The sequence below is a fragment of the Streptomyces sp. NPDC048338 genome (assembly GCF_043201055.1).
Taxonomy (GTDB): domain Bacteria; phylum Actinomycetota; class Actinomycetes; order Streptomycetales; family Streptomycetaceae; genus Streptomyces.
On the sequence record NZ_JBICYQ010000016.1, the window covers coordinates 55,031 to 112,701 of the forward strand.

Here is a 57,671-nt window from a genome sequence, read left to right on the forward strand (position 1 = left end):
TGCTGGCCGCCGCCCAACGGGAGTCGGGCCGGCCGCTGAGCGCCGACCCGGCCGACTGGTACGGCGCCGTGGCCCGCTACTCCGGTGCGGACGACACGGCGACGGCGTCGACGTACGCGAACGACGTGTACGAGGTGATCCGCTCCGGCGAGACCCGGACGACCGACAGCGGCCAGGTGGTCACGCTGGCGGCCGTCCCGGACGTGGCGCCCGCCACGGGGCAGCTCGCCGCGCTCGGGCTGCGGACCGCGGACGCCGGCCCGACCGAGTGCCCGCGGACGGTGGCCTGCGAGTGGATCCCGGCGCCGTACGAGGAGTTCGGCGACGGGGACTACGGCAACCACGACAAGGGGAACCGGCCGGTGTCGCAGTCGATCGACTACATCGTCGTGCACGACACCGAGGCGTCCTGGGACGTCACCCTCAAGCTCGTGCAGGACCCGACGTACGTGTCCTGGCAGTACTCGCTGCGTTCCTCGGACGGGCACATCGCCCAGCATCTGCCGCTCAAGGACGTCGGCTGGCACGCGGGCAACTGGTTCGTGAACGCCAAGTCGGTGGGCCTGGAGCACGAGGGCTTCCTGACCTCGCCGGACGCCTGGTACACGGAGGCGATGTACCGGACCTCGGCGCGGCTGGTGCGGTACCTCGCCCAGCGCTACGACATCCCGCTGGACCGTCAGCACATCCTGGGGCACGACACCGTGCCGGGGACGACCACGGCGACGATCCGCGGCATGCACACGGACCCGGGTCCGTACTGGGACTGGGCGCACTACTTCCGGCTGCTCGGCCGGCCCATCACTCCGAGCGCGGGTCCCCACGCGGGCGTGGTGACGATCCGTCCCGACTACAGCGCGAACCAGCCGGTCTACACGGGATGCGTGACGGCGGGCCAGGCGTGTGCCCCGCACGGCAGCAACGCCGTCCGGCTGCACACCGCGCCGAGCGCCGACGCCCCGCTGGTGAAGGACGTCGGCCTGTACCCGGGCGGCCAGGACTCCACGACCGGGGTCAACGACACCGGTGCGCGGGCGTCGACGGGCCAGCAGTTCGCGGTGGCGGAGCGGCGGGGGGACTGGACGGCGATCTGGTACCTCGGTCAGATCGCCTGGTTCCACAACCCGGCGGCGCGGCCGACGGCGGTGAACGCGCGCGCCCTGGTGCTGACGCCCAAGGAGGGGGCGGCGTCGGTCCCGGTGTACGGGCGCGCCTACCCGGAGGCGTCGGCGTACCCGGCGGGCGTCCCGGTCCAGGCGGTGTCGCCACTGCCGTACCGGCTGCTCGCCGGCCAGCGGTACGTGGTGGGCGACCGGACCCCGGGCGAGTACTACTTCGCGCCGGTGTTCGACACCACGGGCCACACGGTGGTGCGGGGGCAGGAGGAGTACTACGAGATCCAGTTCGGCCACCGGGTGGCCTTTGTGAAGGCCGCTGACGTGCGGGTTTCTCGCGGCTGAGGTCGACCGGCGCGGAGCGGCGGAGGGTGTCGGCGGACCGTGGGTTCACCGGCACCCTCAGCCGTTCATATGACTACCCTCGGGACGGCGTGCGCCGTACGGGCGACGGGTAATGCTGGGCGGGCATCCGCCCCGCTCGACCGCGCTCACCGGAAAGGCCCCGCACGCATGGCTCAGCCCTTCGTTCTGCCGGATTTCTACGTCCCGTATCCGGCGCGGCTCAACCCCCATGTGGAGGAAGCCCGTTCGCACACCCGGGAGTGGGCGCGGACGATGGGGATGCTGGAGGGCTCCGGCGTCTGGGAGGAGCACGACCTCGAGTCGCACGACTACGCCCTGCTGTGTTCCTACACCCACCCGGACTGCGACGCCGAGGCGTTGTCGCTGGTGACCGACTGGTACACCTGGGTGTTCTTCTTCGACGACCACTTCCTGGAGGTCTTCAAGCGCACCCAGGACCGCTCCGGTGGCAAGGCGTACCTGGACCGGCTGCCGCTGTTCATGCCGAGCGACCCGGCGACGGCCGTGCCCGAGCCGACGAACCCCGTCGAGGCCGGACTCACGGACCTCTGGCGGCGCACGGTGCCGGCCATGTCGCCATCCTGGCGGGAACGGTTCGCCGAGGCCACCGAGGCGCTGCTGTACGAGTCCCTCTGGGAGCTCGACAACATCAACGCGGGACGCGTCGCCAACCCCGTCGAGTACATCGAGATGCGGCGCAAGGTGGGCGGTGCCCCCTGGTCCGCCGGGCTCGTCGAGTACGCGGCCGGCGCCGAGGTCCCCGAGCGGGTGGCCGGCAGCCGGCCCCTGCTCGTCCTGCGGGACGCCTTCTCGGACGCCGTCCACCTCCGCAACGACCTCTTCTCGTACCAGCGGGAGGTGGAGGACGAAGGGGAGAACAGCAACGGCGTCCTCGTCCTGGAGCGGTTCCTCGGCTGCACCACGCAGGAGGCGGCCGAGGCGGTCAACGACCTGCTGACGTCACGGTTGCAGCAGTTCGAGAACACGGCGCTCACCGAGGTGCCCGGGCTCTGTCTGGAGAAGGGGCTGAACCCGGCGGAGTGCGCGGCCGTGGCGGCGTACACCAAGGGGCTCCAGGACTGGCAGTCCGGCGGCCACGAGTGGCACCTGCGGTCCAGCCGGTACATGAACGAGGGCGTGGAGAGCGGCCCTTCACGGCTCGACGGGGTGCTCGGCACCTCGGCGCTCGACGTCCGGACGCTGTTCGGCCGGCCGGCCGCCGCCCGGCTGCGCGCCCACACCCATGTGCCGCACCAGCAGGTCGGCGCCTCCCTGCTGCCCGAATTCGACCTGCCCTACCCCCTGTCGCTCAACCCGCACCACCGGGAGGCGCTGCGGCGCTCGGTGGACTGGGCCGAGGGCATGGGGCTGTTGGAGGACGTCTGGGACCGGCCGATGCTGGAGGGCTTCGACTTCGCGCTCTGCTCGGCGGGCCTGGATCCGGACGGCACCCTGGAGGAGCTGGAGCTCAGTGCGGAGTGGCTGACCTGGGGCACCTACGGGGACGACTACTACCCGCTCGTCTTCGGGCGGCCTCGTGACCTGGCCGGTGCCAGGCAGTGCACCGAGCGGCTCAAGACCTGCATGCCGGTGCAGGAGCCGGCGACCGGACCGGGTCTCGCCGTGAGCCCGATGGAGCGGGCGCTCGCCGATCTGTGGGCCCGCACGGCCGGCCCCCTGCGCCACGAGGCCCGCCGCACGCTGCGCGAGGCGATCGACCTCATGCTCGACAGCTGGCTGTGGGAGCTGCACAACCAGGCGCAGCACCGGGTCCCCGATCCGGTGGACTACATCGAGATGCGCCGCCGGACCTTCGGCTCCGACCTGACGATGCTGCTCTGCCGGCTGCGGCGGGCCGACGCGCTGCCTCCGGCGGTCCACCGGACCCGGACCGTCACCCGGCTGGAGAACTCCGCCGCGGACTACGCCGCCCTCCTCAACGACCTGTTCTCCTATCAGAAGGAGATCGAGGTGGAGGGCGAGGTGCACAACGGTGTGCTGGTGCTCCAGAAGTTCTTCGACTGCGACTACCCGACGGCCGTGGCGATGGTCGACGACCTGATGCGCGGGCGGCTGCGGCAGTTCGAGCATGTGAAGAGGCACGAAGTCCCTTTGTTGTACGAGGACTTCGACCTGGACGCGAAGGGCCGGGCGGCGTTCGAGGCGTATCTGCGCGAGCTGGAGGACTGGCTGGCCGGAGTCCTCAACTGGCACCGGAGCGTACGCCGTTACGCGGAGGGCGACGTCCACGCGGGCAGCGGTACGGCGCTGCTGCGCCGGGGGCCCACCGGGATGGGCACCTCGGCGGCCCGGCTGGCGGCCCTGCTGGGCTCCGCCGGGCGGTGACCGCGGCGGCCGCCCCCGCGGTGACCGGGGACGTCAGGGGCGGTGGCCGCGGAGCTGGTCGAGTTCGCGGCGGTCGCGCTTGGTCGGGCGGCCGGTGCCCCGGTCGCGGACCGCGGCGACGGCCACGTGCTCGCGCGGCGGCGGGGGCGGGCTGTTGTCGACGTACGCCTCGACGGCCACGGGAGGTCCGACCCGCTTGGTGTGCAGTTCCTTGACCTCGACGATCCGCTCGCGGCCGCCGTGGAAGAGCCTGACCTCGTCGCCCGGTTTCACGGGCTGGGCGGGCTTGGCACGGTCGCCGTTCACCTTGACGTGGCCCGCCCGGCAGGCCGCGGCGGCCTGGGAGCGGGTCTTGGTGAGGCGTACGGCCCAGATCCAGCTGTCGACGCGCGCGCTCATCGGCCCCGCTCCCGTCAGCCCTGCTGGAACAGCTCGGCGGGCAGGGGCTTGAGCAGCGCGTACAGGTCGTCCGTGATCGGGCGGTCCCAACTGGCGATCGTGACGAGGACGTTGTCGCTGCGGTCGAACTGCACGCAGGAGATCCGGCTCTCGGAGAGCTTGAGGCGGCGCACGATCAGCAGGTTGTCCCCCTGCATGACCGGCATGTCCTCGGTGTCGACGACCTCGACCGGCTCGTCGTTCTCCAGGGCGGCGAGGAGCTGGGCGACCTCGAACGGGATCTGGCCGTCGGCGAGCTCGCGCGCCGGGGAGCCCTCCGGGAGGTTGCCGATGATCATCGCGGGGCCCCGGCCGCCGAACAGGTCGTAGCGCAGGAACACGCCCTGGCAGGTCCCGTCGGGGGCGGGCAGCAGACCTGCGCCGAGGTTCCCGGGCCAGTCGCCCGGGTCCATGGCCAGGACGTCGAAGTCCGGGCCCGCGGGAGTGGCGGGGCTGCGGCGGCGGAGGAAGGACATACGGCCATGGTACGTGCCCCGACGCCGTGTGCAGCGCGCCGGGGCGGGTCCGGTGGCGGCTCGTCGGTCAGGCGTGCGGGGCACTCTCGCGGGACTCCCGGCCGGTGTGCCGCAGGGCCTCCGTGAGGCCCGCCCGATCGGTGCCGAGCTTGCGGTAGACGGCGGACAGCAGCAGCGTGACGGTGGCCTGGTCGGTGCCGAGGGCGACCGCCGCGTCCTCGCCACGGACGGTGAGGTCGGCGGCGGCGCGCTCACGCGCGGTGAGGGCGTCGGTGCCCGCCGGGCGGAGGGTGCGCGGCCGGAGTCCGGCGGCGGCCAGCTCGGCCCTCGCCTCCTCGCCGAGGCCGTCGGCGCCGCAGGTCTGGGCCGCCTCAAGACCGCGGTAGAGGTACTCGGCGGCCTCCCTCGTCCGGCCGCCCCGGCGCAGGGCCGCACCCAGCGCGACCAGGGAGCGGGCCAGCTCGTACGCGGCGGGTGAGCGCTCCAGCCAGTCGACGGACTCCTCCAGCAGCTTGACCCGCTCGCTGCCGCCCATCACCTCGGCGGTGACGCGGAGCGCCTGGCCGATCGCGGAGGGCGCACCGTACTGGCGGGCCCGGTCGACGGCGTCCAGGGCGGTGTCGCGGGCCCGGTCGGGGGTGTCCCGGACCTCGGCGAGGGCGAGGTGGAGCTGCCAGGGGCACCATGCCGGGTTGCGCATCCCGCGCGGGTCGAGGCGGCGTCCGACCGACGCCAGCTCGGCGGCGGCCTCGTCGGTGCGGCCCAGGGCGAGGAGGAGTTCGGCGTGGACGGTCTGGGAGTCGGGGAAGGTGACGGCGGCGGGGAAGGGCTCGCCGAAGTCGTGCGTACGCGAGACCTGCTCGGCCTCCCGGACCCGGCCGCGGGCCAGCAGCACCTCGATCATGACCCCGACGGCGTACCAGTGGGCGGGGGTGCGCGGTCCGACGCGTTCGGCCAGGCGCAGTCCCGCCCGGACGAAGTCCTCGGCCTCGACGAGCCGGCCGCGTCGGTAGCGGATGTACCCGAGCAGGGTGTAGGCGAACGCGAGGTGCGCGCCGCGCCAGCCCTGGCGCTCGAACTCGGCGGTGCCCGCCGCGAAGAGCTCCTCGGCCCGGCCGGGGCGGTCGGCGTAGAGGTACGTCAGCGCGACCAGGACCGGGACCTCGAAGCCGCGGCTCTCGTCGGCCCAGCTCAGACCGCCTTCCAGGGCCCGTTCGGCGTGGCCGACGGCGACGGCCGAGGGCTCGGCGCGCAGGGTGGCGTCCCAGGCGCGCAGGCCGATGACGTACCGCTCGGTGAGGTCGCGGCCGGTGAGCCGGTCGGCGAGCCGGGCCAGCCGGCGGGAGCGGGCCGGGGAGTCGGGTTCGTCGGCGCGGAAGGCGTCCCACATGAACTTCTCGGACTGCATGCGCAGCCGGCTGCGGGCGTCGGTGGTGAGCCGGGACTCCCGGGCGAGGAGCTCGGAGGCCTCGACGAGGCGGTCGCTGTGGGCGAGGACCTGGGAGAGGCGGTAGACGATGCCGTGGCGCAGCGCCGGGTCGGAGACGGGCTCCTCCAGGGCGGCGCGCAGGTGGTTGACGGTGGTGGCGGGCTCGGTGAGCAGTGAGGCGCTGCCGAGCTCGAAGAGGACCGCGGCCCGGTCGTCGTGGGAGGGGGGTTCGCGCAGCGCGCGGGCGAGGTACCGGCGGGCCGCGTCGGGAGCTCCGGCGCGGAGGGTCTCGCGGGCGGCGGCGCGCAGCTCCTTGACCACCCAGGGGTCGCCCTCGGGGTGGGTCTCCAGGAGGTGTCGGGCGGCGGCGGTGGGCCCGAGGCCGGCGTCGACCACGCACCAGGCGGCCTGCCCGTGCAGGGCGACACGGGTGGCGGCGGGGATCGCCTTGTACACGGAGGTGGCGATCAGCGGGTGGACGAACTCGAGGGTCTCGGTGCCGGCGAGGATACGGGCCTCGCGGAGGTGTTCCGCGCAGTCGGCGACGGCTTCGTCGCCGAGGCCGGCGACGGCGCCCGCGAGCTGCGGGGAGATCTCGGTGCCGAGGACGGCGCAGGCCCAGGCGAGCCGGACGGTGGAGGTGCCGAGGCGTTCGAGCCGGGCGATGAGACCGCTGCCCTTGACCGCGGCGGCGAGGTCGCGCAGCTCGTGGGCGCCGTCGGCGGTGGGGGCGAGTCCCAGACCGCGGATCTTGGCGGCGAGCTCGACGGCCTCGAAGGGGTTGCCGGAAGTGACGGTCCAGTACTCGCGGCAGAAGGCGTCGTCGGCGTGGTCGCCGACGAGGTCGCGGACCAGGTCGGCGATGGCGCCGGAGGTCAGGGGTTCGAGTCCGAGGGGCCGTTGTCCGGAGCGCCTGCCGGTGAACTCCTCTCCGGTGTCCGGGAGTTCGTCGGGCCGGTAGGCGACGACGAGGAGCATGGGGAGCTCCTCGGAGCGCGGTGCGAAGGCGGAGAGCCAGCCGAGGGACTCCGGGTCGGCCCAGTGGGCGTCGTCGACGACCACGACGAGCGGGGCGCGCCGGACGGCGAGGTGGGTGAGGACCCAGTCCAGGCCGTCGCGCAGGCCCTGCGGGTCGGGCGGGGCGCCGGCGACCGCGGTGCACAGGCCGAGGGCGGGTCCCACGATGTCGTACCAACTGCCCAGCTGGCGACGGAGTTCGGTGTCGGAGGCGACGGCGAGCTGGGGCTGCAGGAGCTGGCGGGCGACATGGAAGGCGACCTGCTGCTCCTGGTCCCCGCCGCGCGCGGACAGCACGGTGCAGCCTTTGGCGGCGGCGCGCCGGCGGATCTCGGCGAGCAGGGTCGTCTTGCCGAGCCCGGCGGGGGCCGCGTAGGCGAGTACGCCGCCGCGCGGGGTACGGGGCGCCGGGGCGGTCTCGCCCCGTACCTGCGGACGGTCTTCCGGCGGGAGGCTGCGCCCGGGCGGGGCGGGGAGGACCGGCTCGGCCTCGGCGCGGTCCGGCTCCGGCCCGCCGACGACGTGCAGGGCCGGGCCGCTCGGCCGGCGGCCGGCCGGATGGCCCGGGGACTGCCTGCGGACCGCCGCCTCGCGGGACGGCGGGGTCCGTTCATCGGGCGTCCGTTCATCGGGGACCCGCTCGGGTCCGCGCGGCCAGGGCACCTCGGCCGCACCCAGACCGGTGAGTTGGTTCAACGCCTCCTCGGCCGCGGCGAGTTCCGCCTCGCGCTCGAAGAGACCGATTCTGCCGCGGCCGGTCCTGCCGCTGTGTCGCTCCACGTTCCACCCCCACACCGGGGGCACGCGCCCGGCGCGCGGACGAGTGCGGCCGGGCCGACAGGCCCCGCGAAAAGCCCAGCGTACGCCCGGAGGCACTCCTTGTGACCGTCAATCGGCAGACCCGGCGGAACGTGTCGACAGAGCCCGCAGCACGGCCAACGCCCCTTCCGCGCGCTCGTGTTCGACGAAGAGGCGATCGTGGTGGTATCCGGCCACGACGTTGCAGCTCAGACCGGCTTCGGCGAGTGCGCGGGAGACGGCGGCGGTCAGTCCGACGGCGTCGAGGGCGGAGTGGACCCGCAGGGTGATCCAGCCGGCCACGTAGTCGTAGGCGAGGGCGGCCCGGTCGGCGTCCTCCTGGCGCAGGACCAGAGTGAGCCCCTCGGGCTCGGTGACGGTGACGAGCGGGGTGATCCCCGGCGGGACGGGTCCGGGGACGGTGGTGAAGACGTAGCGTCCCGGATCGAGTTCCGGGCTCATCCCGGCCAGCAGCCGGCTCAGGTCACGTTCTGCGCTCATGATCGTCAGCCTAGGGACGGCCGCGTCGTCCGCGGTGGTCGGCCCGCCGACGCGTACGGGGGAAGGGGTCGGACGCCCCTTCCCCCGTACGCCCACCGCGCCGTCCGCCTGCCCGGGGCAGGCCGGCCGGGTCAGGTCAGGTCGAACTCGCCCTCGCGGGCGTTGACGACGAACGCCCGCCACTCGGCCGGAGTGAAGATCAGCGACGGGGCTTCGGGCCGCCCGCCGTTGCGCATCGCGATGAAGCCCTCGACGAAGGCGATCTGGACGTCTCCCGCGCCCCGGCTGCCCGACTGCCAGTCGGCCCGGCTGAGGTCGAGATCCGGCTTGTCCCAGCTCGCGAAGGCCTGCTGGGTGGTGGTGCTCTCCGACACGTCCGTGCTCCTCCCGCATCACGCCTGGTCGTCGTCCGGGGCCCAGCCTAGCGAGGGGCACGGGGTGCCGACAGACCTCATGCGGTGGGCGGCCGGTCGCCGACCAGCCACATCGAGAAGAACTGCGCGCCCCCTCCGTACGCGTGCCCGAGCGCCCTGCGCGCGCCGTCCACCTGGTGCTCGCCCGCCCGCCCCCGCACCTGGAGCGCGGCCTCGGCGAACCGGATCATCCCGGACGCACCGATCGGGTTGGTGGAGAGCACCCCGCCCGAGGGGTTCACCGGCAGGTCCCCGTCGAGTTCGGTCACGCCGGCCTCGGTCAGCTTCCAGCCCTCGCCCTCGTCCGCGAAGCCGAGGTTCTCCAGCCACATCGGTTCGTACCAGGAGAAGGGCACGTACATCTCGACGGCGTCGATCTGGCGCCTCGGGTCGGTGACGCCGGCCTGGCGGTAGACGTCCGCGGCGCAGTCCTTGCCGGCCTGCGGCGAGACGAAGTCCTTGCCGGCGAAGAGGGTGGGCTCGCTGCGCATCGCGCCGCCGTGCACCCAGGCCGCCGGCGCCGGCGCGCGCTCCGCACCCGCCCGGTCGGTGAGGACCATGGCGCAGGCGCCGTCGGACGACGGGCAGGTCTCGGAGTAGCGGATCGGGTCCCAGAGCATCGGCGAGGCCTGGACCTTCTCCAGGGTGAGGTCGTGCTCGTGGAGGTGCGCGTACGGGTTCTTCAGGGCGTTGCGGCGGTCCTTGTACGCGACGAGGGAGCCGACCGAGTCGGGCGCGCCGGTGCGCCGCATGTAGGCCCGCACGTGCGGGGCGAAGAAGCCGCCCGCGCCGGCGAGCAGCGGCTGCTGGAACGGGACCGGCAGGGACAGCCCCCACATGGCGTTGGATTCGGACTGTTTCTCGAAGGCGAGGGTGAGGACGGTGCGGTGGACGCGCGCGGCGACCAGGTTGGCGGCGACCAGCGCCGTCGACCCGCCGACCGAGCCCGCCGTGTGGACGCGGAGCATCGGCTTGCCGACGGCGCCGAGGGCGTCGGCGAGGTAGAGCTCCGGCATCATCACGCCCTCGAAGAAGTCGGGGGCCTTGCCGATGACGACGGCGTCGATGTCCGCCCAGGTCAGCTCGGCGTCGGCGAGGGCGCGCAGGGCGGCCTCGCGGACGAGGCCGGCGATCGAGACGTCCTGGCGGGCGGCGACGTGCTTGGTCTGGCCGATCCCGACGACGGCCACGGGTTCCTTAGACACCTTGCCTCCTTGTTGTTGCCCGGATCGGGCGCCGGGGCGCTTCCCCCGCCTCCGGCCGGACGGCGGGCAGGCCGCCCGTCCGGGGCCGTACGGCGCGGAGGTGCCGGATCGGTGTGCGGCCGCGGCCCGCGGCCGGGCGTGCGTGGCTCACGAGGCGGGGTCCCCTTCCAGGACGGCGACCAGGTTCTGCTGCAGGCAGGGTCCGGAGGTGGCGTGGGCCAGCGCGCGGTCGGAGGCCCCGCGGTGGATGCGGGCGGCGGCCTCGCCGATCCGGATGAGCCCGGCGGCCATGATCGGGTTGGCGGCGAGCGCTCCGCCGGACGGGTTGACCCTCACCGTCTCGTCGAGCTCGAGGACCTTGCGCAGCACGACCTCCTGGGAGGTGTACGGAGCGTGCAGTTCGGCGGTGTCCACGGGCCGTTCGAAGACGCCGGCGCGCTCGGCGGCGAGTCGGGTGGAGGGCGAGTCGGTGAGGTCGCGCACGCCGAGGGAGTGGGCTTCGATGCGGTGGTCCATGCCCCGGATCCAGGCGGGTCGGGCGCACAGTTCGCGGGCGCGGTCCCCGGCGGCCAGCACGACGGCGGCGGCGCCGTCCCCGATGGGCGGGCAGTCGCCGGTGCGGAGCGGGCGGACGAGGTAGTCGCCCTGCGGCCGCGCGCCGGGCACCTGGGCGTGCGGGTTCGCGGCGGCGTCCCGGCGGCTGCGGGCGGCGATGCCCGCGAGGGCGGGCTCGTCGGTGTCGCCCGCGTCGATGAGCGCCTGCGCCTGGAGCGCGGCGAGGGCGACGGCGTCGGGCCAGAGCGGGGCCAGGTAGTACGGGTCGAGCTGCCGGGTGAGGACGTCGCGTACGGAGCCGGGCGAGGACTTGCCGTAGGAGTAGACGAGGGCGGTGTCGGCCTCGCCGGTCAGCAGCTTCACCCAGGCCTCGTACAGCGCCCAGGCGCCGTCGGTCTCGACGTGGGACTCGGAGATGGGCGGCCAGGCGCCGACGCCGTCGAGGGCCATGGTGAAGGAGAAGGCACGGCCGGCGAGGTAGTCGGAGGAGCCGGAGCAGGTGAAGCCGATGTCGGAGGTCTTCAGGCCGGTGCGGCGCAGCACGTCGTGCAGCACGGGCATGACCATCTCGACCTCGGAGAGCTCGTCCGTGCGGCGGAGGTGGTCGGTCTGGGCGAAGGCGACGATCGCCACCTCTCGGTCCGGCGTCACAGCAGCTCCTTGTACGTGTCGTAGTCGGCGTCGGGCTCGCCGCAGGGGCGGTAGTGGTCCGGGTAACGCCCTCCCTCGCTCCACACGGGTTCGACGCGCAGGCCCATCCGGACCTGGTCGTAGGGGATGCCGCCGATCCGGCCGTGGAGGGCGAGGCCGGCGCCGTCGAGGGCGATGTGGGCGTAGACGTAGGGGACCTCGATGTCGAGGTTCTTCGCCTTGATGTTGACGATGCAGTAGGTGGTGACGGTGCCGCGGGGGCCGACCTCGACGCGGTCGGTGGTGGCGACGCCGCAGGTGGGGCAGGCGCCGCGGGGCGGGACGTACACCTTGGCGCAGGAGGGGCAGCGCTCGCCGACGGTCCGCTGTCCGGCGAGGGCGTGGAGGTAGGCGGTCTGGGCCCGGCCGGGGCTGTAGGTGTAGTCGAGTCGGGCGGGCGCGACGATGCCGGTGACGGGGTCGGCGAAGTCACCGTCGTGTGCGCGGGGCGGCCGGTCCGCGGGCGCGCCTTCGTGCGGTTCGAAGCAGGCGATGTCGGTGATGGCGCCGGTCCGTTCGGCGGCCCAGCGGATCCGGACGCGCATGCCGGTGCGGACCTCTTCGGGTCCGGGGGCGTCGAGGGCGTGCAGCAGGGCGGTGTCGGCGCCGTCGAGCCGGACGAGGACCCAGGCGAAGGGGGTCGACAGGGGCTGGCCGGTGCGGGGTTCGGGGTTCCAGGCCCACGTGGTGACGGTTCCGGTGGCGTCGACCTCGACGAGGTCGTGCAGTTCGTCGGCCGTCTCGGGGTCGTACTCGACGGGCGGCACGAGCACGCGCCCGTTCCCGGTCCGCACCCCGAGGACGGTCCGCTCGCGCAGTCCGGTCAGGAAGGCGGACTGGACGGGCCCGAGGGACCGGGTGAACGGGAACTCGACGACGAGCGGGGCGCGCAGTGTCTCGGGGGCGGCTGTCATGGGGCGGGCTCCTTCTTCGGGTGTCGGCGTGCGGTCGGGGCGGCGCCTGCGGCCGGCCCGTCACTCGCGGCGGTAGACCGGCGGGCGCTTCTCCGCGAAGGCGCGGGCGCCCTCCTTGGCGTCGGCCGTGTCGAAGACGGGCCAGCCGCGCTTCAGTTCGGCCGCGAGACCGTCGGTCTCGGTCATCTCGGCGGTCTCGTACACGGACGCCTTGACGGCCTCGACGGCGAGCGGTCCGCACGCGTTGATCTGCTCGGCGATCGCGAGGGCCGCGTCCAGGGTGGTGCCGTCGGGCACGACCCGCCCGACGAGGCCGATCGCGGCGGCCTCCGCGGCGCTGTAGGGGCGGCCGGTGAGCAGCATCTCGAGGGCGTGGGTGCGGGCGATCTGGCGGGGCAGCCGGACCGTGGAGCCGCCGATCGGGAACAGCCCCCGCTTGACCTCGAAGAGCCCGAACGTGGCGGAGGTGCCGGCGACACGGATGTCGGTGCCCTGGAGGATCTCGGTGCCGCCGGCGACGCAGTAGCCCTCGACGGCCGCGATGACCGGCTTGCGGGGGCGGTGATGGCGCAGCATCGCCTTCCAGTGCAGGTCGGGATCGGCCTTCATCCGGTCCCGGTACTGCTCGCCCTCCATTCCCTTGCCCGCCAGCGCCTTGAGGTCCATTCCGGCGCAGAAGGAGCCTCCCGCGCCGGTCAGGACGACGGAGCGGATCGTGTCGTCGGCATCGGCCTCCAGCCAGCCGTCGTACAGCCCCACCAGCATGGGAAGTGAGAGCGCGTTCTTGGCCTCCGGCCGGTCGAGTGTGAGCACGAGCGTGGCGCCTTCGCGCCGCACGGTCAGGTGTTCGGTGCCACCCATGGACGTCCTCCCGTCTCCAGACTGGAACAGGTTGCAGGAGGCGCGGTCGCAGTTCAATAGTTTTCTGACACCCAGTCAGATTCTTCTGCGCGAACCCTTCCCACCTCCGTCCCGCGGCGCTCTAATGACCGCCTGGCCCGTACGGGGCCCGGGCGATCACGAGGTCAGGAGGAACGGTGGAGTACAACCTTGCCGACCTGTTCGAGTCGGTCGTCGACGTGGTCCCCGACCGCGAGGCGCTCGTGTACGTCGACCACCCCGGAACGGGAGCGGAACGCCGGCTCAGCTACGCGGAGCTGGACGCCGCCGCCAACCGCGTGGCCCACCACCTCCTCGACTCCGGGATCCGGCCCGGCGAGCACCTGGGGCTGCACCTCTACAACGGGATCGAGTACCTGCAGACCGTCCTGGCCTGTCTCAAGGCCCGGATCGTGCCGGTCAACGTGAACTACCGCTACGTGGAGGAGGAGCTCGTCTACCTCTACCGGGACGCCGACCTCGCGGCACTCGTCTTCGACGCCGAGTTCACCGAGCGGGTCGCGGCCGCGCTGCCGCAGACGGAGAAGCTGCGGCACCTCGTGCGGGTGGGGACCCCGCCCGAGGGAGCGCCGGCCCTCGACTGCACGGCCTTCCCGGACGCCGAGGCGGCGGGCTCGGCGGAACGGGGCTTCGCCGAGCGCAGCGCGGACGACCTCTTCATCATCTACACCGGCGGCACGACGGGGATGCCCAAGGGTGTGATGTGGCGTCAGGAGGACCTGTTCTTCGCGGGGCTGTTCGGCGGCGACCCTGCGGGCGAGCCGGTCAAACGGCCCGAGGAGCTGTCCGAGCGGGTCGCGGCGGGCGGCTCGGGCATCACCTTCTTCCCGACTCCCCCGCTGATGCACGGCACGTCCACGCTGACCTCGTTCATCGCCTTCAACTACGGGCAGCGGGTGGTCGTCCACCGCAAGTACGTGCCCGAGGAGGTGCTGCGCACCATCGAGAAGGAGAAGGTGTCCAGCGTGTCCCTGGTGGGCGACGCGATGCTGCGGCCCCTGGTGGACGCGCTCCACGGCCCGCTGCGGGGAACGGACCTCTCGTCGCTGTTCAGCGTCTCCTCCTCCGGCGCGATCATGTCGGAGACGGTCCGCGCCCAGTTCCAGGCACTTGTCCCGAACGTGCTCCTGCTGAACAACTTCGGCTCCTCGGAGTCCGGTTCCAACGGCAAGGCGACGGACGACTCCGGGCCCGAGAAGGGCTTCCGGCTGGAGGTGAACGAGCGGACGCGGGTGGTCGACCCGGTCACGTACGAGCCGGTACGGGTGGGCGAGCCGGGGCGGCTGGCGCAGCGCGGCCACGTCCCGCTCGGCTACTACAACGACTCCGCGAAGACCGCCGAGACCTTCTTCCGGAAGGACGGCGAACGCTGGGTGCTGCTCGGCGACATGGCGACGGTCGACGAGCAGGGCATCGTCACCGTGCTCGGCCGCGGCTCGCAGTGCATCAACACCGGGGGCGAGAAGGTCTATCCGGAGGAGGTCGAGCAGGCGCTCAAGTCCCATCCGGACGTGTACGACGCGCTGGTCGCCGGGGTCCCGGACACGAAGTGGGGCAACCACGTCGCCGCCGTGGTCCAACTGCGGGCGGGCGCGGCGGCCTTGGATCTGGCGTCGGTGCAGGACCACTGCCGTACCCGGCTCGCCGGGTACAAGGTGCCGCGCCAGCTGGTGCTCACCGACCGCATCCAGCGCTCGCCCAGCGGCAAGGCGGACTACCGCTGGGCACGGTCGGTGGCGGCGGAGGACGCCGGCGCGTAGGACCTGATCCGGACGTCGGCGCGCGGGAGCGGATCCCGCACGCCGGGTCCACCCGCTCAGGCGCTCGGCACCGCCGCGGCCGGGCGGTCCGGGGAGGCGGCGGAGCCGATCCCGAAGTCGCGCAGGGCCGCGAGGAAGGTCTCCGGACGCGACGCGTGGATCAGGTGGCCGGTCTCGACGGTGACGAGGCGGCAGTCGGGAATCAGGTCCGCCAGCGACGACAGCTGCTCCTGCGGGAGATGGCTGTCCGGGCCCCCGCCGATCAGCAGCGTGGGCGCGGCGATCGCCGCACAGCCCGCACGCCAGGCGGGGTCCGGTGCGTCGAGCTGGGCGTCGGTCGCGTGCACCACACCCCAGTCGAGTCCGAGCGGACCCTCGGGGCGGGGCACCCGGCCGCGCGGCGGGTCGAGCGGGACGAAGGCCGGGGCCTCCTCCAGGACGAGCCGGCCGACCAGTCCGGGCTCGGCGGCGGCCATGAGGAGGGCCGCGGCTCCGCCCATCGAGTGGCCGACGACGTCCGCGCCGGTCAGGCCCAGGACCGTCAGGAAACCGCGCAGCTCGTCGCGGAACACGTCGAAGCCGTACCGGCCGGGCCAGTCGCTGAGCCCGTGTCCGCGAAGGTCGACGGCGTACACGCGGCGGTCCTCGGACAGCGCCTCGGCGATCTCGGACCAGTCGGCGCCGGATGCGCCGCGGCCGTGGACCAGGACGACCGGAGGCGCGTCCTCCGGACCCCGCACCCGGTACGCGAGACGGACCCCGTCGACGGTGACGGTCCGCACGTCGGGGTCGAGGAAGGCGGCGATCGGACGGGCGAAGGCGCCGGCGTCGTCCACCCACGGGAAGTGCCCGGCGCCGGGCTGCACCACGAGCTCGGCGTGCGGGAAGAGGGCCGCAAGTTCGGCCGCGCGCGCCGGCGTCGGGCCGCCGTCCCACTCCCCCGCCAGGATCAGGACGGGCGCCGTCACGGCGGCCAGGGCCGCCCGGGTCGCCGCGGGGTCGAAGGCGCCGGGGGCGAAGTAGACCTCCGCGGCCGCCCAGTGCGCCTCCCGTCCGGCCGCGTGCGCCCGCGCGGCCTCGTCCCACCGTCCGTAGGAGAACGGCGAGACGATCTCCATCACCTCGGGCAGCGGGGTGTCGGGGCCGAGCGCGTCCAAGGCCGCGCGCGCCGACGCGTACCAGGGCTGGTCGGCGTGCACCTCCACGGCCTCGTCCCACTCGTCGTCGCCGATCTCGATGCCCACGGCGCGCACGCCGGGAGTGACCAGCACGAGCGCGCTCACCCGCTCGGGGTGCGCGGCCGCGTACAGGGTGGCGAGGTTGCCGGAGGCGGAGTGGCCGAGGAGGTCCATGCGCTCCAGCCCGAGGTGGGCGCGCAGGGCCTCGACGTCGGCCACCTGGCGGTCGCAGCGGTAGGTGGCGGGGTCGGCCGGCTCGGCACTGTGGCCGGTGCCGCGGAGGTCGAGCACGATCAGCCGGCGGTACGCGCCCAACCCGCCGAGGTCGCCGAGGTAGTCGGCGTCGCGCATGGGGCCGCCGGGGAGGACGACGAGCGGTTCCCCCTCTCCCTTCTCGCGGTAGGAGAGTCGGGTTCCGTCGTACGTGGTGAACTGCGGCATGGGCCCGATCCTCGGCGCCGCTCGCTGATCTTCGCAAGCGAAATTCGCCGCCGGCGTACGCGTGCCCCGGGATACGGTGGGGAGTCCTCCCCCGACACCCGCGAAGGAACGCACCACCATGTCCGACACCCTCCGGGGCGACTGCGCGAACTGCTTCGGGCTGTGCTGCGTCGCACCCCCCTTCGCGAAGTCCGCCGACTTCGCGGTGAACAAGGCCCCCGGGGAGCCGTGCCGCAACCTCCGGGACGACTTCCGCTGCGGCATCCACACGAAGCTGCGGTCGAGCGGGTTCCCGGGCTGCACGGTGTTCGACTGCTTCGGGGCGGGTCAGAAGGTCTCTCAGGTGACCTTCGGCGGTGTCTCGTGGCGTGCGGCGCCCGAGAGCGCGGGGCTGATGTTCGACGTGTTCCTCGTGATGCGCGGGCTCCACGAGATGCTCCATCAACTCGGCCAGGCACTGGCGCTGCCGGCCGCCCGCCCGCTCCACGACGAGCTGCGGCGGGCCGCGGCCCGGGTCGAGGCACTGACCGAGGGCTCGGCGGAAGCACTGGGGAAGACGGGAATGGCGGCGGTGCGGGCCGAGGTGCATCCGCTGCTGGCACGGGCGAGCACCCTGGCGCGGGCGGCGGTGGGCGGCAGGACCAGGAGCCACCGGAACGCCGACCTGATCGGTGCGCGGCTGCGCGGGGCGAAGCTGCGCGGCGCCGAGCTGCGCGGGGCGCTGCTGATCGCGGCGGACCTCTCCGGCGCCGACCTGACCCTGGCCGATCTCATCGGCGCGGACCTCCGGGACGCCGATCTCTCGGGCGCGGACCTGACCGACGCGCTCTTCGTCACCCAGCCGCAGCTGAACGCGGCGCGCGGCGACGGATCCACGCGCCTGCCCGCGGGCGTCGAACGGCCCGCGCACTGGACCCGGTAGGACCCGTCCGGCGACCGGCGTCGTCCGCCCGGAGGGTCGTCCGCCCGGAGACGCCGGGCTCCCGGCGTACGCCGGCTACCGGACGGTCGGCGGCGTGTGGACGTAGGGCGTCGTGGTCGTCAGGGGTGTGAAGCCCAGGCGCAGGAGGATGGGGCGGCTGGTGTCGGCGGCGTCGACCTGGACATGGCGGTGTCCGCGCGACGCGGCGATGCCCGCCCGGTAGGCGACCAGCGCCCGGTAGAGGCCGCGGCCCCGCCAGGACGCGACCGTGCCTCCGCCCCACAGGCCGGCGAAGTCCGTGCCCGGGTACAGCTCCAGCCGGGCCGCGCTGACCGGCTCGTCGCCGGCCATGGCGAGGACGGCGGCCACCTCGTCGGGCGCGCCGGCGAGCCGGTCGAGGAGCTGGCGTCCGATGTGCGCGCTGTCCGTGCCGAAGGCCCGTTCGTGGACCTCGGTCACCAGCCGGACCCCGGCCGCGTCGGTGACCGGGACGAGCTCCACACCCGCGGGCAGTTCGATCCCCCGGGGCAGCGTGGCCGCCTCCGCGACCATGAGGGTCTCCTCGTCCTCCGCGGTGAACCCGGCCGCGAGGAGTCGCGCGGGCAGGTCGGCGGGGCCGTCGTGCCCGTACGCCTTCCACTCGAAGTCCAGGCCGAGCGCGTCGTAGTGGCGGATCTGTTCGGCGATGGCCGCGTCGGCGTTCGTCGCGTCGAGGCCGGACCAGAGGATGCCGTTCCAGGCGTGCCGGGGGCCGGTCTGGCGGACCACCCGGCCGGTGCGCTCGACGCGGCAGCCGGGGCCCTCGGGCCGTGCCTCCCGGCGAAGGCCGCGGTCGAACGAGGCGAGCGTCGCCGCGTGGCCGGTGCCCTCCGGGTGTTCCGGCGGGTCGTGGCGGGCGGCGGATCCGGGCAGGTGGGGGTGGTCCATGCGGGCACTCCACCACCACCCGCCGGGCGCCGCAATCGGATTACCTGCGGGCGGTCGGGGTCTCCGGCCCCGGTTCCCAGAACTGGGCCAGGGCGCCCTCCTTGTACGGCGCCGGGCTCACGCTGAGCTCACCGGCGAACGGCCGGTCGAGCACGACGACCAGGAGGAGGCTGAAGCCGATCAGGGCGGCCACGGCACCGACGAAGAGCAGCTGCATGCGGCGGCTGCGCATCCCATAGAGGAAGGTCAACGGGATGATGACCAGTGCACCGCCGACGGCGAGGACCTGCAGGAGCGGGGGGAGCTGCTGGCCGGCCATGGTGAGCCGGGCCCGGCGTTCGCCGGCCACGTCGTCGAGGCGGGCGGCGGCCTCCGCGTAGAAGGTCTTCTCGGACTCGGTCCTCGGCTCGAAGGACTGGAGCGCCGCGTAGAGATCGTCGAGCTTGCCGCCCGTGACGCGGTAGTCCGCCACGCCGTCGCGCATGAGCGGCCACTGCACCTCGACCACGGTGTGGACGTAGCCGCCGGCCGCGGCGTGCACGCGGTCCCGGTCCTCGGTGGGAAAGGCCCGGGCGTCGCGGACGATCAGGGCGAGGTCGGTGGCCTCGGCGGCGACCACGTTCTGGGTGCTTTCCATCTGGGTCCACAGCGTGACGATCACGAAGGCGAGGATGATGCCGTAGATCGCGCCGAACATCCCGAGGACCACGCCCACCATGTCGTTGTGCTCGCCGTCGGCGATCTTCGGATGCCGGCGGCGCACCAGGACGCTGCCGAGGAGGGAGAGGCCGACGGTGCCGCCGACGATCAGGACGGCGAGGGCGAAGGTGCCGAGGTGGTTGAGCAGCCAGAGGATCACGCTCACCGAGGGTAGGGTCCCGTGGCCGGCGCGACGGCCGTCACCAGGGCTTTCCGGTCAGGAACACCCCGAAGGAGCGACCTCTGTACGAGTGGCGGCAGAAAATCCGCCCCGACCTCTTGCCAGGGGCGGGGTGCGGATGGATTTACTGGCCCGGACACATCTACCGAATGATCGGTCGCCCGTTTTGGGTACCGGGGCGGGAGTGGACGGCACATGACGGACCTGCTGGACAGTGGCGAGCGGCTCGGGCGCGCGGAGCTGGAGGCCCTCCAGCTGGAGCGGCTGCGGGCGACGCTGCACCACGCGTACGAGAACGTGGACTTCTACCGGCGGTCCTTCGACAAGGCGGGCGTCCACCCCGACGACTGCCGCTCGCTGACCGACCTCGCCCGCTTCCCCTTCACCGTGAAGGCGGATCTGCGCGACCAGTACCCCTTCGGCATGTTCGCCGTCGACGAGTCCAGGATCCGCCGCATCCACGCCTCCAGCGGCACCACCGGGCGCCCGACCGTCGTCGGCTACACCGAACGTGACCTGGACACCTGGGCCGACGTGGTCGCCCGCTCGATCAGGGCGGCCGGCGGGCGCCCCGGCCACAAGGTCCATGTGGCCTACGGATACGGCCTGTTCACGGGCGGGCTCGGCGCGCACTACGGCGCGGAGCGGCTCGGCTGCACGGTGATCCCCGCGTCCGGCGGCATGACCTCCCGTCAGGTCCAGCTCATCCAGGACTTCCGGCCCGAGATCATCATGGTCACGCCGTCGTACATGCTCACCCTGCTCGACGAGTTCGAGCGCCAGGGCGTCGATCCGCGGTCCACCTCCCTCAAGGTGGGCATCTTCGGCGCCGAGCCGTGGACGGAGGAGATGCGGCGCGAGATCGAGGAGCGCTTCGCCATCGACGCGGTCGACATATACGGGCTGTCCGAGGTGATGGGCCCGGGCGTCGCCCAGGAGTGCGTGGAGACGAAGGACGGACTGCACGTCTGGGAGGACCACTTCCTGCCCGAGGTGGTGGATCCGTTCACCGGTGAGGTCCTGCCCGACGGCGAGGAGGGCGAGCTGGTCTTCACCTCGCTCACCAAGGAGGCCATGCCGGTGATCCGCTACCGCACGCGGGACCTGACCCGCCTGCTGCCGGGTACGGCCCGGGTGTTCCGGCGGATGGAGAAGGTGACCGGCCGCAGCGACGACATGATCATCCTGCGCGGGGTGAACCTCTTCCCCACCCAGATCGAGGAGATCGTGCTGCGTACGGCGGGCGTGGCCCCGCACTTCCAGCTCCGGCTGACCCGGGAGGGCAGGCTCGACGCCCTCACGGTACGGGCCGAGGCCCGCCCCGAGGCGACGCCCGACCAGCGCGAGGAGGCGGCCCGGGCGATCGCGGCTGCGTGCAAGGACGGGATCGGGGTGTCGGTCACCGTCGAGGTGGTCGATCCGGAGACGCTGGAACGCTCGGTGGGCAAGATCAGGCGGCTGGTGGACCTGCGCGACACGGTCTGACGGTCACGCCGGGACCGGCCCGGGTCCGGGGCGGTCCCGGGCGCCGGTCGTCACGCACCCGTGCCGAAGCGGTCCCGCAGCTCGCGCTTGAGGATCTTGCCGCTCGCGTTGCGGGGCAGTCCGTCCACGAACACGATCCGCTTCGGGGCCTTGAAGTGGGCGAGCTTCTCCCGTGCGTGGGCGAGCAGTTCGTCCTCCGTGACCCCGTCGCGCGGGACGACGACCGCCGTCACCGCCTCGATCCAGCGCTCGTCCGGCAGGCCCACGACCGCCACCTCCGCGACGCCCGGATGGGTGTAGAGCGCGTCCTCGACCTGCCGCGAGGCGACCAGCACGCCACCCGAGTTGATGACGTCCTTCACCCGGTCGACGACCGTGAAGTACCCGTCGGCGTCGCGCACCGCCAGGTCGCCGGAGCGGAACCATCCGTCACGGAAGGCCTCCCTCGTCTCCTCGGGCTTGTCCCAGTAGCCCTCGCACAACTGCGGTGAGCGGTAGACGACTTCGCCCGGAGTCCCGTCCGGCACGTCCTTGCCGTCCTCGTCGACGACCTTCGCCTCGACGAAGCGCACGGGGCGGCCGCAGGAGTCCATCCGGCCCTCGTGCTCGTCGGGGCCGAGCACGGTGGCGAGCGGGCCGATCTCGCTCTGTCCGAAGCAGTTGTAGAAGCGCAGTCCGGGCAGGCGCCCGCGCAGCCGCTCCAGGACCGGCACCGGCATGATCGACGCGCCGTAGTACGCCTTGCGCAGCCCGGACAGGTCACGGCTCGCGAAGTCGGGATGGTGGGACAGGCCGATCCAGACCGTCGGCGGCGCGAAGACGCTGTCCGCCCGGCCCGCCTCGACGAGGTCGAAGAGGACGGCGGGATCGGGGCCGTCGACGAGGATGTTCTCGGCGCCGACCGCGAGGTACGGCAGCAGGAACACGTGCATCTGCGCCGAGTGGTAGAGCGGCAGCGCGTGCACCGGCCGGTCGTCCTCGTGCAGGTCGAGGGCGTCGATGGCGCTCGCGTACTCGTGGACCAGCGCCCGGTGGGTCATCGTCGCGCCCTTGGGCAGCGCCGTCGTGCCCGAGGTGTAGAGCAGCTGGACGCAGTCCCGGGCGTCGCGTTCGGCGTCGTACGGCCGGGGCTCGGCGAGTGCCGTGAGGAAGGAGTCCCCGGTGTCGCGCAGTTCCCGGACGGCCGGTCCGGCCGGCACGCGGTCCGCGATCCCCGGGTCGGCGAGGACCAGCGCGCTGCCCGACTGGCGCACGATGTAGGCGAGGTCCTCGCCCGTGAGGTTGTGGTTCACCGGCACGTGGACCAGGCCCGCGCGGGAGCAGGCGAGGAACGCGAGGAGGTACGCGTCGGAGTTGTGTCCGTAGGTGGCGACACGGTCCCCCTCCGCGAGCCCGTACCGCTCGCGCAGCACGGCGGCGCCGGTGCTGACCGCGGCGTCCAGTTCCGCGTAGGTCCAGGTCCGTTCGGCGTACCGCAGGGCGATCCGCTCGGGGGTGCGCTGGGCGCTCGCGCGCAGGACGCCGTCGACGGTGCGGGTGAGGAGTCGATCCATGGCGTGATCCTGGGCGGGTGCCGCGGGGCGGGTCAAGTACCCGGAGGGCATCGCGTGGCGCCGGACCTCGGATACCGAACGGGATGTTGACAAGGCGGCCGCGGACTGCGTGCATGGTCCAACCCGCTTTCCCCGCACGATCGTTGGGAGGAACCTTGCACGTCCGTACCCGCCTGCGACACCTCGTGCTCGCCGCCGCGGCCTTCGCCGTCGTGACCGCGTCGCTGCCGGCCTCCGCCGTCGCCGGCTCCGCCGACCGGCACGCACACCCGTCGGACCGGAGTCTCTCGGCCGTCATCCGGTACACCGAGTACGGCATTCCGCACATCGTCGCCAAGGACTACGCCGATCTCGGCTTCGGTACCGGCTGGGCGCAGGCCGCCGACCAGGTGTGCACGCTCGCGGACGGGTTCCTGACCGTGAACGGCGAGCGGTCCCGCTGGTTCGGCGCGGGCGGGGCCCCGGACGGTTCGCTCTCCTCCGCGACCGGGAACCTCTCCAGCGATCTGTACTTCCGCGGGGTGCGGGACGCCGGGACCGTCGAGGCCCTGCTCGACACGCCGGCCCCGGCCGGACCGAGCCGGCAGCTCAAGGAGCTCATGCGAGGCTGGGCGGCCGGCTACAACGCCTGGCTGAAGCAGAACAGGATCACCGACCCCGCCTGCAAGGACGCCGCCTGGGTCCGACCCGTCACCCAACTGGACGTCGCCCGGCGCGGCTTCGCCGTCTCCGTCCTCGGCGGCCAGGGGCGCGGCGTCGACGGCATCACCGCCGCGCAGCCGCCGGCCACCGCGCCGGCCGGTCCCACGGGTGCGGGCGCTGCGGCCTCGGCCGGTGCCCCCGACCCCGCGCGCACCGCCGCCGCGGCCCGGGACCTGTTCGCGGCCGAGAACGCCACCATGGGCTCCAACGCGGTCGCCTTCCAGGGCGGGACGACGGCGAACGGGCGCGGGCTGCTGCTGGGCAACCCGCACTATCCCTGGCAGGGCGGGCGCCGGTTCTGGCAGTCGCAGCAGACGATCCCCGGCGAGCTCAACGTCTCCGGCGCCTCGCTGCTGGGGACCACCGTGGTCAACATCGGCTTCAACGACAAGGTGGCCTGGAGCCACACCGTCGCGACCGGGGTCACGCTCAACCTGCACCAGCTGACCCTCGACCCGTCCGACCCCACCGCCTACCTGGTCGACGGCCGGACCGAGAAGATGACCAGACGGACCGTGAGCGTGGCCGTGAAGGACGGACCGCCCGTCACCCGGACCCAGTACTGGACCCGGTACGGACCCGTGGTCAGCGGCCTCGGGGCCCAGTTGCCCCTGCCCTGGACGGCCACGACCGCCTTCGCGCTCAACGACCCCAACGCGGCCAACCTGCGCGGCTCGGACACGGCGCTCGGCTTCGGCAAGGCCCGCTCGACGCAGGACCTCGTCGACACGCTGCGCCGCACACAGGGGCTGCCCTGGGTGAACACGATCGCCGCGGACTCCGCCGGGAACACGCTCTTCACCCAGTCGCAGGTGCTGCCCCGCGTCACCGACGAGCTGGCCCAGCGCTGCTCCACCCCTCTGGGCCGGGCGACCTACCCCGCGTCCGGGGTGGCGGTCCTCGACGGTTCCCGGACGGACTGCGCCCTCGGTTCGGACCCGGACGCGGTGCAGCCCGGGGTCTTCGGCCCGTCGAGGATGCCGGTCCTGCGCAACGCACCGTACGTGGAGAACTCCAACGACAGTGCGTGGCTGACCAACGCGGACCGGCCGCTGACCGGCTACGAGCGGATCTTCGGCACCGTCGGCACCCCGCGGTCGCTGCGCACCCGCGGCGGGATCGAGGACGTGGCGGCGATGGCGGCCCGGGGCCGGTTGACGGTGGCGGACCTCCAGGCCCAGCAGTTCGCCAACCGGGCGCCGGCGGGTGACCTGGCCGCCGCCGACGCGGCGCGGGCCTGCGCCACGGTGCTGCCCGGCGACCAGGAGGCCTGCCGGGTCATCGGCGCCTGGGACCGGACGGTGAACACCGACAGCGAGGGGGCGCTGCTCTTCGACCGGTTCTGGCGGAAGTTCACGGGCACGGTGACGCCGGCCGAGCAGTGGAAGGTGCCGTTCTCGGCGGCCGACCCGGTCCGTACGCCGAACACGCTGAACACGTCGGCGCCGGGCTTCGGCAAGGCGCTCGCCGACGCGGTCGCGGAGCTGCGGGCGGCCGGGATCCCGTTGGACGCGCCGCTCGGCGCCCACCAGTTCGTGGTGCGGAACGGGAAGCGGATCCCGGTGAGCGGCGGGACCGAGTCGCTGGGCATCTGGAACAAGACCGAGCCCGTGTGGAACGCGGCGGGCGGCGGCTACGTGGAGGTCGCGCACGGCACGAGCCACGTCCAGGCGGTCGGCTGGAACGGCGGCCGCTGCCCGGTGGCCCGCACCCTGCTGACGTACTCCCAGTCGTCCGACGCGCTCTCCCGGCACTTCAGCGACCAGACGGAGCTGTACGCGGGCGAGCGCTGGGTGACGTCGCGGTTCTGCGAGAAGGACATCCTGCGCTCGCCGCAGCTGAGGGTGGTGTTCGTCAGGGGCTGAACGACAGGAAGACGAAGGCGGCGAAGATCGCGAGATGGACGCCGCCCTGGAGGAGTGTGGCTCGTCCGGGCACCACGGTCAGGGCGCTCACCACCGCGGTGAGCACGAGCAGGACCATGTGCACGGCCCCCAGGCCCAGGATCAGGGGCCCGGACAGCCAGATCGAGGCGAGGGCGATCGCCGGGATCGTCAGGCCGATGCTGGCGATCGCGGAGCCGTAGGCGAGGTTCAGGCTGGTCTGCATGCGGTCGCGGCGGGCGGCGCGGACCGCGGCGAGCGTCTCCGGCAGCAGGACCATCAGGGCGATGACGACGCCGACGACCGCGTTGGGGAGCCCGGCCGACTCGACGCCGTCCTCGATGGTCGGCGAGATGAGCTTGGCGTTGCCGACGACGGCGACCAGGGCGAGCAGGAGCAGGCCGAGGCTGGTCCAGGTCCGGCGGTCCGTCGGCGGGTCGGCGTGGTCGTCCTCGGAGTCGCGGGCGGGGGTTCCTTCCTGCGGCACGGGCAGGAAGTAGTCGCGGTGCCGCACGGTCTGGACGGCGACGAAGAGTCCGTACAGGCAGAGGGAGGCGACGGCGGCGAAGGCCAGCTGGGCGCTGGAGAACTCCGGGCCGGGGTGGCTCGTCGTGAAGCTGGGCAGCACCAGCGTCATCGTGGCGAGGGTGCAGACGGTGGCGAGCGCGCCGCCGGATCCCTCGGCGTTGAAGACCGCGACACGGGTGCGCAGGGCCCCGACGAGAAGGGAGAGGCCGACGATGCCGTTGCAGGTGATCATGACCGCGGCGAACACGGTGTCGCGGGCGTAGGTGGCGGTCTTCTCCCCGCCGCCCGCCATCAGGGTGACGATGAGTCCGACCTCGATGATCGTGACCGCGACGGCGAGGACCAGCGAGCCGAACGGTTCGCCGACCCGGTGGGCGATGACCTCGGCGTGATGGACGGCGGCGAGGACCGCGACCATCAGGCAGAGCGCGATGAGGCCGACGGCGAAACCCGGTAGTCCGCGTCCCCAGGCGAGCGCGAGGGCCACCCCCGCCACCACCGGTCCCCAGGTCGCCCACTCCCGTGTCAGCCCCACCGCTTTCGAACTCATGATCACTATCCTGCCATAAACGGACGAACGGACTCCGGAGCGTGGGGACGCGACGCGGTCCCGCCGCGCGTACCCTCGGGTCCTCGTCGCCGGCCGGGCCGGCCGCGCCGGGCGGGGTCCGGCCGCCGCGCCCGACGCGCGGCAGGACACCCCCTACAGCGGACGCTCGTGGCCCTCCCAGTACGGCGCGCGCAGGCGGCGCTTGTAGAGCTTGCCGTTCGGGTCGCGGGGCATCACGGGGATGAAGTCGACCGACCTGGGGCACTTGTAGCCGGCCAGGCGTTCGCCGCAGTGGGCGAGGACGGCGGCGGCCAGGGACTCGTCCGGCTCGTGGCCCTCGGCCGGTTCGACCACGGCCTTGACCTCCTCGCCCCAGTCGCCGTGCGGGATGCCGAACGCGGCGGCGTCGGCGACCGCCGGATGGGTGAGGAGTGCCGCCTCGATCTCGGCGGGGTAGATGTTGACCCCGCCCGAGATGATCATGTCGATCTTGCGGTCGCGGAGGAAGAGGTAGCCCTCCTCGTCCAGCACCCCGAGGTCGCCGACGGTGAAGAAGTCGCCGATGCGGTTCTTCGCGGTCTTCGCCTCGTCCTTGTGGTACGCGAATCCGCCGGTGCTCATCTTCATGTACACCGTGCCGAGTTCACCGGGCGGGAGGCGGTTGCCGTCGTCGTCGAAGACGGCCAGTTCGCTGATGGGCCAGGCCCTGCCGACGGTGCCCGGCTTCTTGAGCCAGTCCTCGGCCGTGGCGAAGGCGCCACCGCCCTCGCTCGCCGCGTAGTACTCCTCCACGCAGCTCCCCCACCAGTCGATCATCGCCCGCTTCACGTGGTCCGGGCAGGGTGCGGCGCCGTGGATGGCGTGGCGCATCGAGGAGACGTCGTACCGTCCGCGGACCTCCGCGGGGAGGGCGAGCAGCCGGTGGAACTGGGTCGGGACCATGTGGGTGTGGGTGCAGGCATGGGCGTCGATGAGCCGCAGCATCTCCTCGGGGGTCCACTTGTCCATGAGGACGAGGGGGTGCCCGATGTGCAGGGCGGCGCTCGCGAACTGGAGCACGGCGGTGTGGTACAGCGGCGAGCAGACCAGATGGACGTTGCCGTCGAAGGGCCGGATGCCGAAGATGCCGAGGAACCCGCCGAGGTAGGTCTCCTCCGGGAGCTTGCCGGGCAGCGGGCGGCGGATGCCGCGGGGGCGGCCGGTGGTGCCGGAGGTGTAGTTCATCACCCAGCCCAGGGTGCGGTCGTCGGGCGCCGTGGCCGGCCGGCCGTCGAGCAGCTCGGCGAACGGCCGGAATCCCCCGGCCGTCGCGTCGCCGACCAGGTACCGGTGGGTGGCGGGCAGCCGCGCCTCGTCGGCCGCCGCCGTCGCCGCGTCCGCGAACCGCTCGTGGGCGACGAGGACCTTGGCACCCGAGTCGGCCACGATCCAGGCGATCTCGGGCCCGACCAGGTGGTGGTTGACGGGGACGAGGTAGAACCCGGCCTGGGAGGCGGCGAGGTGGGCGACGAGGAACTCGACGCCGTTGGGCAGGACGACGGCGAAGGCGTCGCCGCGGGCCAGCCCCGCCGCGCGCAGTCCGTGGACCAGCCGGTTGACGTCGGCGTGCAGGCGGCCGGCGGACCACGTCTCCCCGTCGGGGGCCACGAGGACCGTCCGGTCCGGGTCCGCGGCGGCCTGGGACCAGAATCCGTTGGGCTGTTCGCTCACGAGGTGCTCCGTCCGGCGATGCGGTTGATGCGGTCGACGGCCTGCTCGAAGCCGCGGGTGAGGTCGTCGAAGACCTGCCGGACGGAGCGTTCGGAGTTCATCCGGCCGACGATCTGCCCGACGGGCGTGCCGAGCAGCGGCTCGACCTCGTACTTCTGGATACGGGAGACCGCTTCGGCGACGAGCAGGCCCTGGAGGGGCATGGGGAGGGTGCCGGGCCCGGCCGGATCGTCCCAGGCGTCGGTCCACTCGGTGCGGAGCTGGCGCGCGGGCTTGCCGGTGAGGGCGCGGGAGCGGACGGTGTCGCCGGACCCGGCGGCGAGGAGTCGGGCGGTGAGCGCGCGCGAGTGGAGGTCCGCCTCGGTGGTGGTGAGCCAGAGCGAGCCGAGCCAGACGCCCTGGGCGCCGAGTGCGAGTCCGGCGGCGATCTGTTCGCCGCTGCCGATGCCGCCGGCGGCGAGGACGGGGAGCGGCGAGACGGCCTCCACCACCTCGGGGGTGAGGACCATGGAGGCGATCTCGCCGGTGTGGCCGCCGGCCTCGTACCCCTGGGCGACGACGACGTCGATCCCGGCCTCGGCGTGGTGGCGGGCGTGCCGTGCGCTGCCGGCGAGGGCGGCGACCAGGACGTCGTGGTCGTGCGCGCGGGCGACGACGTCGGCGGGCGGGGAGCCCAGCGCGTTGGCGAGGAGTCTGATGGGGTAGTCGAAGGCGACGTCGAGCTGGCTGCGGGCGACCTCCTCCATCCAGCCGGTGATGCGCCAGCCGGAGGGCTCGCCCTCGGCGAGTTCGGGGACGCCGTGCTTGGCCAGGGTCTCCCGGACGAACGCGCGATGCCCCTCCGGGATCATCGCCTCCACGTCCGCCTCGCTCACCCCCTCCACCTTCTTGGCGGGCATGACGACGTCGAGGCCGTACGGCAGGCCGTCGGTGTGGTCCTGCATCCAGTCCAGGTCGCGGGCGAGGTCGTCGGGCGCCGTGTACCGGACCGCGCCGAGCACACCGAACCCGCCGGCCCGGGTGATCGCGGCGGCCACCGCGGGGAAGGGCGTGAAGCCGAAGATGGCGTGCTCGATCCCCAGTTTTTGGCTCAGCTCCGTCTTCATGGGCGGCAGGATGCCGCAGCCCGCCGGCCGAGGGAAGAGATTTTCTGATGCAGTGTCAGATTCTTTGTGGCGCCGCCCGCTTCCTTGACGCCCTCCCTCCCGGTAAGAAAGTTTCACGTGTTACGGGTGTGGCCGAAGGATTCTTTCAGGGACGTGGGAGAGGCTGGTCATGACGGAGGAATCGGTGGACCGGGGAATCGGCCGTCGCGCGCTCGGCGCCCGGCTCCTCGCCCTGGGAGGTGCGCTGATGGTCGGCTCGATTCCGGGGGTCGCCGCCGCCTCCGGACCGCCCCGGGGCGGGCGTACGACCCTGCGCCGCGGGACGCCCGAGCGGGCCGGACTGCTCGCCGCCCCGCTGGAGCGGCTGGTCACCGACGCGGAGGCGTTCCTCGGCCCCTCCCCCACCCACCCCTGGTACGCGGGTGCCGTGCTGCTCGCCGGGCGGGGCGGGACGGTCGCGCTGCACCGGCCGATCGGCGCGGCGGTGCGGTACGCGGCGTACGACGAGAAGACGGACAGCGGCGTCGAGCTGCCGGCCGACCGGCAGATCGCGATGACCGAGGACACCGTCTTCGACCTGGCGTCCGTCTCCAAACTGTTCACCTCGATCCTGGCGGTCCAGCAGATCGAGCACGGTGCGCTGGCGCTGGAGGAGAAGGTCACGGCGTACCTCCCCGACTTCGGCGGCGGCGGGAAGCAGGACGTCACGGTCCGTCAGCTGCTCACTCACACCTCGGGGTTCCGCTCCTGGATCCCCCTCTACAAGGAGCCCACGCGGGAGGGGAAGCTGCGGCTGCTGTGGAACGAGACCCTCGCCAGTCCGGCCGGTACCGCCTACCTCTACTCCGATCTGAACCTGATCTCGCTCCAGCTGGTCCTGGAGGCGGTCACCGGCCGCCCGCTGGACACCCTGCTCCGCGAGGAGATCACCTCTCCCCTCGGCATGGACCGCACCCGCTACAACCCGCCGGCCTCCTGGAAGCCCCGGATCGCGGCGACCGAGGACTCCCGGCGCCCCTGGTCCGGTCTCGACCGCGGCATGGTGTGGGGCGAGGTCCACGACGAGAACGCGTACAGCCTCGGCGGCGTCGCCGGCCACGCGGGGGTCTTCTCCTGCGCCTGGGACCTCGCGGTCCTCGCCCGCACGCTCCTCAACGGCGGGGCGTACGGCCGGGCGCGCATCCTGTCCACCGCCTCCGTCGAGCTGATGTTCACCGACTTCAACACGGCGTTCCCCGGCGACGAACACGGCCTCGGCTTCGAGCTCTACCAGCACTGGTACATGGGGGCGATGGCCACTCCGCGCACCGCGGGACACACCGGCTTCACCGGCACCTGCCTGGTCCTGGACCCGAGCACCGACTCCTTCCTCGTCCTGCTCGGCAACTCCGTCCACCCGGTCCGTACGTGGCGGTCCGGCTCGGCTCCGCGGGTCGCGGCCGCCGACAACCTGGCGCGCGCCGTCCCGGTGCGCCCGGCTCGGGGCGGCACCGCGTGGTTCTCCGGAGGTGCGAGCGCCACCACCGCCACGCTGTCCCTGCCGCCGCTGACCGCGCCCGCCGGCTTCGGCCGGCTGGACTGCGCCCTGTGGTGGGACACCGAGCCGACCGCGGACGCCGCCCACCTGGAGGCGTCGGCGGACGGCGGGGCCACCTGGGGGCCCGTGCCGTTCATCACCGTCCGGCCGGGCCAGGAGCCGCAGGCGCGTCCGAAGGGCTCGGTGAGCGGCTGGTCGGGGCGGGTCTGGCACCGGGCGGCGGCGGACCTGTCGGCCTGGGGCCCGCGGCCACTGCTGCTGCGCTGGCGCTACACGACCGACCAGCGCTACGTCGGACGAGGGGTGTACGTGGACGGCCTGCGGGTCCTCGACCCCGCGGGCCGGCCGCTCTTCGACGCCGCCCGGCCGGCCGAAGCGTCCCGGATCGAGGCGGTGGGCTGGATCCGGTCGGCGGACTGACGCGACCGCGGGGGAACCGGCCGGCCGCTCCCCCCGCGGAGAGGTGCCCCGCCGGGGGCCTCAGTCCGTCGGTTCCGCCGCCTCCCGCAGGGCGGCCAGGACCGGGCTGATCAGAGGGTGGTCCTCGGCCCCGCGGCGCACCGCGGCGAAGACCCGCCGGGTCGGGGCGACGCCGTCGACCGGCCGGATCGCGACGTCGGTCAGGTCCATGCCGCGCAGCGCCGAGCGCGGGACGAGCGCGACCCCCGCACCGGCCGAGGCGAGCGCCACGACGGCACGGAAGTCGTCCGAGGAGTGTTCCATCTGCGGGGCGAACCCCGCGTACTCGCAGGCCAGGACGGTCACGTCCTGGCAGGGGTTGCCGGCGGACTGGCCGATCCAGGCGTCCTTGGCGAGGTCGGCGAGCGCGACGCACTCGCGGTCCGCGAGCCGGTGGCCGGACGGCAGGACGGCGTCGAACGGCTCCGCGTACAGCGGTACGCGGGTGAGCCGGGCGTCGTCCTCGCCGGGCGCCCCCCGGTACTCGACCGCGACGGCCATGTCGACCTGACGGTCCAGGACCATCAGCAGGGACTCGTCGCCCTCGGCGTCCCGCACCCGTACCCGGATGCCGGGGGCGGTGCGGGCGAGCCCGGCGATGGCCGGGGCGACGGCCAGGCCGATGCCGGTGGCGAAGGCGGCCACCGTGACCGTGCCCGCCTCGCCGGAGCCGTAGGCGGCGAGTTCGGACTCGGCGCGCTCCAGCTGCTCCAGCACGGCGTTCGCGTGGCCGAGCAGGATCTCGCCGGCCGGCGTGAGCCGCGCCCCGCGGGCGCTGCGTTCGACCAGCCGGTGGCCGGTCTCCTGTTCCAGCGCCGCCAGCTGCTGGGAGACCGCGGAAGGAGTGAGATAGAGCGCGGCGGCAGCCGCCGTGACCGTACGGTGGTCGGCCACCGCCCGGAGAATGTGCAGCCGCCGCGCTTCGATCATGCCCCTAGTCTCGCAGGGCGGCGCGGGCGTCGACGAACGCGTCGACCGCGCGGTTCACGTCCTCGGTGGAGTGGGCGGCGGAGAGCTGGACGCGGATGCGGGCCTGGCCCTGCGGCACGACCGGGTACGAGAAGCCGATCACGTACACGCCGCGCTCCAGGAGCAGCTCCGCCATCCGTCCGGCCACCGACGCGTCGCCGATCATGACGGGCGCGATGGCGTGGTCGCCGGGGAGGATGTCGAAGCCCTCCGCGGTCATGCGGGAGCGGAAGAGCGCCGTGTTGGCGTTGAGCCGCTCGCGCAGGTCGCCCGCCGACTCCAGCAGGTCGAGGACCTTGAGGGAGGCAGCCGCGATGACCGGCGCCAGGGTGTTGGAGAAGAGGTACGGGCGGGAGCGCTGACGCAGCAGGGCGACGATCTCCGCGCGGGCGGCGACGTAGCCGCCGGACGCTCCGCCGAGGGCCTTGCCGAGGGTGCCGGTGATGATGTCGACGCGGTCCATCACGCCGTGCAGTTCGGGGGTGCCGCGTCCGCCGGGGCCGACGAAGCCGACGGCGTGCGAGTCGTCGACCATGACCATGGCGTCGTAGCGCTCGGCCAGGTCACAGATCTCGCCGAGCGGCGCGACGTAGCCGTCCATCGAGAAGACGCCGTCGGTGACGATCAGCTTGCGCCGGGCACCGCCCTCGTTCGCCTCCTTGAGCTGCTGCTCCAGGTCGGCCATGTCGCGGTTCGCGTAGCGGAAGCGGCGGGCCTTGGAGAGGCGGATGCCGTCGATGATGCTCGCGTGGTTGAGGGCGTCGGAGATGACGGCGTCCTCGGGACCGAGGAGCGTCTCGAACACGCCGCCGTTGGCGTCGAAGCAGGAGGAGTAGAGGATCGTGTCCTCCTGGCCGAGGAAGGAGGACAGGCGCGCCTCCAGCTCCTTGTGCACCTCCTGGGTGCCGCAGATGAAGCGGACGGACGCCATGCCGTAGCCCCAGCGGTCCAGCGCCTCGTGGGCCGCGGCGACGACCTCGGGGTGGTCGGCGAGGCCGAGGTAGTTGTTCGCGCAGAAGTTGAGCACCTCGCCGGGGCGGCCGCCGGCGGTGACGGCGACGGTGGCGGACTGCGGGGTGCCGATCACGCGCTCGGGCTTGTGCAGTCCGGCGGCGCGGATCTCGTCGAGGGTGGCGCGGAGGTCGTCACGGACGGAGGAGAACATGGGCTTCCTTCACGGGTCGGGCGGCCCGGCCGGCGAGGGGACCGGGCCCTGGGAAGAGGCGGGTGGACCGAGGGCGTCGCGGGCGTCGGAGCGGCGGCGGGCCCTGGGGCGGCCGTCGGCACGCGGCGGGCGCTCCGGGGAGCGGGCCCCGGAGCCGCCCGGCCGTGCGGCGGCCGGACGGCCCCGGTCTCAGACGGTCCAGTCGAGGATGACCTTGCCGCCGCGGCCGGAGGCGGCGTCGTCGAACGCGGCCTCGAAGTCGGTGTAGGCGTAGCGGCCGGTGATCACGGGGGCGAGGTCCAGGCCGCCCTCCAGCAGGACCGACATCGCGTACCAGGTCTCGTACATCTCCCGGCCGTAGATCCCCTTGATGGTGATCATGGAGGTGACGATCTTCGCCCAGTCGACGGCGAAGTCCTCGGCGGGCAGGCCGAGCATCGCGATCTTGCCGCCGTTGGTCATGTTGGCGACCATGTCGCGCATCGCGCGGGGGTTGCCCGACATCTCCAGGCCGACGTCGAAGCCCTCCTTGAGGCCGAGCGTGCGCTGGCCGTCGGCGATCGTCTGCTCGGCGACGTTCAACGCCAGCGAGACGCCCGCCTTGCGGGCGAGGGCCAGCCGCTCCTCGCTCACGTCGGTGATCATGACGTTGCGGGCACCGGCGTGCTTGGCGACGGCCGCGGCCATGATGCCGATCGGGCCGGCGCCGGTGACCAGGACGTCCTCACCGACGAGCGGGAAGGACAGCGCGGTGTGCACGGCGTTGCCGAAGGGGTCGAAGATCGCGGCGACGTCGAGTTCGACGGGGACCCGGTGCACCCAGACGTTGGACGCGGGCAGGGCCACGTACTCGGCGAACGCGCCGTCCCGGCCGACGCCGAGGCCGACCGTGGCGCGGCACAGGTGACGGCGGCCGGCCAGACAGTTGCGGCACTTGCCGCAGACCAGGTGGCCCTCGCCGCTGACCAGGTCGCCGACCTCGATGTCCACGACGTCACGGCCGATCTCCGCGACCTCGCCGACGAACTCGTGGCCCAGGGTCAGCGGCGTGGCGATGGTCTTCTGCGCCCAGCCGTCCCAGGAGCGGATGTGCAGGTCGGTGCCGCAGATTCCGGTCCGCTTCACCTTGATCAGTACGTCTCCGGCGCCGATCTCCGGCTCCGGCACGTCCGTGAGCCAGAGTCCCGGCTCCGCCTTCTGCTTGACCAGCGCCTTCAATGCCATGGCTCCCGACGTGCGTGTCCTGTGACTGAGGGGGTCCGGGCACGGCCGCACCCAAGATCCCTGAAAGAAATCTTCCTTATGCCGGGCCCGCGGTCCATCGAGGTTTTCTTAAGCGCGCTCACAGGTCAGCTTCACACCCCTGGTGGGGGTGGCGCATGTCGTCAACGGCCGAGTGCCGCCATCGCGGCGTTGTGGCCGGGGATCCCGCTGACCCCACCGCCCCGGACGGCGCCCGCGCCGCACAGCAGCACGTTGGCGTGCTCGGTCTCCACGCCCCACCGGCCGGCACCCTCCTCCGCGTACGGGAAGGACAGGTCGCGGTGGAAGATGTGGCCGCCGGGCAGCCGCAGGTCCCATTCGAGGTCGAGCGGGGTCTTCGCCTCGATGCAGGGCCGGCCGTCCGCGTCGAGCGCGAGGCAGTCGGCCAGCGGCTCGTCGAGATGGGCGTCGAGCTCGGCGAGGGTGGCCTTGAGCAGCGCGGCACGGGCGGCGTCGTTGTCGGCGGCGAACAGGCGGGCGGGGGTGTGCAGCCCGAAGAGGGTCAGGGTCTGGTAGCCGCGCCCGGCGAGCTCCGGGCCGAGGATGCTCGGGTCGGTCAGGGAGTGGCAGTAGATCTCCGAGGGCGGGGCGCTCGGCAGGCGGCCGGCGGCGGCTTCGGCGTAGGCGGTGGCCAGCTGTCCGTAGCCCTCGGCGATGTGGAACGTTCCGGCGAAGGCCTCGCGCGGGTCGACCCCTCGGTCGCGCAGCCGCGGCAGCCGGGTCAGCAGCATGTTGACCTTGAGCTGGGCGCCCTCGGCCGGCGCCGGGGGCGCCGCGCCGAGCAGTGCGGCGAGGGCCTGCGGCGAGGCGTTCACCAGGGCGTGCCGCGCCTCGACGACGCCCTCGGTGTCGGCCGTGCGGTAGGTGATCTCGGCGCGGGTGCCGTCCGTCTCGATCCGGGTGGCCTCGTGCCCGGTGCGGATCTCCGCGCCGGCCGCGCGGGCGGCGCCGGCGAGGGCGTCGGTGAGGGCGCCCATGCCGCCGACGGGGACGTCCCAGTCGCCGGTGCCGCCGCCGATGACGTGGTACAGGAAGCAGCGGTTCTGGAGCAGCGAGGGGTCGTGGGCGTCGGCGAAGGTGCCGATCAGGGCGTCGGTGAGCACGACACCGCGGACGAGGTCGTCGGCGAAGGTGCGCTCGACGGCCTCGCCGATGGGCTGCTCGAAGAGCATCCGCCAGGCGTCCTCGTCCCCGACCCGGTCGCGCAGCGCGGCCCGGGTCGGCAGCGGCTCGGTGAGCGTGGGGAAGACCCGCCGGGCGACCTCCGCCGTACGGCCGTAGAAGGCCTCCCACGCCTCGTACTCGCGGTCGGAGCCGGTCAGTGCGGCGAAGGAGGCGCGGGTACGGGCGGGTCCGCCGCCGACGAGGAGTCCGCCGTCGCCCTTCGGCGTGTACGAGGAGACGGATCGTTTCCGCACGGCGAAGCGGAGACCCAGTTCGCGCACGATCTTCTCCGGCAGGAGGGAGACCAGGTACGAGTACCGGGAGAGCCGGGCGTCGACACCGGCGAAGGGCCGGGTGGAGACGGCGGCCCCGCCGGTGGTGTCGAGACGTTCCAGGACGAGGACGGATCGTCCGGCGCGGGCCAGGTAGGCGGCGGCGACGAGTCCGTTGTGTCCGCCGCCGATGATGACGACGTCGTACGAGCGCTGTGCGGTCATGTCTCTTGCTAACACGGGAAGATCGCTCACGGAACCCCGCCTTCCGGAGATCGTCCCGTGGGGGAGGTGGGTGACCGGAGGATCGGGCGCGCTTCCGCCGCCTTCGGACCTCGTCCGTCCGAGCGCCCGGAGCGAAGGGCCCCGGAGCGAAATGCGGATGATCGGAGAGTCGTGCACCCCCTAGCCTCGCCGCCATGACGCCACCCACGCCCGCGTATCCCCCCAAGCCCGTGCCCGGTGACCGCATCGCGGTCGTCTCGCCCTCCGCCGGCCTCCCCGGGCTCTTCCCGTTGCCGTACGAACTGGGACTCGGGCGCCTGCGCGAGGTGTTCGGACTCGAACCGGTGGAGTACCCGGCCACCCGCAGGATGGGTGCCACGCCGCAGGAGCGCGCCGACGACCTCCATGCCGCCTTCACCGACCCGACGGTGAAGGCGGTGATGGCCACCATCGGGGGCGACGACCAGATCACGGTGCTGCCGCTGCTGGACCGCGACGTGATCCGCGCCAACCCCAAGCCGTTCTTCGGCTCCAGCGACAACACCAACCTGCTGCTCCTCCTGCGCAACCTGGGCATCGTCGGCTACCACGGCGCTTCGGTGATGACCGAGCTCGGCCGCCCGCGCAGCCTCCACCCCCTGACGGCGGACTCGGTACGCGCGGCGCTGTTCACCTCGGGTCCGTACGAACTCCGCCCCGCCCCGCGGTACCGCGACATCGACCGCGACTGGGCGGACCCGGCCACCTTCGCGACGGAACCGGATTCCCAGCCCTCGGACGGCTGGATCTGGCACCGGCCCGACCGGGTCGTCGAGGGCCGCGCCTGGGGCGGCAACCTGGAGATCCTCTCGTGGCTGCTGATGGCCGACCGGGAGATCGAACCCGATCCCGCCGCCTACGAGGGCGGTGTCCTGTTCCTGGAGACCTCGGAGGAGCTGCCGAGCGGGGAGGAGGTCTTCCGGATCCTGCGCGCCATGGGCGAGCGGGGCCTGCTGGGGCGCTTCCCCGCCCTCCTCATGGGCCGCGCCAAGGCATGGTCCTTCACGCAGCCGCACGACGCGGACGCCAAGCGGCGCCATGCCGACGAACAGCGCGCGGCCGTGCTGCGCGCGCTGGCCTCGTACGCTCCGCACACCATGGCCGTGTTCGACGTCGATCTCGGGCACACCGACCCGCAGTTGGTGATCCCCTACGGAGGCTCCGTCGTCGTGGACGGCCCGGCGCGGCGGATCACCGTGACCTACTGACGCCGGCGTCGGGAGCCCGGCAACACCCCCTAGGTCCCGTCCGGGCGATCTTCTCGGGCCCGCGACGACGGCTGCGGCGTCTCGCGGCGTTGTCGGAGTCGCCCGAGTACGCCCGGTACGAGGGCGATCCTCCGCCTTGCGATACACCACATCCGACGCCGCGGGCCGGTCCTCGAAGATCGCCCGGACAGGACCTAGTGCCGTGTGCTGCGGTCGCCGTGGCCGCGGCGGAGGGAGGCCACCCGGCGGTGGAGGGCCAGGGCCTCCTGGTCGCGGCCGAGTCGTTCCAGGCAGTGGGCCTCGTCGTCGCGGCCGGCCAGGGTGTCCGGATGCTCGGGGCCCAGGACGCGCTCGCGGGTCTCGGCGACCTGCCGGTAGACGGTGAGGGCCTCTTCCCAACGCTCCAGCCAGCCCAGACCGACGGCGATCTCGCGGCGGCTCACCAGGGTGTCGGGATGGTCCGCGCCGAGCACGCGCTCGCGTACGGCGCACACGTCACGGGATTCGGTGAGGGCCTCCTCCCAGCGTGCCAGCCGGCCCAGGTTGACGCCCACGCCGTGGCGGGCGCGCAGCGTCTCGGGGTGCTCCGGGCCGTGCACCCGGGTGCGGGCCTCGACCAGCTCGCGGTAGACCTCCAGCGCCTCGGCGCCCTGGCCGAGGCGCCCCAGACAGATCCCGGACTCGTAGCGCGCCGCGAGGGTGTCGGGGTGGTCGGCGCCCAGGACGGCGGCCCGCGCCGAGGCGACCTCGCGGTACACGGGGAGCGCGTCCGCCCAACGTCCCAGCCGGCCCAGGGCGTACGCGACCTCGTAGCGGGTCACCAGCGTGTCGGGGTGGTCGGCGCCGAGCAGCCGGGTGCGTGCCTCGGCCACCTCGCGCGTCGCGCGGTACGACTCGTCCAGGCGCCCCAGCCGGCCCAGGTTGAACGCCAGGTTGTGCCGGCAGCGCAGGGTGTCGGGGTGGTCGGCGCCGAGGGTGCGCTGCCGTGCGGCGAGGACCGCCTCGTACACCTGGTGGGCCTCGATGTGCCGCCCCAGGCGCCCCAGCGCGTACGCCGTCTCCTGGCGGGCCGCCAGGGAGTCCGGGTGGTCGGCGCCGAGCGTGCGCTCCCGTCCCTCGGCGACGCGGCCGAACTCCCGCAGGGAATCGTGTCGCCGGCCGAGCCGGCCGAGGGTGAAGGCGAGCTCGTGGCGGCTGGCGAGGGTGTCGGGGTGGTCGGGCCCGAGGAGCCGCTCGCGGTCGGCGGCCACGCCACGGTGCAGGCCCTCCGCCTCCTCCCAGCGGCCGTTCCGGCCCAGTCGTACCCCTTCCTGGTGCCGTTCCGCGAGGGCGGGGGCCGGCTCGACCGAGGGCGGCGTGGTCCGGGCGGCGAGCATCGCGGGCAGGACGCCCGTCCCGGTCGTCCACCGGCCGGTGAGCCCGGCGGACGGATCGTGCGGGACGTCCCCCTGCGCGGGGGAACCGGCGCCGGCCCGGTGGCCGACGGTCATCCCCCTGGTCCAGGACGGCAACCGGGTCGACGGCGGCCGCTCGGGGACGAACGGAACGGCTGCCGTCTCCGGTACGGGCAGCCCGGCAGTGGCGAAGCCGGCGGGCGGGGTCGCGCCGGTGCGGGCGGACAGGATCCGGCGGCGCAGGTCGTTCGCGTCGGTGGGGCGCGCCTCCGGCTCCTTGGCCAGCAGGTCGAGGACGATCCGGTCCAGGTAGTCCGGGACGTCGGCGCGGTGGCTGCGCAGCGGCTCGGGCACGGTGTCGCGATGGCCGATGAGGATGGCCCACGGGTCGTCGAGGTCGAACGGCGGCGCGCCGGTGGCGATCTCGTACAGCACGCACCCCAGCGAGTAGAGGTCGCTGCGGTGGTCGACCTCGCCGCCGCTGATCTGCTCGGGCGACATGTAGTGCGGGGTGCCCATGGCGATGCCCGTGCCGGTCAGGCGCGAGGTGAAGCCGATGTCCGCGCCGAGGCGCGCTATCCCGAAGTCGCAGATCTTCACCCCGCCGTCGCCGAGCCGCATGATGTTGGCGGGCTTGAGGTCGCGGTGCACGATCCCCTGCCGATGCGTGTAGGCGAGGGCGTCGGCGACCTGCTCCGCGATGTCGACGACGTCCTCGACCGGCAGGGGGCCCTGCTTGTTCTCCTCCAGGAGCTGGCTGAGGTTGTGGCCCTCCAGGAGTTCCATGACGAGGAACAGGACCCCGTCGGACTCGCCGAAGTCGTGGACGACGGTGACCCCGCGGTGCTGGAGCGAGGCGGCGACGCGCGCCTCGCGCCGGAACCGTTCGCGCAGGACGGTCACGAACGGGGCGTCCTGCTGCGGTCCCAGCGGTTTCAGGCACTTGACGGCGACCCGGCGGCCGAGCGACTCGTCGGTCGCGCGCCACACCTCGCCCATCCCGCCCCGCCCGATCACGTCGTGCAGTCGGTACCGGCCCTGGATCAGCCTGGTTTCCGCCATCGCGTGCTGTCGCCCCCGTCGGTTCTCTGCGCCCTCCCCGGCCCGTCCAGTATGGCCGCCTGTCTGCGGAGTTTGTACGGGGCGGGTCGTGCCTCGGGGCCGAGACGGTCCATCGCTTTCAGGATGTGCCGCGGCGGAAGCCGCCAGCGCAACCGAGCGGGCACGGAGCGCAGCAGATTGGCCGTGGCGACGAGCCGGTGGGTGACCGTCTCGGGGGGCGACGCGGGACGGCCGTACAGCACGTGGGCGTAGTCGGGCAGGGTGTCGTACGCGAGCGCCGCCACGCGCCCCCACAGCAGGGCACGCGCCGGGACGAGCGCGGGCGGGACGGGCGGGCGGCGCAGGAAGGCGTCGACGGTCCTGGCGTCCTCACCGGCGGCAAGCTGCGGCCGTACGGCGTCGAAGTAGGCGGCGAGTGCGTCCCTGCTCGCGGGGACCCGCTCCGGGTCGAGGCCCACGAGGCGGGCGGACTCGCGGTGTTCGTCGACGTACCGGTCCGCCTGGGCGTCGCTGACCACGATGCCGGAGCGGCGCGTCACGGTCAGGTACGAGTCGATCTCGGCGCAGTGCACCCAGAGCAGCAGGTCGGGGTCGTCGACGCCGAGCAGCCGGTGGATCCTGCGGACCCGCGCGCCGGCCGCCTCGGCGGCCTGGGTGGTGCCGTAACTGAGGGTGCCGACGAAGTCGGCGGTCCGCAGGAGCCGCCCCCAGGCGTCCTTCTCGAAGTCGCTGTTGGCCATCACACCGCGGACGGCGACGGGGTGCAGCGCCTGGAGGTACAGGGCACGGACGCCGGCGATCCACATCACCGGGTCGCCGTGCAGCTGCCAGGTGACGGAGTCGGGTCCGAAGAGCCCGGGGTCGGCGTCCTGCGTCATGCCCTCAGGCTACGCCGGACCGCACCCCGGGAGCCGGGGAACGGGCCGGGGTGCGGGGGAACGGCGGTGCCGGCGGCGGGAGTCGGAGGGGTGACGGAGGGGAGGCCGCGGAGAGGGGCCCGGGAACGGCCCGGGGCACGGGGAGCGTGCTTCCCTCCGGACCCAGGCGCCCCGGGGCAGCGGCTAGGTCCTGTCCGGGCGATCTTCTCGGGCCCGCGACGACGGCTGCGGCGTCTCGCGGCGTTGTCGGAGTCGCCCGAGTACGCCCAGTACGAGGGCGATCCTCCGCCTTGCGATACACCACATCCGACGCCGCGGGCCGGTCCTCGAAGATCGCCCGGACAGGACCTAACGCCAGACCGTCTGGACCGCGTCGAACTGGACCCAGGTGATCGGGTTGCCGCTGTTGCCGCCGTAGACCGTGACGGCTCCGGCGGTGTTGGCCTCGAAGCGGCAGGCGTTGATGCCCTGGCTGTTGTTCCGCGGCGCGACCGCCCTCGTGTACCAGGTGGGGCGGAGCCCGGCCGGAAGCGTGGCGATCCTGGTGTCGGCGGTGAGGTTGCAGGTCACGGCGCCCCGCGCCTGGAGGAACGTCGTACCGGCGATGGTGACGAGGCGGACCTGCGGGGTGGCGCCGGCCTGGGCGGTGACGCCGGGCTCCAGGAGGAGGTCGGCCCATTCGCCGGCTTCGACGCCACCGGGCGCGGCGGCGGCCGGGGTCGCGGTCGTCAGGCTGCCGGCGGTGAGGACGGCGGGCAGGGCGAGGGCGGCGCCGAGGATGCTGCGGCGGTCGTAGGACATGCGAGGTCGTCTCCTTGACGAGGGGAAGGGGTGGCGGCAGCGGGCCCGGTCAGCGCCAGACGGCGCTGAAGCTGTCCAGTTGGGCCCAGGTGACGGCGTTGGTGGCGCGGCCGCCGTAGAGCCGCAGTCCGCGGTCGGAGTCGGCCTCGACGCGGGCGACGCAGACGCCGGCGTTGTTGTTCCGGGCGACGTTGGCGCGCGCGACCATGGTCGGGGTCAGCGCGTCGGGCAGGGTGCCGATGACGGCGTCCGCGTCGAAGCTGCCCTTGACGCCACCGCTGAGCTGCAGCGTCGTCGTGCCGGCCAGGCTGATCAGCCGGCCCTTGGGGGCGTTCTGGTCCGCGGTGACACCGGCGGCGAGCGGGATCGGCGTCCAGTCCGTCAGGACCTTCACGCCGTCCGTCTCGGGCGCCTGGGAGAGCGACATGATGGTGCAGGTGCGCGGGCCCGGGTCCTCGCCGGCGAAGCCGAAGTGCAGGTGCGGCACGCCGTCGCGCACCGAGACGGCCATCCCCTCCGGCTCGCGGTACTCCAGACCGGGGGCGGCCAGGACACGCTGCTGGTCCAGGAGCGCACCGGTGGCCCAGTCGACCGCGGTCAGGTACGTGTTGCCCGGCGGCGGGTTGTCGGGGTTGTCGTCGGCGATGGCTTCACCGGCGAGCATGTAGAGGACGCCGCCGAGCGAGGCGTAGCCCTGGAAGACGCCCTTCGGGTCGGGCTGGGCGATGCGGGTGATCGGCTCCCAGACGCCGGCCGCGGCCTTCGCCAGGTCGTAGGACTCGTACTTCATGCCGCCCGAGGAGAAGCGGACGACGAGCCGGTCCGTGGTGGGGTCGATGGTGCACGTGACGCCCGTGGCGCCGGCGGCGGGCGTGTACGGATCCGCGTGCAGCGGGGAGCCGTGGTCGAGGACCGTGCCGCTGCGGAACTCGAAGTGGGTGACGGCGGTGCCGTAGCCCTCGTCCTTGCTGTTCTTCCGGGAAGCGGTCTCCGTCCAGAGCCGGACGACGCCGGCCCGGTTCTCTACGGCCATGGAGACGCCGTGGCCGAAGCCCCGCAGGTACATGAATCCGGTGATCGCGCCGGCCTGGGTGAGCCGGGTGACGCACAGGTCGCCGTGCGCGATCCGGTCGGCGCCGCTGACCGGGCCCGACTCGCCGGTGAGGGTCAGGCCGCCCTGCACCACCTGCACGACGAACACGTCCCCGCCGACCGGGTCGATGCCGAACGACTGCATCACCGTGGAGTTCTTGAGCGGGCGCCGGTGGAGCAGCTTGCCCACCGGCCCCGCGATGTCTATCTGTCCTTCGACACTGACGCTCAACGGCGCGGCTCCCTCGTGTTCTCGCTTCTCGTGATCGGTCGGGCGGCCGACAGTCTGCCAAAGCCCCTCGGGCGTCGCCGTATCGCGGGTGGCCGGACGCCGTCGGCGGGACGGCCGCCCGTCGCGGGGGGCGGTGTTCGCGGTGGCACGGCCGTGCTCAGTCCGTGAGGCCGGTCGACTCCCGTTCGTCGGCCCAGGTGAAGGACTCGATGACCCAGGATCCGGCGGACGGCCGCAGTGTCAGCGTCTTGCGTCCCCAGGCGTTGAAGGCGACCCCGTCCCGGACACCCCACTTGTGGTACAGCGAGTGGCGGTGGGCACGACCGGCGGCGAACATGGTCGTCGAGGTCACCTCGATCTCGGTGAACTCCGTCAACGAGTCCCCGTTCAACAGGATCTGACGTGGCGCCAGAAACTCGTCCACGTCTGTCCGGTCGAGGCCGCCGCCCTCCGTGACCCGTTCGACGACCGCGTCGGGCGCGAGGGCCGCCCGGGCGGCGTCGAGGCGGACCGGCTCGCCGGCGCGACGGGTGAAGGCGGCGAAGAACGCCGAGACGACGGTGTCGACCGCCCGCTCGTCCGCCGAAGGCCGCAGGCCGCCGCGCCACTCGGCGCGGAGGACGGCGAAGGTGGAGAAGTTGCGCCAGGCGCCCTTCCGGAAGGCGCCGTCGCGGTGGACGGCCTCGTGGCGCATGCCGACGCGTCGCATGAGCGCGGCGGAGGCGACGTTCTCCACGGTGCAGACCCCGAGGACCCGGTGCCAGCCGAAGTCCTCGAAGGCGATGCCGAGCGCCGCAGCGACCGCCTCGGTGGCGATCCCGGTCCCGTGCACGTCGGGGTGGAAGGCGAAACCCACCTCCCCGGTCTCGGGTTCCCGCTCGTCCCGCTTGAGGAGCACCTCGCCGACGACCCGGCCCGACTCGTCCTCGACGGCGAGGTCGAGCCAGTCGCCGGGAACGGCGAGCGCCTGACCGCCGATCATGCGCTCCAGGGTCTGCTCCGTCATCTCCCTGGTGTGCGGCTCGTGCGGCAGGTGGCGCGCCACCTCGGGCAGCGAGCGGTGGGCGTGCACGGCGTCGAGGTCGTCGAATCGCACCGGGCGCAGCCGGAGCCGCTTCGTGCGGACCGGGTAGTCCGGGTGTACGGGCGCGGCGGTGGACGGAGTGAGCGGGTGGGGCATGGGGGCTCCTCTTCGAGCGGTGGTCCGGCACAGTCTGCAGCTTCGGGGCCGGGGCCCGCAGGAGGCCACCGGGCGCAGAGGCCCCCGGCCGGGCAGGCGGTCCGCAACCGGGCCGCCTGGGCGGGGCGTTATCCGTTTGCCGCGGGCCGACCGGGTCGGGTAGGAAGCTCGCATGCTGAGAGGCACCAAGGTCGGGCTCAGGGCCCGGCACGAAGACGACATCCCGGTCCTGCGGACCGAGCTCTACAACGACGTGGTCAACGCCGCGCGGGCCGAAGGGGGTCCGTGGCGGCCGATGTCGCCCGCCTCGAAGGATCCGCGGCTCGTGGTCGACGACACGGAGCACGGACACGTCCCGTTCTCCGTCGTGGAGCTGGAGGGCGGCACCCTCGTCGGCACCGCGACGCTCTGGGGCATCGACACCCACAACCGGTTCGCGCACGTCGGGCTCGGGCTGCTGCCGTCCGCCCGCGGCAAGGGCTACGGAACCGACGTGGTCGCCGCGCTGTGCCACTACGGCTTCGCCGTGCGCGGACTGCATCGGCTGCAGATCGAGACCCTGGCCGACAACCACGCGATGCTGCGCGCCGCCGAGCGCAACGGCTTCGTCCGCGAGGGCGTGCTGCGCTCCTCGGCCTGGGTACTGGGCGAGTTCCTGGACGAGGTGCTGCTCGGGCTCCTCGCCCAGGACTGGAAGCCGGACGCCACGGCACAGCGGCGGAGTTGAACGACGGCGGCCCCGCCTCCGTATCCCCTCCGCCGGAACGTGCGGGCGAGGGGGTCACGGCGTAGGGGGTGTGGTCGGCCGGTACCGCCGGGCGGGCAGCCCGCCTCTCCGCAGCCCCTCCCGGCCGGCCGGCCGGTCCTTCGTTCGGGCCGTGCACGAGATCCGTCGGCCGAACCGGAGACATGGCGTGGAACGAGGAACAAGGCTCGGCCGGTATCTGGCCTGCGTGCTGCTGGTGCCGGCCGTGCTCGCGGCCGCCCTGCTCGCCGGCGCGACGCCGGCCGCGGCGCATGCCGTGGTCACCGCCAGCGACCCCCGCAGGGACTCGGTACTGACCAGGCCGCCGGACCACGTGACGGTCACCTTCAGCGAGGCCGTCGGGCTGACCGCCAACGCGCTCCGGGTCCTCGACCCCGAGGGCCGGCCGGTGCACACCGGCACTCCCGGCCACGCGGACGGCAAGGCGGAGACCGTACGGGTGGAGCTCGCCGACGGCCTCGCGCAGGGCACGTACACGGTCTCCTGGCGAGCGGCCTCGGCCGACAGCCATGCCATCTCCGGCGCCTTCGTGTTCTCCGTCGGCGCGCCCTCGCGGGACGGCACCGCGTCGGCCACCGAGCCGAACGTGAGCGGCGCCGTCGACCTGCTCCAGGACATCGGGCGCTATGGCGCCTACGCCGGCCTGTCCCTGCTCCTCGGGGTCGCGGTCTTCGGCCTGGTCTGCTGGCCGGGCGCCCTGGCGGTACGAGCGGTGCGCCGCCTCCTGTCGGCCGGCTGGTGGGCGCTCGCGGGTTCGACGCTCGTGCTGCTGGTGGCGCGGGCGGCGTGGGAGAGCGGGGGCGGCTCGTCCGGACCCTTCTTCGACCCGCGGCTGCTGTGGGACACGGCGAGCAGTCGGCAGGGGCTCGCACTCACGGTCCGCCTGGCCCTGCTGCCCGTGGCGGCCGTGGCCCTCAAGCGCTGGGTGCGCGCCGGGCGGGCAGGGCGGGCCGAGTGGGTCGGCGGGGCGGTACTGGCGGCGGCGCTCGCGGGGACGTGGGCGGTCTCCGACCACGCCTCAGCCGGTGTCCAGGTGCCGGTGGCGATGGTGTCGTCCGTGGTGCACCTGCTCGCGATGTCGGTGTGGCTGGGCGGGCTGGCCGCGCTGTTCGTGGCGCTGGCGCGCGCACCGATCGACACCCCGGTCCCCGGCGCGGCCGTGGCCCGCTTCTCCCGGCTGGCGCTGGGGTCCGTCGCCGCGCTGGCGGTCAGCGGCGTCTACCAGTCCTGGCGCGGGCTGGGCTCCTGGGAGGCGCTGGCCACTCCGTACGGCCGGATCCTCCTCGTGAAGGCCGGGGTGGTGGCGGCGATGCTGGCGGTGGCGGCGTACTCCCGGCACCTGACCCGTCGATCGGTGCCCGTGCCGGTCGGGGAACCGGTGCCGGTCGGGGAACCGGTGCCGGTCCCCGCGGGCGACGGCCCGGTTCCGCTGCCCGAGGGCGCGGCGGGCTCCGTCGAGCCGGGCTCCGTCGAGACCGGTCCGGGTCCTGCGGCGTGGCGGCGCGGCCTGCGCGGGTCCGCGGCGGCGGAGGCGCTGATCGGGGCGGTGGTCCTCGTCGTCACGACCGTGCTGACGGGTACGCAGCCGGGCAGGGCGGACGCCGAGACGGTGACGGCTTCCCGGGTGACCGGATGGCCGGACGTGAACCTGGTCGCGATGCCCTTCGACACGGGCGGCGCCGGCATCACGGGAAGCGGAAAGATCCAGATCACGCTGGAGCCGAGCCGGGTGGGCCGGAACGCGGTGGAGGCCGTCGTCTTCGGTGCCGACGGCGGGTTCGTCTCCGCGCCCGAGCTCCGTCTGACCTTCACCCATGCCGAGGAGGGTATCGGCCCGCTGGACGCCGAACTCGTGGACCGGGGCAGTCACTGGAGCAGCGACACCCTGACCCTTCCGGTCGCCGGAACGTGGACGATGCGGGCCACCGTCCGCACCTCCGACCTCGATCAGGTCACGGTGGAGAAGACGGTCGAGGTCGTGCGCTGAGCCCCGGCCGGAACGGTCTCCGGCCGGGGCGCGTCTTCGCGACCGGCGTGCCGAGCGTTCCGGTCACGGCATCCCGGGCACGGCGTCACCGGGACGCCGAGGGGGTGCCGCGCGCGGCGCGCCGGCATCACCGACGCGCCCTCAGGCGCCGGTGGCCAGTACGGAGTCCAGCTTTCCCGCCCGTGCCTGTGCGACCAGATCCGCGAACTGGTCCGCGCTCATCTGGACGTGCTGGCCGAAGTCGTCGGTGATCCGGATGCGCCTGTCGTCGGACGCGTCCGCGTCGACGAACAGCTGCGGGCATCCGCAGTCGCACTTGCCGCAGAACGTCGCGACCGGTGCGAGCCGGGGGTTCTGGCTCATGTCACTTCCCTTCCTGGAACGCCGGGCCGCCGGTCCGGCGTGGGCCGACGTCCGGAACATGCCCGAACCGCCGGGGCGCACGCCTGATCCGGGTCGTCGACGGGAGCACGGTGCCCGTCTGAGTGCATCGGCTGCTTCCGTTGCCCGCGCTCGGCGGGAACTCGGCATGTGCCCGGGGGGTGTGTCCCGCGGAGCCGAGGTCGTCGGCGCGGCGGACGGGTCGGTCACGGACCTCTCGCGGACGGCTCCGTCACAACCCCTCAGCGGCGGACCCGGGGCATGCCGAGGCCGATCCAGGAGATGATCTCGCGCTGGATCTCGTTGTTCCCGCCGCCGAAGGTGAAGATGACGGCCGAACGGTAGCCGCGTTCCAGCTCGCCGTGGAGGACCGCCCCGGCCGAGCCCCCCTTCAGTGCGCCGGCCGAGCCGACGACCTCCATGAGCCAGGCGTAGGCGTCGCGGCGGGCCTCGGAGCCGTAGACCTTGACGGCGGAGGCGTCCTGCGGGGTGAGGGTGCCCTGCTGGACGGCGTTCACCATCTGCCAGTTGAGGAGTTTCATCGCGTCCAGGCGGGTGTGCGTCCGCGCCAGCAGGCGGCGGACCCAGGGGAGGTCGATCACCCGTCGGCCGTCGGCGAGCTCGGTGTCGGCGGCCCAGCGCTGGACGTCGTGGAGGGCACGGATCGCCATGGTGCCGTGGGCGGCGAGGGTGACCCGCTCGTGGTTGAGCTGGTTGGTGATCAGGCGCCAGCCCTTGTTCTCCTCCCCCACGCGGTACGAGACCGGGACGCGGACGTCGTCGTAGTAGCTGGCGGTGGTGTCGTGCGAGGCGAGGGTGTTGATCAGGGTGCAGGAATAGCCCGGGTCCGTCGTCGGGACGAGCAGCATGGTGATGCCCTTGTGCGGCGGTGCGTCCGGGTCGGTGCGGACGGCGAGCCAGACCCAGTCGGCCGTGTCGCCGTTGGTGGTCCAGATCTTCTGCCCGTTGACGACGTACGTGTCGCCGTCCCTGACCGCGCGGGTCTTCAGGGCGGCGAGGTCGGTGCCCGCGTCGGGTTCGCTGTAGCCGATGGCGAAGTCGATCTCGCCGGAGAGGATCTTCGGCAGGAAGCGGGCCTTCTGCTCGTCGGTGCCGAACTGCATGATCGTGGGGCCGACGGTGTTCAGCGCCATCAGCGGCAGGGGGACGCCGGCCTGGGCGGCCTCGTCGAAGAAGATGAACTGCTCCATGGGGCTCAGTCCGCGTCCGCCGTACTCGGTGGGCCAGCCGACGCCGAGCCAGCCGTCGGCTCCGAGCCTGCGGATGGTCTCGCGGTAGAAGCGCTTCTGTGCGGCCGGGTCGGCATAGCGGGCGTACACGTCGTCCGGGACCAGCTCGGTGAAGTACGCCCGCAGCTCGGCGCGCAGGCGGTGCTGGGCGTGCGTGTACTCGAGGTGCATGGGGGCCTCCCGTGGCAGCGTCCTTGGAGCGTGCGCGCGACGGCGGCCACGGTAGAACGTGTTTCACAAATGCGGAAGCCCCGTGCGCGCGGGCGGCGCGGGCGGGGCGGAAGCGGTCGCGGCCCGGGCGGTGGGGGCGCCGGGCCGGGTCGCGGCGGCGCGGCCCACCCCTTGGCCCGGTGAGGACCGGGCCAAGGGAGCGGGGGCCGCAGCCCGGCCGCGGAGCCGGGGCCGGGGCCTCAGGGCAGGAGTTCGTCGAGGGAGGCGCGGCCCTTCTCGGCCATCCGCCGCTCGGCCCACGCGAGGCTCTTCGGATTCACATCGCGTCCGGAGGCGAGGACCAGGTCCTCCGCCGTGTATTCGCCCTCCGACCCGGCATGCAAGAGGCGGTCGGGCGTCGGGCTCTCCCCCGGAGATGTCTTGTCGGACTCAGCGTTCATGCCGCCTCCTACTAGTTCTTCCGGCACTCCATTCTCAGGGGCGGCTCCCGCTCCCGCATCCGGGCCGGGACGCGGCGGCCGGATCACCGCCCGGTGCGGCCCAGGGGCCGTGTCGGTCCGGCGTCGGAGCCGCGTCGGCGGGGGCGGGGAGGCTGGCGGGCGAGCCACGACACACGGGAGTCCTCATGACGAATCCGCCGCCCCTGCCCCTCCGGCTGATCCGGGTGACCGAGGTCCGCCCGGTCACCCCGCGCATGGTCCGGGTCACCTTCGGCGGCCCTGACCTGGGCGGCCTCTCGCTCGCCGGGCCGGACCAGCAGGTGAAGCTGTTCTTCCCCCGGCGGCCCGGCACCGAACCGGTCCTGCCCACGCCCGGCCCGGACGGCGACGTGATGCGCTGGTACGCGTCCTGCGCCGGGCTGCCGGAGGCCGATCGTCCATGGATGCGGAGCTACACGATCCGGACGCACGACCCGTCGGCCGCGACCCTCGACGTCGACTTCCTGCTGCACGCCGGCGGCGAGGAGGACGGGCCGGCGACGCGCTGGGCGCGCCGGGCCCGGCCCGGGGACGCCCTGGGGATGTTCGGGCCCTCCCCGTACTTCGCCACACCGGTCGCCCCGGGAGCCGCAGACTGGACGCTGCTGGTCGCCGACGGCTGCTCGCTGCCGGCGCTCGGCACGGTGGTGGAGGCGCTGCCACCGGGGCACCGGACGGTCGCGTTCGTTCAGGTCGCAGACCCGGCCGAGGAGCAGAAATGGGTGACGGCCGGCGACCTGACCGTGCACTGGCTGTACGAGGACGGGGCCGGGGAGTCCGTGCCGGAGGCGGTGCGGGCGGCCGCGTTCCCGTCCGGGTCCCCGTACGTCTGGCTGGCCGGCGAGGCGGGTGCCGTCCGGGCGGTGCGCCGCCATCTCGTCGAGGAGCGCGGGTACGACCGGCGCTCGATCGACTTCGCCGGGTACTGGCGTCGGCGCCTCACGCAGGACGACGCGCCGACGCCGGAGGACCTGGCCGAGGCGAGGGAACGCCTGGAGGCGGCCGACGGGTCCTGACCCGATCGGCCGGCGGGCGCCGTCACGGGGGGCGTCGCGCTCCCGATGCGGGTCGGGGCGCCTCCGGGGGGCCATCCCGGCATCGGCGGGCACCCTCCCCGGGCTCGGACGGGACACTCCTCCGGCGCTCGACCCACCCTCTCCCCGGTGCTCGGCCCGCCCCGGGCTCAGACCAGGCCCGCGGCCTCCTTCACCTGGAGGGCGGCGCCCTCCGCGTGGCACCGCGCGTACGTCTCCGGGGTGAGCGCGGCGCGCAGGGCGCGCTCCGCGTGCGCCCGCACCGAGGCCTCGGTCTGCGTGGTGAAGGGCCGGAAGCCGACCCCGTCGGCCGTGCCGCTGTGGGCGTCGTACGCACCGAGCAGCCGGGCCCCGTCCTCGGCGAGGCCCGGCCGGCCCAGGCTCCCCTTGGCCCAGGCCGCCGTCGCGAACTGGCTGACCACGAGGTACGGCGAGACCAGGTAGGCGAGGGTCTCCAACTGGGCCACGGCGTGGGCGAGATGACCGAGCGCCTCATCGTACGCGCCGTCGAGGCAGGCGAGCCAGCCGCGCAGTCCACCGGCGACGCCGGCGAAGAGGTCGGGGGTTGATGCGCTGAACTCGGACTCCAGCAGATCCAGTTGATCGCGGGCGAGGGCCGTGTCCCCGTCGTGCCCGTGGTGCTGGACGAGGAGCAGCCGGGCCGTGCCGACAGCCTCGTTGCCCAACTCCCCGGCTTCCCGGGCCGCTTCGGCGAACAGCTCCCGCGCTCCGGCCCGCGCCTCGTCGTCGGCGGCGGTCCGGACGCGGACGGAGGCGAGGCGCGCCTTGAACACCGGGACCTGCGAGCGGGCGCCGAGGTTCGCCGCCGCGAGGGCGGCCCGTTCGAAGTCCGCCGCGGCCTCGTCGAGCCGGCCCGCCCGCTCGTACGACTCGCCGCGTGCGCAGAGCGCTTCGGCGATTCCCCAGGAGTCCTGGGCGGCCTCGAAGGCCGCGAGCGCCCGCTCGGCGTCCTCGGGACGCTCCCCGAGCAGCTTGGCCCGCATGAGGTGGGTGAAGCCGGCCTCCCAGTCGTCGCCGTGGGCGTGGCAGGCGTCGAGCGCGGCGTCCAGGGTCTCGCCGAGGGTGCGGAACTCGCCCGTCATCAGCCGGGCGAAGAACCACATCGACCCGGGCTGGCGGCAATTCTGGGGCAGGCCGGGCCGGTACGCGGCGACGACGGCGTCGAGCCGGGCCCGGGTGTCGGGCCGCTCCAGGGCGGTGGCCCCCTCGCCGCCCTCTCCCGCGAGGACGAGGAGCCGGCAGCCGCGCCGGGCCTCCCACAGCCGCTCGTCGTCCCAGGGCGGCGGTGTGTCGGTGCAGCGGCCTTCCAGGGGCGTGGCGCGGCGCACGGGCGGGGTGAAGGGGTCGGGGCCGAGGGCGGCGGCGGCCGCCGACCAGGTCCGGGCCTCGCCGTGATGCGCGCGGAGCTGCCAGAACCAGCTCATGGAAAGCACCAGGGAGAGCGCCTCCTGCTCCTCCTGGCGTTCGACGGCCGTCCGCAGCGCGGCCCTCACGTTGTCGTGCTCGGTCTCGAAGCGCCGGAGCCAGACCTCCTGCCCGGGCCCCCTCAGCCGGGCATCGCCGGTGCGGGCGAGTTCGCGGTAGTACGTCAGATGCCGCCGCTCGGCCACCGCACGATCACCCGCCTCGTCCAGCCGCTCTCCCGCGTACTCCCCCACCGTCTCCAGCAACCGGTAACGCATCACCCCCTCCTCCGAAGGAGCCGCCACCACCAACGACTTGTCCACCAACGCACCCAACACGTCCAACACCCCGGCCCCACCGGACCCCCCGCACACCGCCTCCGCCGCCTCCAGACCACACCCGCCCGAGAACACCGAAAGCCGCCGCAACACCCCCCGCTCACCCTCGTCCAACAGATCCCACGACCAGTCCACCACCGCACGCAACGTCTGCTGACGCGGCAACACCGTCCGCGCCCCCGACGTCAACAACGCGAAACGATCATCCAACCGATCCGCGATCTGCCGCGGACTCAACAACCGCAACCGCGCCGCCGCCAACTCGATCGCCAACGGCAACCCGTCCAACCGCCGACCGATCTCCGCACACGCCTCCGCATCCTCCGACACCACAAAACCCGCACGCGCCGCAGCACCCCGCTCCCCCAACAACCGCAACGCCTCACCCCGCGACAACGGCCCCACCGGACGCACGAACTCCCCCGGCACCCCCAACGGCTCCCGACTCGTCGCCAACACCGACACCCCAGGACACCGCGCCAACAACACCTCCACCAACCCCGCGACCACACCCACCACGTGCTCACAGTTGTCCAGCAGCAACAACAACCGCCGCGACCCGCAATGCTCCACCAGACGGTCCAGGGGATCGTGGCTCTGCCGGTCCACGGCGGCGGCGGCGCTCCAGAGCTGCGTCTCGCGGGCACCGAGGGCGGTGAGGACGGCCGCGGGGACGTCCGACTCCCGCCGTACGGAGGCGAGTTCGGCGAGGCGGACCGGTCCTTCGGCGCGTTCCGCGCCCTCCAGGGCGAGGCGGGTCTTGCCGACTCCGCCGGGTCCGGTCAGGGTGACGAGCCGCCCGGCCCGAAGCGCCGCCCCGAGCGCGTCCACCTCTGCCGCCCGGCCGACGAAGGAGGTCAGCCGCGCGGGAAGGACCGAGCGCTCCACCGCCTCCTCGCCGGCCAGCAACTCGGCGTGGAGGGCGCGCAGGTCCGGGCCGGGATCCGCGCCGAGGCGGTCGGCGAGGAGGCCGCGGACCTCCTCGTACGCCTGGAGCGCCTCCGCGCCGCGGCCCGCCGCCCGCAGCGCGCGGATCCGCAGGGTCTGCAGCGGCTCGTCCAGCGGGTGCTCGGCCGCGAGGGCCGTCAGGGGCGCGAGCGCGGTCCGGGCGCGGCCGAGGGCCACGTCCGCGGCGAGCCGGTCCCGGCGCGCCTGCGTGTGCCGCTGCTCCGCGCGGACGACCGCGGGGTCGCCGTCACGACCGGGGAGGTCGGCGAGCGCGGGCCCGTGCCACAGCCCGAGAGCCTCGTCCAGGATCCGGGCCGCCCGGCCGGCGTCCCCGTCGGCCAGGGCCCGGGACCCGTCCGCGGCCAGCCGCTCGAACACGTACAGGTCGATGTCCTGCGCGGTCGCGGCGAGGCGGTATCCGCCGGGGGTCGAGAGGACGGCGTCCCGGCCGAGGGCCCTGCGCAGCCGCCCGACCAGCGCCTGCAGCGCCGCGGTGCCCTCCGCGTCGCCCGGCGGCGCGCCCTCCCAGATGTGGGCGACGAGCACGGCGGTGCCGACGTCCCGCCCGCCGGCGGCGGCCAGTGCCGCCAGCAGGGCCCGGAGGCGAGCACCGCTGAGCACGGCCTCGCGGCCGTCGTCCCGGACCGCCCGGCCGGGACCGAGGACTCGGTAGCGCGGATTCACCGGCCCATTCTGCCCGGCCGGTGAAATCTCCGGCGCGCCGTGTCGCCGCCATGGCGTCGGAGGGGTACCGGTTCGACAATGGACGAGATGACCGATGACGACCGGCGCACGCACAGTGGCGAGATCGGACCCACCGAGCGGCTCGCCATGAATCGCACCGGCAGCTTCGACTGGGACCTCGACACGCGCACCATCGATGTCGACGAGGCGGGGCTGCTGGTGTTCGGGGTGGACCCCGACGGGTTCGACGGCCGGCCCGCCACGCTCGTCCGCGGGCTCGACGCGGAGGAGCGGACGCGGCTCGAGGCCGTGATCCGGCATGCCATCATCAGCGGTCAGACCTCGTACACGGCGCAGTTCCGCATCGAGCGGGACGACGGAACACCCCAGTGGACGCATGTGCAGGCACGAATTCTGCGGGCGCCGGACGGCATGGCCCAGCGGATCGTCGGGATCGTCCGGGACGCCTCCGCCGAGGTCGCCCACTCGGAGTTCGTGCTCGACCTGGAGAAGCGCCGCGAGGTGCAGACGAGCATCGTCGAACGGACCACGCACGCGCTGTCGCGTGCGGTGACCGTCGACGACGTGACGGCCGCCCTGACCGGTCCCGGCGGACTCGCCCGGCTGGGCGCGGACGGTCTCGCGCTCGGGCTGGTCGAGAACGGCTCGCTCAACGTCATCGCCCTCAGCGGCGAGTCGCTGGACGCCCTGAACGACTTCCGCACCCGGCGGCTCGACGGCGGCCTGCCGCTGGCCGAGGCCGTACTGAGCGGGCGGCCCCGCTTCGTCTCCTCGTTCCCCTCGCTGGGCCGGGACTTCCCCGAACTCGCCCCGTACCTCCCCCGGCTGAAGTTCAAGGCCGCCTGCTACCTGCCGCTGGTCGCCCAGGCCCGCTCGCTCGGCGGGATGGCGCTGTTCTACCGGGGCCGTACGGCCTTCAGCGCCGACGAGCGCAACCTCGCCCTGGGGCTGGCCGCGATCGTCGCCCAGTCGCTGCAGCGTGCCATCCTCTTCGACGAGGAGCGGGAGCTGGCCACCGGACTGCAGGAGACGATGCTGCCCCGCAGGATCCCGGAGATCACCGGGGGCGAGATCGCGGTGCGGTACCACGCGGCCTGGAGCGGACGTCAGGTCGGCGGCGACTGGTACGACGTGATCCCGCTGCCCCGCGGCCGCGTGGGGATCGTGGTGGGCGACGTCCAGGGCCACGACACCCATGCCGCGGCCATCATGGGGCAGCTGCGGATCGCGCTGCGGGCGTACGCGGGCGAGGGCCACGCCCCGTCCACGGTGCTCGCCCGGGCGTCCCGCTTCCTCGCCGAACTCGACACGAACCGCTTCGCCACCTGCACCTACGCCCAGGTCGACCTGGGCGGGGGCACGGTGCGCGCGGTGCGGGCCGGGCATCTGGGGCCGCTGATCCGGCACACGGACGGCCGCGTCGGGCGGCCCAAGCTGCGGGGCGGACTGCCGCTCGGCCTGGCGACGGTGTTCGGGGACGAGGAGTTCCCGGAGACCCGGCTCGACCTGGTGCCCGGCGAGACCCTGGTGCTCTACACGGACGGCCTGGTCGAGCAGCCCGGCACGGACATCGAATCGGGTCTGGCGGTGCTGGCCGGCGCGATGAGCAGCGGACCGCCGCAGGCCGAGGCGCTGGCCGACCACCTCTCCGAACAGCTCTGGGAACGCTGGGGGGCCGGAGACGACGTCGCCCTGCTCGTCCTGCGCCGCAGCCCGGACCCGGGCACTCCGCGGGCGCCTCGCATCCACCAGTACATCCACCAGGCCGATCCGCAGGGGCTCTCGGACGCGCGGGCGGCGGTGGGACAGGCGCTGCGCGACTGGAGCATGGACGAACTGGCGGACGACGCCGAGCTGTTGACGGGTGAGCTGCTGGTGAACGTGCTGCTGCACACGGAGGGCGGCGCGGTGCTGACCCTGGAGGTGCTGCCGGAGCCGGTGCGGCGGGTGCGGCTGTCCGTGCAGGACCGTTCCAGCGCGTGGCCCCGCAGGCGGACACCGGGCGAGGCGGCGACCTCGGGGCGTGGCCTGCTGCTGCTCGACGCGCTGGCCTCGCGATGGGGCGTGGAGCCCCGGGGCGAGGGCAAGGCGGTGTGGTGCGAGATCGGCCCGGTCCAGACTCCGGCGTCGGCGGTGTCGGGGAAGTCCGGGGGCTGATCACGGGCCGCCCCCGCCCCGGACGCGGGTCCGGCCGGGCGGGCCGGCGGCGGGAACGAGAGGTGTCGTGCGATGGATCCCGTGGCCGCTTTGGACCGGATCGCCTTCCTGCTGGAACGCTCCCAGGCCCCCACGTACCGGGTACGGGCCTTCCGTACGGCGTCCGCGGTCGTCGCGGCGATGGCGGACGGCGAGGCGGCCCGGCGCGCCGCCGCCGGGACGCTGGAGTCGGTCAAGGGCCTCGGACCGAAGACGGCGGCGGTGGTGCGGGAGGCCCTGGCCGGGGAGGTACCCGCCTATCTCGCGCGACTGGAGGAGGAGATCCCGGTCCCGGAGGCCGACGGCGGGGAGACGCTGCGGGCGCTGCTGCGCGGCGACTGCCATCTGCACTCCGACTGGTCGGACGGCGGCAGCACCATCGAGGACATGGGCCGCACCGCGGCCCGCATCGGGCACGAATGGGCCGTCCTCACCGATCACTCGCCGCGTCTGACGGTCGCCCGCGGGCTGTCCCCGGAGCGGCTGCGCGAGCAACTGGACGTGGTGGAGCGGCTGAACGAGGAGTGGGCGCCGTTCCGGCTGCTCACCGGCATCGAGTGCGACATCCTGGACGACGGGTCGCTGGACCAGGAGCCGGAGCTGCTGGAACGGCTGGACCTGGTCGTGGGTTCGGTCCACTCCAAGCTGCGGATGGACGCTCCCGCGATGACCCGGCGCATGGTGAAGGCCGTGCGCAATCCGCTGCTGGACGTCCTGGGGCACTGCACCGGGCGCCTGGTCGGCGGGGGCCGCCTGCGGCCCGAGTCGGAGTTCGACGCGGCGCGGGTCTTCGCCGCGTGCGCGGAGTCGGGGACGGCGGTCGAGATCAACAGCCGTCCTGAGCGGCTGGATCCGCCGCGGCGGCTGCTGCGCCAGGCGGTGGAGGCCGGCGTCTGGTTCGCCGTCGACACGGACGCGCACGCGCCGGGGCAGCTGGAGTGGCAGATCTTCGGCTGCGCGCGGGCGGAGGAGTGCGGGGTGCCGCCCGAACGGGTGATCAACACCTGGCCGGCGGAGCGACTGCTGGCCTGGACGCGGGGAGAGTGACCGGCGCGCGGACGCCCGGGGAGTCATCGAGGGCTTCCGGCCGGACACCCCCTGTCGTCGGGGACCTCCGGCCGGACGTCCCTCAGGCGCGCTGCCAGACGGTCGTCGCGTTGCAGAACTCGCGGATCCCGTGACCGGACAGCTCGCGGCCGTAGCCCGAGCGCTTCACTCCACCGAACGGGAGGGCGGGGTGCGAGGCGGTCATGCCGTTGACGAAGACCCCGCCGGCCTCCAGGTCGCGGACGAAGAAGGCGACGTCCTCGTCGTCCCGCGTCCAGACGTTCGAACTGAGGCCGAAGGGCGAGTCGTTGGCGACGGCGACGGCCTCCTCGATGTCGGTCACCGGGTAGAGCGTGGCGACCGGACCGAAGGTCTCCTCCTGGTGGATGCGCATCTCGGGCGTGATGCCGGTGAGCACCGTGGGCTCGTAGAACCAGCCGCGCTTGCGGTCCTCGGGGCGGGCCCCGCCGCACAGGACCGTGGCGCCCTTGGCCACGGCGTCGTCGACGAGTTCCTCCAGGTCGGCACGGCCCTGCTCGGTGGCGAGCGGGCCGACGTCGGTCGACTCCTCCAGCGGGTCGCCGACGGTGAGCGCGCTCATGGCGGCGGCGAACCGTTCGGCGAAGTGCTCGAACACGTCCCGGTGCACGATGAAGCGCTTCGCGGCGATGCAGGACTGGCCGTTGTTCTGCACGCGCGCGGTGACGGCGGTCTTGACGGCGCGCGTCAGGTCGGCGGACGGCATCACGATGTACGGGTCGCTGCCGCCGAGTTCCAGGACGGTCTTCTTGACCTCGTCGCCGGCGATGGCCGCGACCGAACGCCCCGCCGGTTCGCTGCCGGTCAGCGTCGCGGCGGCGATCCGCCGGTCGCGCAGCACGGCCTCGACGGCGCCCGAGCCGATCAGGAGGGTCTGGAAGCAGCCCTCGGGGAAGCCGGCGCGTCGGAAGAGGTCCCCGAGGTAGAGGGCGGTCCGGGGGACGTTGGAGGCGTGCTTGAGCAGCCCGGTGTTGCCCGCCATGAGCGCGGGCGCCGCGAAGCGGACGACCTGCCAGAGCGGGAAGTTCCAGGGCATGACGGCGAGGACGGTGCCGAGGGGCCGGTAGTGGACCCGGGCCGCGTCGGCCCCGGTGTCCCGTACGTCGGACTCCGCGGGGTGCTCGTCCGCCAGCAGCCACGCGGCGTTCTCCGCGTACCAGCGCATGGCCTTGGCGCA

General features: G+C 73.5%; 43 protein-coding genes (2 of these 43 running past the window's edge). 13 read left to right on the plus strand and 30 right to left on the minus strand.

The window, feature by feature from the left end; translation table 11 throughout:
- Positions 1–1,460 carry the 3' portion of an N-acetylmuramoyl-L-alanine amidase gene (locus ACGFZF_RS32045; RefSeq protein ID WP_393559891.1) on the plus strand. The gene continues 517 nt to the left of window position 1, outside the view, so 1,460 of the gene's 1,977 nt are visible here — the last part of the coding sequence; its start codon lies beyond the left edge, outside the window; its stop codon occupies positions 1,458–1,460.
- A 168-nt stretch (positions 1,461–1,628) separates the two neighbouring features.
- Entirely contained in the window at positions 1,629–3,827 is a 2,199-nt protein-coding gene (locus tag ACGFZF_RS32050) for a germacradienol/geosmin synthase (RefSeq protein WP_393559893.1), read from the plus strand.
- Between the two features lie 33 nt (positions 3,828–3,860).
- On the opposite strand, the gene ACGFZF_RS32055 is transcribed toward ACGFZF_RS32050, so the two are convergent.
- The 9 genes from ACGFZF_RS32055 to ACGFZF_RS32095 all read right to left on the minus strand — a co-directional run bounded on the left by ACGFZF_RS32055 (position 3,861) and on the right by ACGFZF_RS32095 (position 13,124).
- A complete protein-coding gene (locus ACGFZF_RS32055; protein ID WP_147975909.1) occupies positions 3,861–4,226 on the minus strand; it encodes an RNA-binding S4 domain-containing protein in 366 nt (121 codons plus the stop codon).
- Between the two features lie 14 nt (positions 4,227–4,240).
- Complete coding sequence (locus ACGFZF_RS32060; RefSeq protein WP_393559895.1) at positions 4,241–4,741, minus strand: hypothetical protein; 501 nt, start codon at positions 4,739–4,741, stop codon at positions 4,241–4,243.
- 67 nt (positions 4,742–4,808) lie between these two features.
- Positions 4,809–7,967 carry an ATP-binding protein gene (locus tag ACGFZF_RS32065; RefSeq protein WP_393559897.1) on the minus strand — a complete coding sequence of 1,053 codons (3,159 nt, stop codon included), beginning with the start codon at positions 7,965–7,967 and terminating at the stop codon, positions 4,809–4,811.
- A 108-nt stretch (positions 7,968–8,075) separates the two neighbouring features.
- Positions 8,076–8,486: an ACT domain-containing protein gene (locus tag ACGFZF_RS32070; RefSeq protein ID WP_393559899.1), complete on the minus strand. Its 411-nt coding sequence runs from the start codon at positions 8,484–8,486 to the stop codon at positions 8,076–8,078.
- A gap of 131 nt (positions 8,487–8,617) precedes the next feature.
- On the minus strand, positions 8,618–8,860 hold the full coding sequence (locus tag ACGFZF_RS32075) for a DUF397 domain-containing protein (RefSeq protein WP_393559901.1): 243 nt from the start codon (positions 8,858–8,860) through the stop codon (positions 8,618–8,620).
- A 77-nt stretch (positions 8,861–8,937) separates the two neighbouring features.
- Entirely contained in the window at positions 8,938–10,104 is a 1,167-nt protein-coding gene (locus ACGFZF_RS32080) for a thiolase domain-containing protein (RefSeq protein WP_393559903.1), read from the minus strand.
- A 147-nt stretch (positions 10,105–10,251) separates the two neighbouring features.
- Positions 10,252–11,310, minus strand: coding sequence for a thiolase domain-containing protein (locus ACGFZF_RS32085; RefSeq protein ID WP_393559905.1), 1,059 nt, complete (start codon positions 11,308–11,310; stop codon positions 10,252–10,254).
- On the minus strand, positions 11,307–12,263 hold the full coding sequence (locus ACGFZF_RS32090; protein ID WP_393559906.1) for a Zn-ribbon domain-containing OB-fold protein: 957 nt from the start codon (positions 12,261–12,263) through the stop codon (positions 11,307–11,309). The genes ACGFZF_RS32085 and ACGFZF_RS32090 overlap by 4 nt, the downstream gene beginning before the upstream one ends.
- Before the next feature lie 60 nt (positions 12,264–12,323).
- The gene (locus tag ACGFZF_RS32095) at positions 12,324–13,124 is read right to left on the minus strand and encodes a crotonase/enoyl-CoA hydratase family protein (RefSeq protein ID WP_393559908.1); all 801 of its coding nucleotides are present in this window, start codon (positions 13,122–13,124) and stop codon (positions 12,324–12,326) included.
- Positions 13,125–13,300: 176 nt separating this feature from the next.
- Here ACGFZF_RS32095 and ACGFZF_RS32100 point away from each other — a divergent pair, with 176 nt between their 5' ends.
- Complete coding sequence (locus tag ACGFZF_RS32100) at positions 13,301–14,923, plus strand: acyl-CoA synthetase (protein WP_393559910.1); 1,623 nt, start codon at positions 13,301–13,303, stop codon at positions 14,921–14,923.
- Positions 14,924–14,979: 56 nt separating this feature from the next.
- Here ACGFZF_RS32100 and ACGFZF_RS32105 read toward each other — a convergent pair whose 3' ends face one another.
- Entirely contained in the window at positions 14,980–16,542 is a 1,563-nt protein-coding gene (locus ACGFZF_RS32105) for an alpha/beta fold hydrolase (RefSeq protein ID WP_393559912.1), read from the minus strand.
- Positions 16,543–16,660: 118 nt separating this feature from the next.
- On the opposite strand from ACGFZF_RS32105, the gene ACGFZF_RS32110 reads away from it, so the two are divergent.
- Positions 16,661–17,464 carry a pentapeptide repeat-containing protein gene (locus ACGFZF_RS32110; protein ID WP_393559914.1) on the plus strand — a complete coding sequence of 268 codons (804 nt, stop codon included), beginning with the start codon at positions 16,661–16,663 and terminating at the stop codon, positions 17,462–17,464.
- Positions 17,465–17,539: 75 nt separating this feature from the next.
- Here the strand turns inward: ACGFZF_RS32110 and ACGFZF_RS32115 are convergent, their stop codons facing one another.
- On the minus strand, positions 17,540–18,391 hold the full coding sequence (locus tag ACGFZF_RS32115) for a GNAT family N-acetyltransferase (RefSeq protein ID WP_393559916.1): 852 nt from the start codon (positions 18,389–18,391) through the stop codon (positions 17,540–17,542).
- Between the two features lie 40 nt (positions 18,392–18,431).
- On the minus strand, positions 18,432–19,250 hold the full coding sequence (locus ACGFZF_RS32120; RefSeq protein ID WP_393560226.1) for a DUF4239 domain-containing protein: 819 nt from the start codon (positions 19,248–19,250) through the stop codon (positions 18,432–18,434).
- Between the two features lie 216 nt (positions 19,251–19,466).
- Between ACGFZF_RS32120 and paaK the strand changes: the two genes are divergently transcribed.
- Positions 19,467–20,756, plus strand: a complete 1,290-nt coding sequence (paaK, locus tag ACGFZF_RS32125; RefSeq protein ID WP_393559918.1) for a phenylacetate--CoA ligase PaaK — start codon at positions 19,467–19,469, stop codon at positions 20,754–20,756.
- 50 nt (positions 20,757–20,806) lie between these two features.
- On the opposite strand, the gene ACGFZF_RS32130 is transcribed toward paaK, so the two are convergent.
- Positions 20,807–22,309 (minus strand): fatty acyl-CoA synthetase, encoded by a 1,503-nt coding sequence (locus tag ACGFZF_RS32130; RefSeq protein WP_393559920.1) that lies wholly within the window; start codon positions 22,307–22,309, stop codon positions 20,807–20,809.
- A 113-nt stretch (positions 22,310–22,422) separates the two neighbouring features.
- On the opposite strand from ACGFZF_RS32130, the gene ACGFZF_RS32135 reads away from it, so the two are divergent.
- Positions 22,423–24,876, plus strand: a complete 2,454-nt coding sequence (locus tag ACGFZF_RS32135) for a penicillin acylase family protein (protein WP_393559922.1) — start codon at positions 22,423–22,425, stop codon at positions 24,874–24,876.
- Here ACGFZF_RS32135 and ACGFZF_RS32140 read toward each other — a convergent pair.
- From ACGFZF_RS32140 to ACGFZF_RS32150, 3 genes are all read right to left on the minus strand, one after another.
- On the minus strand, positions 24,866–25,972 hold the full coding sequence (locus ACGFZF_RS32140) for a calcium:proton antiporter (protein WP_393559924.1): 1,107 nt from the start codon (positions 25,970–25,972) through the stop codon (positions 24,866–24,868). The two genes, ACGFZF_RS32135 and ACGFZF_RS32140, sit on opposite strands and share 11 nt — an antisense overlap.
- Before the next feature lie 153 nt (positions 25,973–26,125).
- Positions 26,126–27,682: an acyl-CoA synthetase gene (locus tag ACGFZF_RS32145; RefSeq protein ID WP_393559926.1), complete on the minus strand. Its 1,557-nt coding sequence runs from the start codon at positions 27,680–27,682 to the stop codon at positions 26,126–26,128.
- Complete coding sequence (locus ACGFZF_RS32150) at positions 27,679–28,788, minus strand: NAD(P)H-dependent flavin oxidoreductase (RefSeq protein WP_393559928.1); 1,110 nt, start codon at positions 28,786–28,788, stop codon at positions 27,679–27,681. The genes ACGFZF_RS32145 and ACGFZF_RS32150 overlap by 4 nt, the downstream gene beginning before the upstream one ends.
- Positions 28,789–28,957: 169 nt before the next feature.
- Between ACGFZF_RS32150 and ACGFZF_RS32155 the strand changes: the two genes are divergently transcribed.
- The gene (locus ACGFZF_RS32155; RefSeq protein WP_393559930.1) at positions 28,958–30,745 is read left to right on the plus strand and encodes a serine hydrolase; all 1,788 of its coding nucleotides are present in this window, start codon (positions 28,958–28,960) and stop codon (positions 30,743–30,745) included.
- A gap of 60 nt (positions 30,746–30,805) precedes the next feature.
- Here ACGFZF_RS32155 and ACGFZF_RS32160 read toward each other — a convergent pair whose 3' ends face one another.
- The 4 genes from ACGFZF_RS32160 to ACGFZF_RS32175 all read right to left on the minus strand — a co-directional run bounded on the left by ACGFZF_RS32160 (position 30,806) and on the right by ACGFZF_RS32175 (position 35,842).
- A complete protein-coding gene (locus ACGFZF_RS32160; RefSeq protein WP_393559932.1) occupies positions 30,806–31,714 on the minus strand; it encodes a LysR family transcriptional regulator in 909 nt (302 codons plus the stop codon).
- Between the two features lie 4 nt (positions 31,715–31,718).
- Positions 31,719–32,918 carry a glycine C-acetyltransferase gene (locus tag ACGFZF_RS32165; RefSeq protein WP_393559934.1) on the minus strand — a complete coding sequence of 400 codons (1,200 nt, stop codon included), beginning with the start codon at positions 32,916–32,918 and terminating at the stop codon, positions 31,719–31,721.
- Positions 32,919–33,107: 189 nt separating this feature from the next.
- Positions 33,108–34,136, minus strand: coding sequence for an L-threonine 3-dehydrogenase (gene tdh, locus ACGFZF_RS32170; RefSeq protein WP_393560228.1), 1,029 nt, complete (start codon positions 34,134–34,136; stop codon positions 33,108–33,110).
- 167 nt (positions 34,137–34,303) lie between these two features.
- Positions 34,304–35,842, minus strand: a complete 1,539-nt coding sequence (locus ACGFZF_RS32175) for a phytoene desaturase family protein (RefSeq protein ID WP_393559936.1) — start codon at positions 35,840–35,842, stop codon at positions 34,304–34,306.
- Positions 35,843–36,036: 194 nt separating this feature from the next.
- Here ACGFZF_RS32175 and ACGFZF_RS32180 point away from each other — a divergent pair, with 194 nt between their 5' ends.
- Complete coding sequence (locus ACGFZF_RS32180) at positions 36,037–37,089, plus strand: S66 peptidase family protein (protein ID WP_393559938.1); 1,053 nt, start codon at positions 36,037–36,039, stop codon at positions 37,087–37,089.
- 194 nt (positions 37,090–37,283) lie between these two features.
- On the opposite strand, the gene ACGFZF_RS32185 is transcribed toward ACGFZF_RS32180, so the two are convergent.
- From ACGFZF_RS32185 to ACGFZF_RS32205, 5 genes are all read right to left on the minus strand, one after another.
- Positions 37,284–39,545 carry a tetratricopeptide repeat protein gene (locus tag ACGFZF_RS32185; RefSeq protein WP_393559940.1) on the minus strand — a complete coding sequence of 754 codons (2,262 nt, stop codon included), beginning with the start codon at positions 39,543–39,545 and terminating at the stop codon, positions 37,284–37,286.
- Complete coding sequence (locus ACGFZF_RS32190; RefSeq protein ID WP_393559942.1) at positions 39,527–40,423, minus strand: oxygenase MpaB family protein; 897 nt, start codon at positions 40,421–40,423, stop codon at positions 39,527–39,529. Before ACGFZF_RS32190 ends, ACGFZF_RS32185 begins: the two co-directional genes overlap by 19 nt.
- Positions 40,424–40,771: 348 nt before the next feature.
- Complete coding sequence (locus ACGFZF_RS32195; RefSeq protein WP_393559944.1) at positions 40,772–41,224, minus strand: hypothetical protein; 453 nt, start codon at positions 41,222–41,224, stop codon at positions 40,772–40,774.
- A gap of 49 nt (positions 41,225–41,273) precedes the next feature.
- Entirely contained in the window at positions 41,274–42,548 is a 1,275-nt protein-coding gene (locus ACGFZF_RS32200) for a hypothetical protein (RefSeq protein WP_393559946.1), read from the minus strand.
- 157 nt (positions 42,549–42,705) lie between these two features.
- The gene (locus ACGFZF_RS32205; protein WP_393559948.1) at positions 42,706–43,728 is read right to left on the minus strand and encodes a GNAT family N-acetyltransferase; all 1,023 of its coding nucleotides are present in this window, start codon (positions 43,726–43,728) and stop codon (positions 42,706–42,708) included.
- Positions 43,729–43,900: 172 nt separating this feature from the next.
- Between ACGFZF_RS32205 and ACGFZF_RS32210 the strand changes: the two genes are divergently transcribed.
- Positions 43,901–44,455 (plus strand): GNAT family N-acetyltransferase, encoded by a 555-nt coding sequence (locus ACGFZF_RS32210; RefSeq protein WP_393559951.1) that lies wholly within the window; start codon positions 43,901–43,903, stop codon positions 44,453–44,455.
- Positions 44,456–44,642: 187 nt separating this feature from the next.
- Positions 44,643–46,481, plus strand: a complete 1,839-nt coding sequence (locus ACGFZF_RS32215) for a copper resistance CopC/CopD family protein (protein WP_393559953.1) — start codon at positions 44,643–44,645, stop codon at positions 46,479–46,481.
- Positions 46,482–46,622: 141 nt separating this feature from the next.
- Here the strand turns inward: ACGFZF_RS32215 and ACGFZF_RS32220 are convergent, their stop codons facing one another.
- From ACGFZF_RS32220 to ACGFZF_RS32230, 3 genes are all read right to left on the minus strand, one after another.
- Positions 46,623–46,844, minus strand: coding sequence for a hypothetical protein (locus ACGFZF_RS32220; protein ID WP_393559955.1), 222 nt, complete (start codon positions 46,842–46,844; stop codon positions 46,623–46,625).
- Positions 46,845–47,104: 260 nt separating this feature from the next.
- Positions 47,105–48,283 carry an acyl-CoA dehydrogenase family protein gene (locus ACGFZF_RS32225; protein ID WP_393559957.1) on the minus strand — a complete coding sequence of 393 codons (1,179 nt, stop codon included), beginning with the start codon at positions 48,281–48,283 and terminating at the stop codon, positions 47,105–47,107.
- A gap of 239 nt (positions 48,284–48,522) precedes the next feature.
- Positions 48,523–48,723 carry a hypothetical protein gene (locus ACGFZF_RS32230; RefSeq protein ID WP_147981931.1) on the minus strand — a complete coding sequence of 67 codons (201 nt, stop codon included), beginning with the start codon at positions 48,721–48,723 and terminating at the stop codon, positions 48,523–48,525.
- A gap of 185 nt (positions 48,724–48,908) precedes the next feature.
- Between ACGFZF_RS32230 and ACGFZF_RS32235 the strand changes: the two genes are divergently transcribed.
- Positions 48,909–49,778, plus strand: coding sequence for a siderophore-interacting protein (locus ACGFZF_RS32235; RefSeq protein ID WP_393559960.1), 870 nt, complete (start codon positions 48,909–48,911; stop codon positions 49,776–49,778).
- A gap of 167 nt (positions 49,779–49,945) precedes the next feature.
- Here the strand turns inward: ACGFZF_RS32235 and ACGFZF_RS32240 are convergent, their stop codons facing one another.
- On the minus strand, positions 49,946–53,191 hold the full coding sequence (locus ACGFZF_RS32240) for an ATP-binding protein (protein ID WP_393559962.1): 3,246 nt from the start codon (positions 53,189–53,191) through the stop codon (positions 49,946–49,948).
- A gap of 87 nt (positions 53,192–53,278) precedes the next feature.
- Between ACGFZF_RS32240 and ACGFZF_RS32245 the strand changes: the two genes are divergently transcribed.
- Both ACGFZF_RS32245 and ACGFZF_RS32250 read left to right on the plus strand, forming a co-directional pair.
- Positions 53,279–55,369, plus strand: coding sequence for a SpoIIE family protein phosphatase (locus tag ACGFZF_RS32245; RefSeq protein WP_393559964.1), 2,091 nt, complete (start codon positions 53,279–53,281; stop codon positions 55,367–55,369).
- Positions 55,370–55,441: 72 nt separating this feature from the next.
- Positions 55,442–56,455, plus strand: a complete 1,014-nt coding sequence (locus ACGFZF_RS32250) for a PHP domain-containing protein (protein WP_393559966.1) — start codon at positions 55,442–55,444, stop codon at positions 56,453–56,455.
- 82 nt (positions 56,456–56,537) lie between these two features.
- On the opposite strand, the gene ACGFZF_RS32255 is transcribed toward ACGFZF_RS32250, so the two are convergent.
- Positions 56,538–57,671 carry the 3' portion of an NADP-dependent succinic semialdehyde dehydrogenase gene (locus ACGFZF_RS32255; RefSeq protein WP_393559968.1) on the minus strand. Its footprint extends 258 nt past the window's final position, so only the last 1,134 of its 1,392 coding nucleotides appear in the window; its start codon lies beyond the right edge, outside the window; it ends in the stop codon at positions 56,538–56,540.

Excerpts from the sequence above, each read along its gene's own strand:
- ACGFZF_RS32050 (WP_393559893.1), top strand. The coding sequence starts at position 1,629 with ATGGCTCAGCCCTTCGTTCTGCCGGATTTCTACGTCCCGTATCCGGCG.
- ACGFZF_RS32055 (WP_147975909.1), bottom strand. The coding sequence starts at position 4,226 with ATGAGCGCGCGCGTCGACAGCTGGATCTGGGCCGTACGCCTCACCAAG.
- ACGFZF_RS32060 (WP_393559895.1), bottom strand. The coding sequence starts at position 4,741 with ATGTCCTTCCTCCGCCGCCGCAGCCCCGCCACTCCCGCGGGCCCGGAC.
- ACGFZF_RS32070 (WP_393559899.1), bottom strand. The coding sequence starts at position 8,486 with ATGAGCGCAGAACGTGACCTGAGCCGGCTGCTGGCCGGGATGAGCCCG.
- ACGFZF_RS32090 (WP_393559906.1), bottom strand. The coding sequence starts at position 12,263 with ATGACAGCCGCCCCCGAGACACTGCGCGCCCCGCTCGTCGTCGAGTTC.
- ACGFZF_RS32095 (WP_393559908.1), bottom strand. The coding sequence starts at position 13,124 with ATGGGTGGCACCGAACACCTGACCGTGCGGCGCGAAGGCGCCACGCTC.
- ACGFZF_RS32105 (WP_393559912.1), bottom strand. The coding sequence starts at position 16,542 with ATGCCGCAGTTCACCACGTACGACGGAACCCGACTCTCCTACCGCGAG.
- ACGFZF_RS32110 (WP_393559914.1), top strand. The coding sequence starts at position 16,661 with ATGTCCGACACCCTCCGGGGCGACTGCGCGAACTGCTTCGGGCTGTGC.
- ACGFZF_RS32115 (WP_393559916.1), bottom strand. The coding sequence starts at position 18,391 with ATGGACCACCCCCACCTGCCCGGATCCGCCGCCCGCCACGACCCGCCG.
- paaK (WP_393559918.1), top strand. The coding sequence starts at position 19,467 with ATGACGGACCTGCTGGACAGTGGCGAGCGGCTCGGGCGCGCGGAGCTG.
- ACGFZF_RS32130 (WP_393559920.1), bottom strand. The coding sequence starts at position 22,309 with ATGGATCGACTCCTCACCCGCACCGTCGACGGCGTCCTGCGCGCGAGC.
- ACGFZF_RS32135 (WP_393559922.1), top strand. The coding sequence starts at position 22,423 with ATGGTCCAACCCGCTTTCCCCGCACGATCGTTGGGAGGAACCTTGCAC.
- ACGFZF_RS32140 (WP_393559924.1), bottom strand. The coding sequence starts at position 25,972 with ATGAGTTCGAAAGCGGTGGGGCTGACACGGGAGTGGGCGACCTGGGGA.
- ACGFZF_RS32150 (WP_393559928.1), bottom strand. The coding sequence starts at position 28,788 with ATGAAGACGGAGCTGAGCCAAAAACTGGGGATCGAGCACGCCATCTTC.
- ACGFZF_RS32155 (WP_393559930.1), top strand. The coding sequence starts at position 28,958 with ATGACGGAGGAATCGGTGGACCGGGGAATCGGCCGTCGCGCGCTCGGC.
- ACGFZF_RS32160 (WP_393559932.1), bottom strand. The coding sequence starts at position 31,714 with ATGATCGAAGCGCGGCGGCTGCACATTCTCCGGGCGGTGGCCGACCAC.
- ACGFZF_RS32165 (WP_393559934.1), bottom strand. The coding sequence starts at position 32,918 with ATGTTCTCCTCCGTCCGTGACGACCTCCGCGCCACCCTCGACGAGATC.
- ACGFZF_RS32175 (WP_393559936.1), bottom strand. The coding sequence starts at position 35,842 with ATGACCGCACAGCGCTCGTACGACGTCGTCATCATCGGCGGCGGACAC.
- ACGFZF_RS32180 (WP_393559938.1), top strand. The coding sequence starts at position 36,037 with ATGACGCCACCCACGCCCGCGTATCCCCCCAAGCCCGTGCCCGGTGAC.
- ACGFZF_RS32185 (WP_393559940.1), bottom strand. The coding sequence starts at position 39,545 with ATGGCGGAAACCAGGCTGATCCAGGGCCGGTACCGACTGCACGACGTG.
- ACGFZF_RS32190 (WP_393559942.1), bottom strand. The coding sequence starts at position 40,423 with ATGACGCAGGACGCCGACCCCGGGCTCTTCGGACCCGACTCCGTCACC.
- ACGFZF_RS32195 (WP_393559944.1), bottom strand. The coding sequence starts at position 41,224 with ATGTCCTACGACCGCCGCAGCATCCTCGGCGCCGCCCTCGCCCTGCCC.
- ACGFZF_RS32205 (WP_393559948.1), bottom strand. The coding sequence starts at position 43,728 with ATGCCCCACCCGCTCACTCCGTCCACCGCCGCGCCCGTACACCCGGAC.
- ACGFZF_RS32210 (WP_393559951.1), top strand. The coding sequence starts at position 43,901 with ATGCTGAGAGGCACCAAGGTCGGGCTCAGGGCCCGGCACGAAGACGAC.
- ACGFZF_RS32220 (WP_393559955.1), bottom strand. The coding sequence starts at position 46,844 with ATGAGCCAGAACCCCCGGCTCGCACCGGTCGCGACGTTCTGCGGCAAG.
- ACGFZF_RS32225 (WP_393559957.1), bottom strand. The coding sequence starts at position 48,283 with ATGCACCTCGAGTACACGCACGCCCAGCACCGCCTGCGCGCCGAGCTG.
- ACGFZF_RS32230 (WP_147981931.1), bottom strand. The coding sequence starts at position 48,723 with ATGAACGCTGAGTCCGACAAGACATCTCCGGGGGAGAGCCCGACGCCC.
- ACGFZF_RS32235 (WP_393559960.1), top strand. The coding sequence starts at position 48,909 with ATGACGAATCCGCCGCCCCTGCCCCTCCGGCTGATCCGGGTGACCGAG.
- ACGFZF_RS32245 (WP_393559964.1), top strand. The coding sequence starts at position 53,279 with ATGACCGATGACGACCGGCGCACGCACAGTGGCGAGATCGGACCCACC.
- ACGFZF_RS32250 (WP_393559966.1), top strand. The coding sequence starts at position 55,442 with ATGGATCCCGTGGCCGCTTTGGACCGGATCGCCTTCCTGCTGGAACGC.